Origin of the sequence: Zoogloea ramigera (genome assembly GCF_006539865.1) — a bacterium.
GTDB lineage: Bacteria > Pseudomonadota > Gammaproteobacteria > Burkholderiales > Rhodocyclaceae > Zoogloea > Zoogloea ramigera.
This window is the reverse complement of the sequence record NZ_BJNV01000023.1, coordinates 1-56108: the sequence shown is the minus strand read 5'-3', so window position 1 is coordinate 56108 and position 56108 is coordinate 1. Positions and strand designations below refer to the sequence as shown.

At 63.5% G+C, this 56108-nt stretch carries 55 protein-coding genes (1 of these 55 running past the window's edge); 29 read left to right on the top strand and 26 right to left on the bottom strand.

Annotated features, from left to right (window positions below; genetic code table 11):
• The 3 genes in view from ZRA01_RS08570 to ZRA01_RS08560 are tightly spaced (at most 11 nt apart) and all read right to left on the bottom strand, a layout consistent with a single transcriptional unit that may run on beyond the window.
• A protein-coding gene (locus ZRA01_RS08570; RefSeq protein ID WP_141351257.1) for an NAD(P)(+) transhydrogenase (Re/Si-specific) subunit beta crosses the window boundary here: on the bottom strand, positions 1-368 show its start. Its footprint begins 1006 nt before the window's first position; 368 of the gene's 1374 nt are visible here — the first part of the coding sequence; it begins with the start codon at positions 366-368; the stop codon falls past the left edge of the window.
• Positions 368-652, bottom strand: a complete 285-nt coding sequence (locus tag ZRA01_RS08565; RefSeq protein WP_141351255.1) for an NAD(P) transhydrogenase subunit alpha part 2 — start codon at positions 650-652, stop codon at positions 368-370. Before ZRA01_RS08565 ends, ZRA01_RS08570 begins: the two co-directional genes overlap by 1 nt.
• Before the next feature lie 11 nt (positions 653-663).
• Complete coding sequence (locus tag ZRA01_RS08560) at positions 664-1788, bottom strand: NAD(P) transhydrogenase subunit alpha (RefSeq protein ID WP_141351253.1); 1125 nt, start codon at positions 1786-1788, stop codon at positions 664-666.
• Positions 1789-2009: 221 nt separating this feature from the next.
• Between ZRA01_RS08560 and corA the strand changes: the two genes are divergently transcribed.
• Complete coding sequence (gene corA / locus ZRA01_RS08555; RefSeq protein ID WP_246093457.1) at positions 2010-3026, top strand: magnesium/cobalt transporter CorA; 1017 nt, start codon at positions 2010-2012, stop codon at positions 3024-3026.
• A 139-nt stretch (positions 3027-3165) separates the two neighbouring features.
• On the opposite strand, the gene ZRA01_RS08550 is transcribed toward corA, so the two are convergent.
• The 6 genes from ZRA01_RS08550 to hyi form a co-directional block, all read right to left on the bottom strand.
• Positions 3166-4014 (bottom strand): PP2C family protein-serine/threonine phosphatase, encoded by an 849-nt coding sequence (locus ZRA01_RS08550; RefSeq protein ID WP_141351249.1) that lies wholly within the window; start codon positions 4012-4014, stop codon positions 3166-3168.
• Positions 4015-4255: 241 nt separating this feature from the next.
• Complete coding sequence (gene glcF / locus ZRA01_RS08545) at positions 4256-5500, bottom strand: glycolate oxidase subunit GlcF (RefSeq protein WP_141351247.1); 1245 nt, start codon at positions 5498-5500, stop codon at positions 4256-4258.
• Between the two features lie 3 nt (positions 5501-5503).
• Entirely contained in the window at positions 5504-6568 is a 1065-nt protein-coding gene (glcE, locus tag ZRA01_RS08540; protein WP_141351246.1) for a glycolate oxidase subunit GlcE, read from the bottom strand.
• Positions 6561-6716: a hypothetical protein gene (locus tag ZRA01_RS20520; RefSeq protein ID WP_170182927.1), complete on the bottom strand. Its 156-nt coding sequence runs from the start codon at positions 6714-6716 to the stop codon at positions 6561-6563. Before ZRA01_RS20520 ends, glcE begins: the two co-directional genes overlap by 8 nt.
• Positions 6716-8233, bottom strand: coding sequence for an FAD-linked oxidase C-terminal domain-containing protein (locus tag ZRA01_RS08535; protein WP_141351244.1), 1518 nt, complete (start codon positions 8231-8233; stop codon positions 6716-6718). Before ZRA01_RS08535 ends, ZRA01_RS20520 begins: the two co-directional genes overlap by 1 nt.
• Positions 8234-8354: 121 nt before the next feature.
• Positions 8355-9128 carry a hydroxypyruvate isomerase gene (gene hyi, locus ZRA01_RS08530; RefSeq protein ID WP_141351243.1) on the bottom strand — a complete coding sequence of 258 codons (774 nt, stop codon included), beginning with the start codon at positions 9126-9128 and terminating at the stop codon, positions 8355-8357.
• A gap of 137 nt (positions 9129-9265) precedes the next feature.
• Here hyi and pcnB point away from each other — a divergent pair, with 137 nt between their 5' ends.
• From pcnB to ZRA01_RS08515, 3 genes are all read left to right on the top strand, one after another.
• A complete protein-coding gene (gene pcnB / locus ZRA01_RS08525) occupies positions 9266-10606 on the top strand; it encodes a polynucleotide adenylyltransferase PcnB (protein ID WP_141351241.1) in 1341 nt (446 codons plus the stop codon).
• On the top strand, positions 10603-11094 hold the full coding sequence (folK, locus tag ZRA01_RS08520; RefSeq protein ID WP_141351240.1) for a 2-amino-4-hydroxy-6-hydroxymethyldihydropteridine diphosphokinase: 492 nt from the start codon (positions 10603-10605) through the stop codon (positions 11092-11094). Before pcnB ends, folK begins: the two co-directional genes overlap by 4 nt.
• 532 nt (positions 11095-11626) lie before the next feature.
• Entirely contained in the window at positions 11627-12763 is a 1137-nt protein-coding gene (locus ZRA01_RS08515; protein ID WP_141351238.1) for a patatin-like phospholipase family protein, read from the top strand.
• 1 nt (position 12764) lies between these two features.
• Here the strand turns inward: ZRA01_RS08515 and ZRA01_RS08510 are convergent, their stop codons facing one another.
• Positions 12765-13856 (bottom strand): ComEC/Rec2 family competence protein, encoded by a 1092-nt coding sequence (locus tag ZRA01_RS08510; protein WP_141351236.1) that lies wholly within the window; start codon positions 13854-13856, stop codon positions 12765-12767.
• 424 nt (positions 13857-14280) lie between these two features.
• Between ZRA01_RS08510 and ZRA01_RS08505 the strand changes: the two genes are divergently transcribed.
• The 4 genes from ZRA01_RS08505 to ZRA01_RS08490 all read left to right on the top strand — a co-directional run bounded on the left by ZRA01_RS08505 (position 14281) and on the right by ZRA01_RS08490 (position 21069).
• Complete coding sequence (locus ZRA01_RS08505; protein ID WP_141351235.1) at positions 14281-14895, top strand: recombinase family protein; 615 nt, start codon at positions 14281-14283, stop codon at positions 14893-14895.
• 147 nt (positions 14896-15042) lie between these two features.
• On the top strand, positions 15043-17841 hold the full coding sequence (locus ZRA01_RS08500) for a class I SAM-dependent DNA methyltransferase (RefSeq protein ID WP_141351234.1): 2799 nt from the start codon (positions 15043-15045) through the stop codon (positions 17839-17841).
• On the top strand, positions 17838-19892 hold the full coding sequence (locus ZRA01_RS08495; RefSeq protein WP_141351232.1) for a DEAD/DEAH box helicase: 2055 nt from the start codon (positions 17838-17840) through the stop codon (positions 19890-19892). Before ZRA01_RS08500 ends, ZRA01_RS08495 begins: the two co-directional genes overlap by 4 nt.
• Positions 19885-21069 carry a GIY-YIG nuclease family protein gene (locus ZRA01_RS08490; RefSeq protein WP_141351230.1) on the top strand — a complete coding sequence of 395 codons (1185 nt, stop codon included), beginning with the start codon at positions 19885-19887 and terminating at the stop codon, positions 21067-21069. Before ZRA01_RS08495 ends, ZRA01_RS08490 begins: the two co-directional genes overlap by 8 nt.
• A gap of 88 nt (positions 21070-21157) precedes the next feature.
• Here ZRA01_RS08490 and ZRA01_RS08485 read toward each other — a convergent pair whose 3' ends face one another.
• Positions 21158-22084 (bottom strand): hypothetical protein, encoded by a 927-nt coding sequence (locus ZRA01_RS08485; protein ID WP_141351229.1) that lies wholly within the window; start codon positions 22082-22084, stop codon positions 21158-21160.
• A 131-nt stretch (positions 22085-22215) separates the two neighbouring features.
• On the opposite strand from ZRA01_RS08485, the gene ZRA01_RS08480 reads away from it, so the two are divergent.
• The gene (locus tag ZRA01_RS08480) at positions 22216-22437 is read left to right on the top strand and encodes a helix-turn-helix domain-containing protein (protein WP_218028684.1); all 222 of its coding nucleotides are present in this window, start codon (positions 22216-22218) and stop codon (positions 22435-22437) included.
• 418 nt (positions 22438-22855) lie between these two features.
• Here ZRA01_RS08480 and ZRA01_RS08475 read toward each other — a convergent pair whose 3' ends face one another.
• From ZRA01_RS08475 to ZRA01_RS08450, 6 genes are read right to left on the bottom strand one after another with little or no spacing between them, the layout of a single operon-like run.
• Positions 22856-25021 carry an AAA family ATPase gene (locus tag ZRA01_RS08475; protein WP_141351227.1) on the bottom strand — a complete coding sequence of 722 codons (2166 nt, stop codon included), beginning with the start codon at positions 25019-25021 and terminating at the stop codon, positions 22856-22858.
• A complete protein-coding gene (locus tag ZRA01_RS08470) occupies positions 25018-25512 on the bottom strand; it encodes a hypothetical protein (RefSeq protein ID WP_141351225.1) in 495 nt (164 codons plus the stop codon). Before ZRA01_RS08470 ends, ZRA01_RS08475 begins: the two co-directional genes overlap by 4 nt.
• Positions 25512-25997 carry a hypothetical protein gene (locus ZRA01_RS08465; protein WP_141351224.1) on the bottom strand — a complete coding sequence of 162 codons (486 nt, stop codon included), beginning with the start codon at positions 25995-25997 and terminating at the stop codon, positions 25512-25514. Before ZRA01_RS08465 ends, ZRA01_RS08470 begins: the two co-directional genes overlap by 1 nt.
• A complete protein-coding gene (locus ZRA01_RS08460) occupies positions 25994-28123 on the bottom strand; it encodes a site-specific integrase (RefSeq protein ID WP_141351222.1) in 2130 nt (709 codons plus the stop codon). Before ZRA01_RS08460 ends, ZRA01_RS08465 begins: the two co-directional genes overlap by 4 nt.
• Positions 28120-30252, bottom strand: coding sequence for a site-specific integrase (locus ZRA01_RS08455; RefSeq protein ID WP_141351220.1), 2133 nt, complete (start codon positions 30250-30252; stop codon positions 28120-28122). The genes ZRA01_RS08460 and ZRA01_RS08455 overlap by 4 nt, the downstream gene beginning before the upstream one ends.
• Positions 30249-31640 (bottom strand): hypothetical protein, encoded by a 1392-nt coding sequence (locus tag ZRA01_RS08450; protein ID WP_141351218.1) that lies wholly within the window; start codon positions 31638-31640, stop codon positions 30249-30251. The genes ZRA01_RS08455 and ZRA01_RS08450 overlap by 4 nt, the downstream gene beginning before the upstream one ends.
• 60 nt (positions 31641-31700) lie before the next feature.
• Between ZRA01_RS08450 and ZRA01_RS08445 the strand changes: the two genes are divergently transcribed.
• The 4 genes from ZRA01_RS08445 to panC all read left to right on the top strand — a co-directional run bounded on the left by ZRA01_RS08445 (position 31701) and on the right by panC (position 34455).
• Positions 31701-32000: a DMT family protein gene (locus ZRA01_RS08445; protein WP_141351216.1), complete on the top strand. Its 300-nt coding sequence runs from the start codon at positions 31701-31703 to the stop codon at positions 31998-32000.
• Positions 32001-32016: 16 nt separating this feature from the next.
• Entirely contained in the window at positions 32017-32655 is a 639-nt protein-coding gene (locus ZRA01_RS08440) for a deoxynucleoside kinase (RefSeq protein ID WP_141351215.1), read from the top strand.
• 148 nt (positions 32656-32803) lie between these two features.
• On the top strand, positions 32804-33622 hold the full coding sequence (gene panB, locus ZRA01_RS08435) for a 3-methyl-2-oxobutanoate hydroxymethyltransferase (protein ID WP_141351213.1): 819 nt from the start codon (positions 32804-32806) through the stop codon (positions 33620-33622).
• Positions 33623-33630: 8 nt separating this feature from the next.
• The gene (gene panC, locus ZRA01_RS08430; protein ID WP_141351211.1) at positions 33631-34455 is read left to right on the top strand and encodes a pantoate--beta-alanine ligase; all 825 of its coding nucleotides are present in this window, start codon (positions 33631-33633) and stop codon (positions 34453-34455) included.
• A 66-nt stretch (positions 34456-34521) separates the two neighbouring features.
• Here the strand turns inward: panC and ZRA01_RS08425 are convergent, their stop codons facing one another.
• Together ZRA01_RS08425 and ZRA01_RS08420 are read right to left on the bottom strand one after the other, a co-directional pair.
• The gene (locus tag ZRA01_RS08425; RefSeq protein WP_141351210.1) at positions 34522-35001 is read right to left on the bottom strand and encodes a hypothetical protein; all 480 of its coding nucleotides are present in this window, start codon (positions 34999-35001) and stop codon (positions 34522-34524) included.
• Positions 35002-35169: 168 nt separating this feature from the next.
• Positions 35170-35898 carry a response regulator transcription factor gene (locus ZRA01_RS08420; RefSeq protein ID WP_170182928.1) on the bottom strand — a complete coding sequence of 243 codons (729 nt, stop codon included), beginning with the start codon at positions 35896-35898 and terminating at the stop codon, positions 35170-35172.
• A gap of 485 nt (positions 35899-36383) precedes the next feature.
• Here ZRA01_RS08420 and ZRA01_RS08415 point away from each other — a divergent pair, with 485 nt between their 5' ends.
• Positions 36384-36827 carry a CBS domain-containing protein gene (locus ZRA01_RS08415; RefSeq protein WP_141351206.1) on the top strand — a complete coding sequence of 148 codons (444 nt, stop codon included), beginning with the start codon at positions 36384-36386 and terminating at the stop codon, positions 36825-36827.
• Positions 36828-36965: 138 nt separating this feature from the next.
• Here ZRA01_RS08415 and ZRA01_RS08410 read toward each other — a convergent pair whose 3' ends face one another.
• Positions 36966-37319, bottom strand: coding sequence for a YfiM family lipoprotein (locus ZRA01_RS08410; protein WP_174851602.1), 354 nt, complete (start codon positions 37317-37319; stop codon positions 36966-36968).
• A 75-nt stretch (positions 37320-37394) separates the two neighbouring features.
• Between ZRA01_RS08410 and ZRA01_RS08405 the strand changes: the two genes are divergently transcribed.
• Entirely contained in the window at positions 37395-38087 is a 693-nt protein-coding gene (locus tag ZRA01_RS08405; RefSeq protein WP_141351204.1) for a cytochrome b/b6 domain-containing protein, read from the top strand.
• Between the two features lie 58 nt (positions 38088-38145).
• On the opposite strand, the gene ZRA01_RS08400 is transcribed toward ZRA01_RS08405, so the two are convergent.
• The gene (locus ZRA01_RS08400; RefSeq protein WP_141351202.1) at positions 38146-38613 is read right to left on the bottom strand and encodes a c-type cytochrome; all 468 of its coding nucleotides are present in this window, start codon (positions 38611-38613) and stop codon (positions 38146-38148) included.
• A gap of 200 nt (positions 38614-38813) precedes the next feature.
• On the opposite strand from ZRA01_RS08400, the gene ZRA01_RS08395 reads away from it, so the two are divergent.
• The gene (locus tag ZRA01_RS08395) at positions 38814-39611 is read left to right on the top strand and encodes a MipA/OmpV family protein (RefSeq protein WP_218028683.1); all 798 of its coding nucleotides are present in this window, start codon (positions 38814-38816) and stop codon (positions 39609-39611) included.
• Between the two features lie 132 nt (positions 39612-39743).
• Here the strand turns inward: ZRA01_RS08395 and ZRA01_RS08390 are convergent, their stop codons facing one another.
• On the bottom strand, positions 39744-40310 hold the full coding sequence (locus tag ZRA01_RS08390; RefSeq protein ID WP_141351201.1) for a Tll0287-like domain-containing protein: 567 nt from the start codon (positions 40308-40310) through the stop codon (positions 39744-39746).
• 129 nt (positions 40311-40439) lie between these two features.
• Between ZRA01_RS08390 and ZRA01_RS08385 the strand changes: the two genes are divergently transcribed.
• A complete protein-coding gene (locus ZRA01_RS08385) occupies positions 40440-40679 on the top strand; it encodes a DUF2789 domain-containing protein (RefSeq protein WP_141351199.1) in 240 nt (79 codons plus the stop codon).
• A 6-nt stretch (positions 40680-40685) separates the two neighbouring features.
• Here the strand turns inward: ZRA01_RS08385 and ZRA01_RS08380 are convergent, their stop codons facing one another.
• Positions 40686-41909: an HD-GYP domain-containing protein gene (locus tag ZRA01_RS08380; protein WP_141351197.1), complete on the bottom strand. Its 1224-nt coding sequence runs from the start codon at positions 41907-41909 to the stop codon at positions 40686-40688.
• Between the two features lie 179 nt (positions 41910-42088).
• Between ZRA01_RS08380 and ZRA01_RS08375 the strand changes: the two genes are divergently transcribed.
• Genes ZRA01_RS08375 through ZRA01_RS08360 form a run of 4 tightly spaced genes read left to right on the top strand, consistent with a single transcriptional unit; the run spans position 42089 to position 45277 of the window.
• Positions 42089-42913: an undecaprenyl-diphosphate phosphatase gene (locus tag ZRA01_RS08375; protein WP_141351196.1), complete on the top strand. Its 825-nt coding sequence runs from the start codon at positions 42089-42091 to the stop codon at positions 42911-42913.
• A complete protein-coding gene (locus tag ZRA01_RS08370; RefSeq protein ID WP_141351194.1) occupies positions 42898-43860 on the top strand; it encodes an alpha/beta hydrolase family protein in 963 nt (320 codons plus the stop codon). Before ZRA01_RS08375 ends, ZRA01_RS08370 begins: the two co-directional genes overlap by 16 nt.
• Positions 43857-44429, top strand: a complete 573-nt coding sequence (locus ZRA01_RS08365; protein ID WP_141351192.1) for a YqiA/YcfP family alpha/beta fold hydrolase — start codon at positions 43857-43859, stop codon at positions 44427-44429. The genes ZRA01_RS08370 and ZRA01_RS08365 overlap by 4 nt, the downstream gene beginning before the upstream one ends.
• Complete coding sequence (locus tag ZRA01_RS08360; RefSeq protein WP_141351190.1) at positions 44426-45277, top strand: class I SAM-dependent methyltransferase; 852 nt, start codon at positions 44426-44428, stop codon at positions 45275-45277. The genes ZRA01_RS08365 and ZRA01_RS08360 overlap by 4 nt, the downstream gene beginning before the upstream one ends.
• A 303-nt stretch (positions 45278-45580) precedes the next feature.
• Here ZRA01_RS08360 and ZRA01_RS08355 read toward each other — a convergent pair whose 3' ends face one another.
• Positions 45581-47026: a cryptochrome/photolyase family protein gene (locus tag ZRA01_RS08355; protein WP_141351188.1), complete on the bottom strand. Its 1446-nt coding sequence runs from the start codon at positions 47024-47026 to the stop codon at positions 45581-45583.
• 138 nt (positions 47027-47164) lie between these two features.
• On the opposite strand from ZRA01_RS08355, the gene ZRA01_RS08350 reads away from it, so the two are divergent.
• The 6 genes from ZRA01_RS08350 (at position 47165) to ZRA01_RS08325 (ending at position 52074) form a co-directional block, all read left to right on the top strand.
• Positions 47165-47686, top strand: a complete 522-nt coding sequence (locus ZRA01_RS08350) for a YqgE/AlgH family protein (RefSeq protein ID WP_371859289.1) — start codon at positions 47165-47167, stop codon at positions 47684-47686.
• Entirely contained in the window at positions 47667-48116 is a 450-nt protein-coding gene (gene ruvX / locus ZRA01_RS08345; RefSeq protein ID WP_141351185.1) for a Holliday junction resolvase RuvX, read from the top strand. Before ZRA01_RS08350 ends, ruvX begins: the two co-directional genes overlap by 20 nt.
• Positions 48103-48603, top strand: a complete 501-nt coding sequence (pyrR, locus tag ZRA01_RS08340; protein ID WP_141351183.1) for a bifunctional pyr operon transcriptional regulator/uracil phosphoribosyltransferase PyrR — start codon at positions 48103-48105, stop codon at positions 48601-48603. The genes ruvX and pyrR overlap by 14 nt, the downstream gene beginning before the upstream one ends.
• Complete coding sequence (locus tag ZRA01_RS08335) at positions 48596-49555, top strand: aspartate carbamoyltransferase catalytic subunit (protein WP_141351181.1); 960 nt, start codon at positions 48596-48598, stop codon at positions 49553-49555. Before pyrR ends, ZRA01_RS08335 begins: the two co-directional genes overlap by 8 nt.
• A gap of 20 nt (positions 49556-49575) precedes the next feature.
• Entirely contained in the window at positions 49576-50856 is a 1281-nt protein-coding gene (locus ZRA01_RS08330; protein WP_141351180.1) for a dihydroorotase, read from the top strand.
• A gap of 183 nt (positions 50857-51039) precedes the next feature.
• Complete coding sequence (locus ZRA01_RS08325) at positions 51040-52074, top strand: GGDEF domain-containing protein (protein WP_141351178.1); 1035 nt, start codon at positions 51040-51042, stop codon at positions 52072-52074.
• 91 nt (positions 52075-52165) lie between these two features.
• Here the strand turns inward: ZRA01_RS08325 and ZRA01_RS08320 are convergent, their stop codons facing one another.
• Together ZRA01_RS08320 and ZRA01_RS08315 are read right to left on the bottom strand one after the other, a co-directional pair.
• Positions 52166-53701, bottom strand: coding sequence for a TRAP transporter large permease (locus ZRA01_RS08320; RefSeq protein WP_141351177.1), 1536 nt, complete (start codon positions 53699-53701; stop codon positions 52166-52168).
• Positions 53702-54292: a TRAP transporter small permease subunit gene (locus ZRA01_RS08315; RefSeq protein ID WP_141351175.1), complete on the bottom strand. Its 591-nt coding sequence runs from the start codon at positions 54290-54292 to the stop codon at positions 53702-53704.
• A 255-nt stretch (positions 54293-54547) separates the two neighbouring features.
• Here ZRA01_RS08315 and ZRA01_RS08310 point away from each other — a divergent pair, with 255 nt between their 5' ends.
• Complete coding sequence (locus ZRA01_RS08310) at positions 54548-55186, top strand: histidine phosphatase family protein (protein WP_141351173.1); 639 nt, start codon at positions 54548-54550, stop codon at positions 55184-55186.
• A gap of 93 nt (positions 55187-55279) precedes the next feature.
• On the top strand, positions 55280-56108 hold an 829-nt coding region (locus tag ZRA01_RS08305; RefSeq protein WP_174851601.1), incomplete at its 3' end, for a Cache 3/Cache 2 fusion domain-containing protein.

Here is a 56108-nt window from a genome sequence, read left to right as displayed (position 1 = left end):
AGCGTGGCCAGCAGGGTGACCACGGTGCCGTGCATCTCGCCGCGGGCGAACTCGACCGCCGCAATGGCCGCCGCCGCGCCGCCGCCCATGCCGTTGTAGATGGCGACCATCTGGGGCATGTCGGTCATCGCGACCCGCTTGCCGGAGACCCAGGCGAGCACGCCGCCGAGGCCGATGGCGATGACCATCAGCAGCATGTTGCCCATGCCGGGGGTGAGGAAGGTGACCACCGTGGCGAGCACCATGCCGACACCGGCCCAGACGATGCCCTTGCGCGCCGAGACCGGCGAGCTCATGCCCTTCAGGCCGAGAATGAACAGAATCGCGGCAACGAAGTAGCTCGCGTCAATCAGCCACTTGATAGCCATCAGTTCTTCTCCTTCGACTTGAACATGGCGAGCATGCGTTCGGTCACCACGTAACCGCCGGCCGCGTTGGCCGCGCCGAGCAGTACGGCGACAAAGCCGATGGCCTGCTCGAGGGGCGTCTCGGCCTGGCCGAGGGCGATCATGCCGCCCACCAGCACCACGCCGTGGACGAAGTTGGAGCCGGACATCAGCGGCGTGTGCAGGATCACCGGCACGCGGGAAATGACCTCGTAGCCGGTGAAGGCCGCGAGCATGAAGATATAGAGTGCGAGCATTCCATCCATGGGTTTTCTCCTTACAGGCCCAGCGCGGCCTTGACGCCCGCGTGGCGGATTTCGCCGGCGTGGGTCAGGCAGGCGCCGGCGAGCACCTCGTCTTCCCAGTCGAGGCCGAGCACGCCATCCTTGATGAAGGGCGAGATGAAGTTGTAGAGGTTCTTGGCGTACATCTCGGAGGCGTGCACCGGCATCCGGCTGGGGATGTTCACCGGGCCGATGACCAGGGTCTCGCCGACCAGGGTCTTCTCACCGGCCTGGGTGCCAGCCACGTTGCCGCCGCTCTCGGCCGCCATGTCGACGACCACCGAGCCCGGCTTCATGCGCGCCACCATCTCGGCGGTCACGATCTGCGGCGCCTTCTTGCCGGGGATCGCGGCGGTGGTGATCAGCGCGTCGCACTCGGCGATGGCCCGGCCGAGCTTGTCGGCCTGGATGCGCTTCTCCTCGTCGGTCAGCTCGCGGGCATAGCCGCCCGCCCCCGCAGCCGAGACGCCGGTGTCGACGAACTTGGCGCCGAGGGACTCGATCTGCTCCTTGGTCTCCGGGCGCACGTCGTAGCCCGACACCATGGCGCCGAGGCGCTTGGCGGTGGCGATGGCCTGCAGGCCGGCCACGCCGGCACCGATCACCAGCACCTTGGCCGGGCGGATGGTGCCGGCGGCGTAGGTGAGCATCGGGAAGAACTTGGGGCTGTGGTCGGCGGCGATCAGCGCGCACTCGTAGCCCGCCACCGCGGCCTGGCTGGACAGCACGTCCATGCTCTGGGCGCGGGAGATGCGCGGCAGCAGCTCGAGAGCAAAGCAGGTGATCTGCTTTTCAACCAAGAGCTTCACCCGCTCGGGGCTCGACCACGGCTGCTGCAGGCCCACCAGAACGGCGCCCGGCTTGAGCATCGCGATGTCCTCGAGGCCCAGCGGCTGGACCTGGAGGACCACGTCGGCCTTGGCCAGCACGGGGCCGGCTTCGGCCGCGAGCTCGGCGGCGCCGAAATCCTCGTCACGATAATAAGCCGATGCGCCGGCACCTGCCTGGAGCAGCAAAGCTGCACCAAGCCCTTGATATTTCTTGGCTACATCCGGAACAAGCGCAACACGGCGCTCACCCGGCGTAAACTCTTTGGTCACACCGATGACCAGAGGCATGGAAGCTCCTCAGTGGGTAGTTGGAATTCAGTGGCCGTCGCCGGCGAAAACGCGCGAACGGGGAGTAATCTGGTGTCTTCTCCGGCCAGCATATGGGCAACGGGTGCGCCCACGGCGGGAGAAATCGATCATTTCATTCAAATAGCTGGGTAACGATGCGAAAGTCTAGCAAGAAACGAACCCGCCCAACCCGAAAGCTAGGGTTACCCCCAGGTTCACTGGTGCACATCGGCGAGATCAAGACCGACAAGCCCAGCATCACGCTGATCGAGTTCGACGCCCGCGGCGTCACCGAAACCCTTTTTGAATCTCTCGAAGCGTCCCGCGGCCACCATGCGAACCGCGAGAAGATGTGGCTCAACGTATACGGGCTGCATGACCCGACGGTGATGGCCGAGATCGGCCGGCGCTTCAAGCTCCACCCGCTGGTCCAGGAAGACATCCTGAACACCCAGCAGCGCCCCAAGAGCGACGAATACACCGACTACCAGTACATCGTCGCGCGCTGCTTCGACTTCGACACCGAGACCCGCAGCCTCACCTCCGACCAGGTGAGCATCGTGCTCGGCCGCAACTTCGTGCTGACCTTCCAGGAGCGCGCCACCGGCGCCTTCGAGGCGGTGCGCGAGCGCCTGCGCGCGGAGCACGGCGCGATGCGCGCCCACGGCCCCGACTACCTGGCCTACGCGCTCCTCGACACCCTTGTGGACCGCTATTTCGTGATGCTGGACAACCTCTCGGACATGGCCGAAGACCTCGAGGATGAGGCCCTCAGCCGGCCCAACCCGGCCCTGCTGGCCGAGATCAACCGGGTCAAGCACGAGGCGCTGGTGCTGCGCCGGGCCATCTGGCCGCTGCGGGAGATCCTCAACACCCTGTCGCGGGCCGACAACGGCTTCTTTACCGCCGACACCCGGCTCTACCTGCGGGACATCTACGACCACACCGTGCATGTGCTCGAATCCCTCGAGTCGGTGCGCGACCTCCTCGCCGACCTGCTCGACATCTACCTGTCGAGCGTCAGCAACCGCCTGAACACCGAGGTGCGCATCCTCACCGTGCTGACCACCCTGTTCATGCCGGCCACCCTGATCGCCGGCATATTCGGGATGAACTTCCACACGATGCCCCTCCTCGACGACCCGGAGGGTTTCTGGATTGCGCTGGGCGTGATGGGCGGCGCGGCAACCGTGATGGCCGCGGCCTTCTGGCGCCGCAACTGGCTGCGGACCCGCTGAAACGCAGATAAGGCTGGCCGACTGCCGGCACGGGGCGCAGCCGCCAGCGCCCCGTGCCTGACACGGCGGCTATTGAAATCAGTGGGAAAAACGGCAGGCGACGGCCTGCGGCGCGCCAAACCCGGCCGCCCGGGCCGTTTCAGCCGCTCAAGCCGCCGTAGCGGGCAACCTCGGTGCGCAGCCGGGGGCTGACCTCCACCAGCTTGACCACCGCCAGCGAGATGTTGTCACCGCCGCCCCGGGCGCGCTGTCGCGCCATCTCGATAAGGGCCGAGGCGGCGTCGCGGGGCGACTGGGTGTCGAGGATGTGCCCCATCTCCTGCTCGGTGATGTAGGCCCACAGCCCATCGGAACACAGCAGGAAGGCGTCTCCGCCGGCCAGCGGCGAGGCATGCCCGAGATCGACCCGCGGCTCCCGCTCGGAACCCAGGCAGGACAGCAGCACGTTGCGGTTGGGGTGGCGCAGGGCGCCCTCGGCATCGAGGCGGCCCTTGCGCACGAGCTCCTCGACCAGCGAATGGTCGAGGCTGCGGGTGACCAGCTCGCCCCGCCGGAAATGATAGAAGCGCGAGTCGCCGCAGTGGGCCCAGTCGGCCCGATCCGGCTGCATCATGAAGACGACCGCGGTGCTGTGCGGGTCTTGCTCGCTGGTGAAACGAGTCAGCTTGATGACGATGTGGGCCTCGTCGATGATGCTGCGGAGGAGATCCTGGGGGCTTTCGGAGGCGGGCGCGAAGGCCTCGAAGTTCTGCTTGGCCTTGAGGATGACCTGCTCGGCAGCCATGGCGCCCCCCGAATGGCCGCCCATGCCGTCCGCCAGCACGGCCATCAGCGTGCCCTTGCGGGTCGGGTGCGCAAAGACCGCGGCGCGATCCTGCTGCTCGCTACGGTCGCCCGTGTGCTTCGCCACACAGGCCTCGGCCTGGTAACGTTTTTTCGCGCTGACCGATTCGGGCGCGGACAAGGATGAGAGGGGCGGATTCAACATGACACTCAGGACGTTAACACGAAAGCTGCACGCCGGGCACTGAACCCAGGCCCGAAAGGCAGCCGCAGCTGGCTCCAGAAAACGAGCGGAGGCTTTCCCCGTGCGATCCGGTTATCCGGCTGCGAGAAAAAAAATGCTCGATCACTGTGGTTCTCCGTCGCGCAGACGCGCCATTCACGATTCACGAAGTTTAACCGTTTATATCTTTCGAACTAAAGGCCCCTTTGGGCTTTCAGGCCGTTTACGTGACATTTTCATCATCAAAGAGGAGCTCGACCCAATGCCGGACAGGTAGTTTGGCCGCGCTGCCCAGATGTTCGATGCAACCGATGTTCGCCGAGACGATGGATTCGGCCCCGCCCCCCTGCAGGGCATCGAGCTTGTCGTCACGCAAACGGCGGGAAATCTCCGGCTGCAGCAGCGAATAGGTGCCCGCCGAACCACAGCACAGATGCCCGTCCCGGACCGGCACGAGCTCGAAACCCGCGGCGCCGAGCAGCGCCTCGACGACGCCGCGGATCTTCAGGCCGTGCTGCAGGCTGCACGGGGCATGAAACGCGATGCGCCGCCGCGGGCGCCCGGCGGCGTGGGCTGCGAGCAGCGGCTCGAGGCGCGCAGCCTCGGCGCCCAGCACCTCCGCCACGTCGCGGCAGAGGGCCGACACGCGGGCCGCCTTGTCGGCGTAGCGCGGGTCGTCCTTGAGCAGATGGCCGTAATCCTTCACCTGCACGCCGCAGCCCGAGGCCGTCACGACGATGGCCTCGACCGTGCCCGCAGCGATCGCCGGCCACCAGGCGTCGATGTTGTGCCGCGCATCGTGCCGCCCGCCGTCCTGGTCGTCGAGATGGAAGCGCACCGCGCCGCAACACCCGGCCCCCCGCGTCTCGACCAGCGACACCCCGATCCGATCGAGCAGCCGCGCGGTGGCGGCGTTGATGGCCGGGCGCATCGCGGGCTGGACGCAGCCGGCCAGCGCGATCATCCGCCGAGCGTGGCGTGGCGCCGGCCAGGGCCCGGCTGGCGCGGCGGGCGACACCTTGGCAGCCAGCCCCTGCGGCAGCAGCGGCTTGAAGCGCCGGCCCAGCCCCAGCGCCGCGCCGAACACCGCGCCCCGCGGCACCACCTCCCGCAGGGCTGCGCGCTTGAGGGCCTCGGCCCCGCGCCGGGGCACCTGCTGGTCGACCACCTTGCGGCCGATGTCGAGCAGGTGCCCGTACTTCACCCCCGACGGGCAGGTGGTTTCACACGACCGGCAGCTCAGGCAGCGGTCGAGGTGCAGCTGTGTCCGGGCGGTGGCGGGCTGGCCTTCGAGCACCTGCTTGATGAGGTAGATGCGCCCCCGCGGGCCGTCCAGTTCATCGCCGAGCAGCTGGTAGGTCGGGCAGGTGGCGGTGCAGAAGCCGCAATGCACGCATTTGCGCAGGATCTCCTCGGCCTCGCGGCCCTCGGGCGTGTCCCGGATGAAATCGGCAAGATTGGTCTGCATGGCTCACAGGCCCTCGTAGAGACGGCCGGGGTTGAAGACGCCGGCCGGGTCGAATGCACGCTTGAGATTGTGCTGCAGCGCGCGTATCGGCGCCGGCAGCGGATGGAAGACGTCCCCGCTGCGCTCGCCGTGGCGGAACAGCGTCGCGTGGCCACCGAGGGCCGCCGTGCGGGCGCGGATGTCGGCGGCCGGCGCCGTGGAGCGCAACCAGCGCTGGGCCCCGCCCCACTCCACCAGCTGCGCGCCGGGCAAGGCCACCGCCAGCGCGTCCGGCGGCACCGACAGGCGCCACAGGGGCTTATCGCCGGCAAAAAAGGCATCGGTATGATCCCGCAGCCCGGCCCACAGGGCGTCGGCCTCGGCGGCCGCCAGGCGCTCGCCGCCCAGCCCGCGCAGCGCCGCATCCACCGCCGCCACCGCGCCCGCCAGGCGCAGCGTGAGTGCGCCATCCCGCCACACGCTGGCCGAGATCGGCAGCGGCTGGCCGCCCCAGGCATTGAGCCGGTGGAGGGCGGTGGCCTCGTCGAGTTCGAAGCGCAGGCTGGCCTCGGCCGGCGGGCGCGGCAACACCTTCAGCGACACCTCGACGATCAGGCCCAGGGTGCCCAGGCTGCCGGCCATCGCCCGGGACACGTCGTAGCCGGCCACGTTCTTCATGACCTCGCCGCCGAAACGCAGCAAGTCGCCGCGGCCGTCGATCATCCGCAGGCCGAGCACGAAATCCCTCACCCCGCCCACCGCCGCCCGCCTTGGGCCCGCCAGGCCGGCTGTCACGCAGCCGCCCACGGTGCCGCCGGGGGCAAAGCGCGGGGGCTCGAAGGCCAGCATCTGCCCCCGCTCGGCGAGCAGCGCCTCGAGTTCGGCGAGCGGCGTGCCGGCCCGCAGCGTCACCACGAGCTCACTCGGCTCGTAACTGACGATGCCGCGCAAGCCCCGGGTATCGAGCGGCTCGCCCGCCGTGGGCCGGCCGTAGAAAGCCTTGGTGTCGCCCCCGCGGATGGCGATGCAGCCGCCGGCCGCAGCCGCGGAGCGCACCTGCTCGCGCCAGGCCTCGATCAGATCATTCAAGCTCGTCTCCCTTTTTCTTCTTGATGTCGTGCTGCCGGCGCACCGCCAGCCGCCCAGCGGTGCGCAAACCCATCCACGCGCCGACCAGCGACAGCACCGGCACCGCCACAAACAGGAACTGCAGCCAGCCCTCCGGGATCGTCCCCATCAGAAGCGCGGCAGCTCGGGGTGCGCCGGCTGGCGCGTGCTGCCCATCCGCTCGCGGCCGTATTCGGCGCAGCGGTTGAGGGTGGGGATGGCCTTGCCCGGGTTGAGCAGGCCGGCCGGATCGAAGGCCGCCTTGACCCGGTGGAAGGCCAGGATCTCCGGCGTGGCGAACTGGCCGCACATCTGGTTGATCTTCTCGATGCCCACCCCGTGCTCGCCGGTGATGGTGCCGCCCAGGGCCACCGACAGCTCGAGGATCTCGGCCCCGAAGGCCTCGGCGGTGTGCTGGTCGCCGGGCTTGTTGGCGTCGAAGAGGATCAACGGGTGCAGGTTGCCGTCGCCGGCATGGAAGACGTTGATGCAGCGCATGGCGTATTTGCGCTCCATGGCCTGGATCGCCTGCAGCATCTCGCCGAGGCGTTTGCGCGGGATGGTGCCATCCATGCAGTAATAGTCGGGCGAGATCCGCCCGGCCGCCGGAAAGGCCGCCTTGCGCCCGGCCCAGAAGCGCATCCGCTCGGCCTCGTCGCGGGACACGCGGACCTCGGTGGCGCCGCTCGCCTCGAGCAGCGCGCGAACCCGGGCGATCTCCTCGGCGACCTCCTCGGGCGTGCCGTCGGCCTCGCACAGCAGGATCGCCTGGGCGTCGAGGGGGTAGCCGGCGTGCACGAACTCCTCGACGGCCGCGGTGGCCGGCTGGTCCATCATCTCGAGGCCGGCCGGGATGATGCCGGCGGCGATGATCGCAGCCACCGCGTCGCCAGCCTTGACCACGTCGTCGAAGGCCGCCAGCACGCACTGGGCGAGCTGGGGCTTGGGGGTGAGCCGCACCGTGACCTCGGTGACCACCGCCAGCATGCCCTCCGAGCCGGTGACGAGGGGCAGCAGGTCGTAGCCCGGCGCGTCCAGCGCGAGGCTGCCGAACTCGACCACCTCGCCGGCCATCGTCACGCCGCGCACCTTGAGCAGGTTGTGCAGCGTGAGCCCGTACTTGAGGCAATGCACGCCGCCGGAGTTCTCGGCCACGTTGCCGCCTATCGTGCAGGCGATCTGCGAGGAAGGGTCAGGCGCGTAATACAGGCCGTGGGGCGCGGCTGCCTCCGAGATGGCCAGGTTGCGCACCCCGGGCTGCACCACCGCCCTGCGGGCGTGGGCGTCGATCTGCAGGATCTTCTTGAAGCGCGCCAGCGACAGCACCAGCCCGAAGCGGTGCGGCTGGGCGCCGCCGGAGAGACCGGTGCCGGCGCCCCGCGCCACCACCGGCACGGCCTGTTCGGCGCAGATCTTGAGGATGTCCACCACCTGGGCCTCGGTCTCGGGCAAGGCCACCACCAGCGGCAGCTGGCGCAGCGCCGCCATGCCGTCGCACTCGTAGGGGCGCAAGTCTTCCAGGTCGTGGAGCAGGCAGGTGGGCGGCAGCACCCGTGCCAGCGCAGTCACCAGGCGGTGCTTGTCCACCTGCGAGAAATCACGCTCGGCCTGGCCGAGGCTGCTTGCATCCGGGGCATTGCCACTCATCGGCCACTCTCCTGCACGTATTACGGTTTGAACGAAGTCTAGACGTGGGAACACAACAGGGTAAAGCGCTGGCCGGCACTGCCCGCAGGCGTGGGGCGGGCAGTGCCGGCCAGCGGCCTCGTCACCGCCCCGGAAGCCAGCCGAAAGAATCTTCGCTCGCCCCGCTTGGCACGTATTCAGCGCCGATCCAGCCGGTGTAACCGAGCCCTGCGAGGTGGCGGAACAGAAAGCTGAAGTTGATCTCGCCCGTGCCCGGCTCATGGCGGCCGGGGTTGTCGGCGAGCTGGATGTGCCCGATCTGCGGCAGGTGGCGCTCCAGCGTCCGCGCCAGATCGCCCTCCATCACCTGGGCGTGGTAGATGTCGTACTGCAGGCGCAGGTTGGGGCGCGCCGCGGCGGCGATCAGCGCCAGGGCCGGCGCCGTGCGGTCGAGGTAGAAGCCTGGTGTGTCGCGGCTGTTGAGGGGCTCGGTGAGCACCTCGCGGCCGGCCGGGGCGAGCGCGTCGGCCGCATGGCGGAGGTTGTCCACCAGCGTGGTCAGCAACGCCGTCTCGGAGTGGCTGGCCCCGCGCAGGCCAGCCAGGCAGTTGAGCCGCGGGCAGTCGAGCGCCTCGGCGTAGCGCGCCGCCAGCGCGACCCCGTCGCGGAACTCCACCACCCGATCGGGCAAGCAGGCGATGCCCCGCTCGCCGGCCGCCCAGTCGCCCGGCGGAAAGTTGAACAGCACCACCTCGACCCCGGCGCGGCGCGCCGCGTCGCGCACCTCGTCGGCCGGGAAGGCGTAGGGAAAGTGAAACTCGACCCCTTTGAAACCGCAGGCCGCCGCCGCCTCGAAGCGCTCGAGGAAGGGCCGGTCGAGAAACAGGAAGGACAGGTTGGCAGAAAAGCGCAGCATCGAAAAACCCACAAGAAAAGTTTCAAGCTGAAGGCAAAACCCGGGGCCATCACATCAAAACCCCCGTTCGCAGGCCAAATCGGGCCTGTCGATGGGTTATCATGCGCGACTTGACAACGAATGACCAAGCCCCACCGATGATCCGCAAACTGCTGCGCCGGGTCTTCCGTCGCGCCGCACCCGCCAACGCCGTCTCCGAACCCGCCGTGATCCCCGTGGAACGCCACGGCGTGCGCCGGGAATCGATCTCCCCCGCCGCCAACAAGGTGTGCGCCGTGCTGCAGGAAAACGGGCACAAGGCCTACGTCGTAGGCGGCGCCGTTCGTGACATCATCGTCGGACAGGTGCCCAAGGATTTCGACGTGGCCACCAGCGCCACCCCGGAAGAAGTCCGTGCCCTGTTCCGCCGCTCGCGGATCATCGGCCGCCGCTTCAAGATCGTGCATGTGATGAGCGGCCCCGAGACCATCGAGGTCTCCACCTTCCGCGCCATGCAGGCCGCCGAATCCACCGAGACCGACGAACACGGCCGAGTGCTGCGCGACAACGTGTTCGGCTCGATGGCCGAAGACGCCACCCGCCGCGACTTCACCGTCAACGCGCTGTACTACAACCCCACCGACGAAACCGTCATCGACTACCACCACGGGGTGGCCGACCTGCAGCAAAAGACGCTGCGCATGATCGGCGACCCGCGCGTGCGCTATCGCGAAGACCCGGTGCGCATGCTGCGCGCCGCGCGCCTCGGCGCCAAGCTGGGCCTGTCCATCGACCCGGCGGCCCGCGCGCCCATCCGCGAGATGGCCGAACTCCTCGAGAACGTGCCGCCGGCGCGGCTCTTCGACGAGATGCTCAAGCTGCTGATGTCGGGCCACGCGGTCAAGTGCCTGCGCCAGCTGCGCGAGGAAGGCCTGCACCACGGCCTGCTGCCGCTCCTCGACGTGATCCTCGAACAGCCGATGGGCGAGCGCTTCGTGTGGCTGTCCCTCGAGAACACCGACGAGCGCGTGCGCCAGGGCAAGCCGGTGTCGCCGGGCTTCCTGTTCGCCACCCTGCTGTGGCACGAGGTGCTGGCCGACTGGGAAGCCCGCAAGGCCCAGGGCGAGCATTCCCAGCCGGCGCTCTTCGACGCGATGGACGCGGTGCTCGACAAGCAGTCGGGCAAGCTCGCGATCACCCGCCGCATCGCCGGCGACATAAAAGACATCTGGGCCCTTCAGCCGCGTTTCGAAAAGCGTGCTGGCAAGACGCCCTACCGCCTGCTCGAGCAGCCGCGCTATCGCGCCGGGTGGGATTTCCTGCGCCTGCGGGCCCAGTCGGGCGAGATCCCGATGGAGCTGCCCGACTGGTGGGACGCCTTCGCCGACGCCAACCCGGACGCCCGCGAGACCATGCTGGTGCCCGACAAGGCCGGCACCGCCAAGAAGCGCCGCCGCCGCAAGAAGCCCGCCGCCGACGCCGCCCCGGCTGCCGAATGAGCACCGTCCGCGCCTACGTGGCGCTGGGTGCCAACATCGGCGCGCCGGTGCAGCATCTGCGCGCCGCCGTTGTGGATCTCGCCGCCCTGCCGGGCACCCGGGTCGTCGCCCGCTCCTCGCTCTACCGCAGCGCGCCGGTCGGCCTCGTCGACCAGCCCGACTTCATCAACGCGGTGGTGGCCATCGACACGCCACTGGCAGCACTGCCGCTGCTGCACGCCCTGCTCGCCATCGAGGCCCGCCACGGCCGCGTGCGCAGCGTGCCCAACGCCCCGCGCACCCTCGACCTCGACCTGCTGATGCACGGCGACACCATCATGGCCGGCGCCGAGCTCACCCTGCCCCACCCGCGCATGCACGAGCGCGCCTTCGTGCTGCTGCCGCTGCTCGAGATTGCGCCCTACGTGCAGCTGCCCGGGCTCGGCGCGGCGCGCAGCTTCCTGCCCGCGGTGGCCGGCCAGGCCATCGAACGCAGCGAGCCGATGTAATGCCGATCTGGGCCCAGACGGCGCTGCTGCTCGCGGCGTCCAACGTGTTCATGACCTTCGCCTGGTATACGAAGCGCAACACTTGCCCAGTATCCCAAAACCCCGCTAGTACTGGGAAAAATCGCTTGGCAAGTGCGGGCAACGCTTGCTCTATAAGCCTGCTCGTGTTTTCGGGCAAGTGCTTGTCAGCATACGCTGCAGGCCATCCCACTCGATCCGCTACCAGCGGATCTTGACGATTCTTGTTCGCCTCACCCCGTGAGGCAATGAACTTCGCCTGACTGCGAAATATCGCGCCACTTGACCACTGACTCGCACCACAACTGTCCAGCGAAATCGGTTGCCCGACCATCTTCAAGTCATCAGGCGGCAACCGGCCATCACCTGCCGTTGGCGATGTCATCGAGATTTGGGTAGATTGGCGGCGATGTACGGCCGCTTTGCAGCAACGAACTTGGCAAACTGCTTGGCTCGACCCGGCCAGAAGTTGCCAGTCGCCGAACCTACGGAAGTATGTAGAAAGAGCATTTTAATGCAGTCCAACGACATAGCCTTAGCATTCTCAGGTGGCGGCATTCGTGCGCTGGCCTTTCATTCAGGAGTGCTGAGATATTTGGCTGAGCAAGGCCAACTCGAACGAGTCAGTCACCTGTCCACCGTCTCGGGGGCAAGCTTGCTGATTGGCCTCGTTTTTCACCGTTCTGAGATGACTTGGCCGTCGTCAGACACGTATTTGACCCGTACAGCGCCGATGATTAGGGACCTAATCACGAGTCGGGATCTGCAGTCATCGGCAATTAGACGACTGGCTTTCCAACCACTCAATTGGCGCTCCGCTTTCTCACGAGCCAACGTCATTGCCCAAGCAATAAAGGAGACTTGGGGAATTGACCAATGTTTGGCAGACCTGCCCGCTTCCCCGGAATGGACCATTAACGGAACAACGGCGGAGACCGGAAAGCGCTTCCGATTCAAACTCAGCCAGCTGGGGGACTATGAACTTGGGTATGCGGATGCCTCCAATTTTCCGCTAGCAACGGCCATGGCAACGTCGGCTGCCTTTCCGGTTGGAATCGGACCGCTAGCCATTGATGCGCGAAAGTACAGTTGGTCGAAACGCCCGTATTGGGGGACGTCAAATGAAGAGGCAAAGCCAATCTCTGTACCGTATCCAACCTTGCACATCTACGATGGTGGTGTCTATGACAATCTCGGCCTGGAAGCCTTATTTGACCTGAGCCGGAATGAAGCCCAGGGCGCGTATCGGATTGTTGCGTCCGACGCCGGAGCACCACTGACGAGCGGGTTCAATTTCTGGGGCCTGAGCCCATTCCGGATTAAACGACTCCTGGACATCGTCACCGACCAGACCCGTGCGCTCAGAGTGCGTTCCTTTGTCCAATTCCTTCGTGGCGAGCATGGCGGAGCCTACCTTCGTATTGGTACGCTCCCTGGTCAGCTTTTTGCGAAGAGCCCCCGTCTCGTAAGCGATTCACAAAGCTGGCTTAGTGATACCGAGATCGAACTGGCGCGAACGGTGCCGACGAATCTTCACAGCCTTGAACCGGAAAAGTTCGATCTCGTCGAACGCCATGGCTACGAAACAGCCCGGGCCGTGCAGTTGGCTTACCCCTACTTGCTAGGAGACCAGCAAGGAAAGGTTGCTTAATCTATCGCTTTATTGCGCGATACGGCGCTCCCTGTAGTCGAGCGCGCGCTGCATCGGGATGCTTGAGGATGTCGAATTTTTTAGGTTCGAAATCGCCCCCCTTATGAACTTCAGTGGTGTCTCCCATGGAATCGACATACTGAACAGCCGACGTCCCATTATCGGAAGTAACGATAACGTCGCCACGTGTCGTCGTGGCTAATGGGATGTTTTTCCGAGACAACAAGGCACGAATCTCTGCTGCTACATGTCCATACTGATTATCAAAATTCACCCCGCAGACCGCTAACTTTGGCTTGATTTCATCAAGCAGATCGCTCGTAAGAAAGCCGTTGTTTGCGCCATGGTGGGGCAGAATCAGCACATCAATCTCGCGGCACGCGACGGTTGATGCCTTGATGAGCGCCGCAATGTCTGTCGACTCAACGTCGCCTAAACTCAGCACATTAAAGCAACCCGTGCGAAACAGCTTGACCGTGGAATTGTCGTTGGGTTTGTCGACGAGCTGGCGCGGGTGAAAAATGACGTTCTTGTATCCGTATGCCTTCGCGTTTTCAAGGCTCTTAACATACGCTGGGGTTACCGCAACCGCTTTTGCCGAATTCTTCGCGCCAGTGACGTAGGCGCGGATTTCCTTAAGGCACTCTTTGCCGTTATCGGTACTAGGGGTATATCCGGGATACTCTACTGTGCGCGGCTTCCAAGTCGACAATATTTCACGCAACTCTGCCAGCGCGCAGTGATCTTCATCCCAGCTTGTGATGTGCAATTTGTCGATGTGCGACTTATTGCAGCACTCGAGCTCATAGACCAGATTCAGCCGACTTGCTTCCGTCACCCGAGCTTCAATTAAGGTGAACTCTTTGCTGTCCCAGTACGAAAACGACGCCCCTTTCGTCTTCAGTTGGTAAGCCCGAAACCGGGTCGGCAGGGGTTGAAGCGACGGCAGTAACCGCTTGGTCGCCTGTACGATGTCGGATAGTTTCATGTCAGAGGTTGCAGCAATTTCTTTGGTAAGTGGGCTACCGGCGTCGGAGCCAAGGTAATCGGTTGAGCCGTTAGTGGCATTCCAGGAGGGATCGCCTTGCGACATTCTACCGGGATTGTCATAGCGTGCAGTTTGTAGCGCACGGGCTCATAGCGCTTATTCCGAAACAGTGTTCAGGTGGAGGGACGGCCATCGTGCGGTAAAAGTGTCGGCTCGGGAACTGTTCTCATTTGCTCACCTCCGGCGCGGGCGACGTTGAGGGTCCGATCCACGTCAGCCTGCAAAGCGAGCTCCACGTGAACGACACTACGTTCCATTTCCAAGAAACATTGGAGGTCGAGGAGCGACACGCCGAAGTCAAGACACCCGGTTTGCCAAGAAGATATCCTCGGAACTCACATCACTTAATGAGTCGAACAGACCCTTTGCAACACTTAGAATAAATGACTTGTTAAGTGACAGTTTTTGACAGCAGACGTTTCTTGTCGCACACTGTCACACAATCGAACGTATATGTGACAGCCAAGAGATGTTGATCGGTTACATGCGAGTATCTAAGGCGGACGGCTCACAAGCCACTGATCTGCAGCAAGACGCGCTGATCGCGGCTGGCGTCGATCCCGCACATCTTTACGAGGATCAGGCGTCTGGCAAGCTTGAGGATCGCCACGGTCTCGCGAACTGCCTGAAGGCGCTACGCCCTGGCGACACCCTGGTCGTATGGAAACTGGACCGGCTCGGGCGCGACCTACGCCATTTGATTAATACGGTCCATGAGCTCACCGGGCGCGGTATTGGCCTAAAAGTGTTGACCGGGCACGGCGCGGCGGTCGATACGACTACAGCGGCCGGTAAGCTGGTCTTCGGCATCTTCGCGGCACTCGCTGAATTTGAGCGCGAGCTGATCGCCGAACGCACACTGGCCGGCTTGGCATCCGCCCGGGCGCGAGGCCGGAAGGGCGGCCGGCCGTTTAAAATGACCCCAGCCAAGTTGCGCTTAGCGATGGCAGCCATGGGGCAGCCTGAAACCGTCGTCGGTGACCTTTGCCATGAACTCGACATCACGCGGCAGACACTTTACCGTCATATCTCCCCGAAAGGCGAGCTGCGTCCGGATGGGCTAAAACTGCTCAACCGGACTTAATTTCTACGTGCGTGCGGGCCATCGAGATGCGAGCCTGCAGTGAGCGGAACTCGGATCACGTAGCCAGAAAAACGCAGGACAAGACATGAGCACCCCGAAAAACGATAGCAGCCAGACGGCCACGCCCCGAGGAAGGGCTGCACGCCCATGAACGCCGTAGAAATCGAACAAGCCATCACCGACCTTGCGGAGCAGCCATTCGATCCCGCAGAGTTCCCTTATACCTTCCTTGAAGCCTTTGGCAACAAGGCGACGACCATCAAACGCCTGCGCGCGGGGGCGTCGAACAAGTCTGACCTCGGTGGTGTTCTCCAGACCAGCAATATTCACATCCTGACCGCCAACGCTGGGCAGGTGACGCAGACTCTGGCCGCTCTCAAAGCCAGCCCGGCGACGGCCAAGGCCAAGGCCAAGTTCATCCTCGCCACCGACGGCGTGGACTTCGAGGCCGAAGACCTAACCAGCGGCGAGACAGTCGCCTGTGCTTTCAAGGACTTTCCCGACCATTTCGGCTTCTTCCTCCCGTTGGCGGGCATCAGCACCGTCCGACAGATCACCGAGAACGCATTCGACATCCGGGCAACCAGCCGACTTAACCGGCTCTACGTCGAACTGCTGAGGGACAATCCTGAGTGGGGCAAGGCCGAGCGCCGCCATGACATGAATCACTTCATGGCGCGGCTGATTTTCTGCTTCTTTGCCGAGGATACGGACATCTTCGGGGGTAAGGGCAAGTTCACCGAAACCGTTGCGCAAATGAGCGCGAGGGACTCATCCAACACGCACGAGGTGATAAGCACGCTGTTCCAGGCCATGAACACCAGGCGTGAGGACCGGGCGGCAGCCAAGCTCCCCCGCTGGGCCGACAGCACTGACTTCCCGTACGTCAACGGTGGTCTGTTCTCCGGCAGCATGGACGTGCCGAAATTCAGCAAGATTGCCCGCTCCTACCTGCTGCACGTTGGCAGTCTAGACTGGACCAAGATCAACCCTGACATCTTCGGCTCAATGATCCAGGCCGTCGCAGAAGACGAGGAGCGCGGCGAGCTGGGGATGCACTACACCAGTGTTCCCAACATCCTAAAAGTGCTGAACCCGCTTTTCATCGACGATCTGCGGGCGAAGCTGGAGGAAGCGGGCGACAACGCCCGCATGTTGCTCAACCTGCGCAAGCGCATTGCTAAGATCAGGGTTTTCGACCCAGCCTGCGGCTCGGGCAATTTCCTGGTCATCGCCTACAAGGAAATGCGTGCCATCGAGGCCGAGATCAACCGGCGGCGCAGCGAGCCGGATCGTGCATCAGAAATCCAGCTAACCAACTTTCGCGGGATTGAGCTGCGTGACTTTCCTGCGGAGATTGCCCGCCTGGCACTGGTTATCGCCGAGTATCAGTGCGACGTGCAGTACCGAGGGCAGAAGCTGGCCTTAGCTGAATTCCTGCCTCTGCGTAATGAAAACTGGATTACTGCTGGTAATGCGTTGCAAATCGACTGGGAGCAAGCCTGTCCAGCCAAGGGCACCAGCGTCAAACTGGTGGGAGACGATTTGTTCCAAACACCATTGGAACAGTCAGAAATAGATTTCAGTAACGAAGGGGGTGAAGTCTATCTCTGCGGCAATCCACCGTACCTTGGATCGACTTGGCAAGATGCTTCTCAGAAGGCGGATTTGCAGGCCGTGCTGGGTAGGCGCACCAACAGCTGGAAATCGCTGGATTATGTGGCTGGCTGGTTTGTGAAAGCGGCGGATTACTGTGCTCGTAGTCCAGCCAATGCGGCCTTCGTGTCCACCAATTCCATCTGTCAAGGGCAGCAAGTGCCTATTCTGTGGCCGTTGATTTTTGCAACCGGCTGCCAGATTCACTTTTCCTATACGTCTTTCAAGTGGGCCAACCTTGCCAGTCACAACGCGGGTGTGATGGTGGTAATTGTGGGGCTTTCTGCACAGCCACCAGCCTTGCGAAAGCTGTATACGGAGGCTCTGGCAGAAAACGGGGACCGGTTGGCGCTAAAAGAGGTTGCTAACATCAATGCTTACTTGGTTCCAAGCGTGGATGTCATTGTTGAAAAGTCTTCGCGTCCACTTTCGGGACAAGCCGAAATGAGCTTTGGCAATAAGCCGGTCGATGGTGGATATTTGTTGCTGTCACGTTCCGAAGTTGATGCGTTGGGGTTGAACGAAAAGCAAAAGGGCCGCTTCATCCGTCGTATTTATGGCTCTGCTGAATTCATACGTGGGTTGGAGCGCCATTGCTTATGGATTGAAGACGAACATCTGACAGAGGCCGAGGCTATACCGGAAATTGCGAGGCGTATTGAAGGTGTTCGAGCAGTGCGCTTGGCCAGCCGAGACACAGGTGCCAATGAAATGGCTGCTCGTGCGCACCAAATGAGGGAGATGCGTATTGGGCATAGATGGACTCTTGCCATGCCCCGTACTTCATCAGAGCTCAGGCCGTATTTGCCGGTTGGATTAATTGACAGCTATAGCACCGTCACAAGTGAAGCCTTTGCCCTCTACGACGCCCCGCTCTGGAACATGGCGCTCATCGCAAGCCGCCTGCACCTGGTCTGGATCGCCACCGTCTGCGGCAAGATGAAAACAGACTTCCGCTACTCCAACACCCTTGGCTGGAACACGTTCCCGGTGCCGACTCTGACCGAGAAAAACAGGGCTGATCTCACGCGCTGTGCTGAGGACATCCTGCTGGCGCGGGAGCATCACTTCCCCGCGACCATCGCGGACCTGTATGACCCCGAGAACATGCCCGCAGACCTGCGTGCTGCGCATGAGCGTAACGACGAAGTTCTGGAGCGCATCTACATTGGCAGGCGATTCAAAAACGACACCGAGCGGCTGGAAAAGCTGTTTGACCTCTATACCAAGATGACCGCTTCGGCTGCACCGGCCAAGGGCAAGAAGCGCAAGGCGGGAGCCAACGCATGAGCGACAAGATCAAGTCCGTACCGTCCGTTTCCGTCACCTACGCCCGCAATGGTGCGTCGACCAAAGCAAATGCGCTTGGGATGCGGCCAATGCAGGAGCGGGCTTACGAGAAGCGGGGCGAGCAATACCTGCTCATTAAGTCGCCGCCCGCATCGGGCAAGAGCCGTGCCCTGATGTTCGTGGCACTCGACAAGCTCAAGTACCAGGGCTTGAAGCAGGCCGTCATCGTTGTGCCGGAGAAGTCCATCGGTGCCAGCTTCAACGACGAGCCGCTGTCGAAGTACGGCTTCTGGTCCGACTGGCAGGTTGAACCCAAGTGGAACCTGTGCAACGCGCCGGGCAACGACAACGGCGGCAAGGTTAAGTCGCTGGGCGCGTTCCTCGATAGTGGCGACGATGTCCTGGTCTGCACCCACGCCACCTTTCGCTTCGCGGTTGATGCCTACGGCGTGGAGGCGTTCGAAGATCGCATGATCGCCGTCGATGAGTTTCACCACGTTTCAGCCAACCCCGACAACAAGCTCGGCCTGCACCTGGGGCAGTTCATTGCGCGAGGCAAGACCCACATCGTCGCCATGACCGGCTCCTACTTTCGGGGTGACGCCGAGGCCGTGCTGGCCCCGCAGGACGAGTCGAAGTTCGATACCGTCACCTACACCTACTACGAACAGCTCAACGGCTACGAGTACCTGAAGCAACTCGACATCGGCTACTTCTTCTACAGCGGGCCTTACGTCGATGACATCCTCAATGTCCTCGACCCGGCAGAGAAGACCATCATCCACATTCCCAACGTGAATTCGCGCGAAAGCACGAAGGACAAGATGCGCGAGGTGGAGCACATCATCGAGGCGCTGGGGGAGTGGCAGGGCATTGACGCCGCCACCGGTTTTCAGCTCGTCAAGCGTCCGGATGGCCGCGTGTTGCGCATTGCGGACCTGGTTGATGACGATGCTACGAAGCGTGACCGCGTATCCACTGCACTGAAAGACCCGGCGCAGAAGAACAACCGGGATCATGTGGACCTCATCATTGCGCTGGGCATGGCGAAGGAGGGCTTCGACTGGATTTGGTGTGAACACGCGCTGACAGTGGGCTACCGTGCCAGCCTGACCGAGATCGTTCAGATCATCGGGCGTGCAACCCGCGACGCACCGGGCAAGACTCGCGCTAGGTTTACCAACTTGATTGCCGAGCCGGATGCGACCGAGGAAGCTGTCACCGAGGCCATCAACGATACCTTAAAGGCCATCGCTGCGAGCCTGTTGATGGAGCAGGTGCTGGCCCCGCGCTTTGAGTTTAAGCCCAAGAACCCCGATAGCGGCCCCACGCCGGGCTTTGACTATGGCGAGAATGGCTACGATCCGGACCGCTGCAACATCGGCGTCAATGAGCAGACAGGGGCTTACCAGATCGAGATCAAGGGCCTCGCGGAACCCAAGAGCAAAGAGGCCGCGCGCATCTGCCAGGAAGACTTGAACGAGGTCATCGCTGCCTTCGTACAGGATAAGCCCACCATCGAGCGCGGCCTGTTCGATGACGAGCTGGTGCCCGAGGAGCTGACGCAGGTTCGCATGGGCAAGATCATCAAGGACAAGTATCCTGAGCTTGACGCCGAAGATCAGGAGGCAGTGCGACAGCACGCCATCGCCGCCCTCAACCTGACGCAACAGGCCAAGCGGCTTGTCACCGAAGGCGAGAGCGACGGATCGCCCAATACGGCCCTGATCGACGGCGTGCGCCGTTTTGCGATGGACGTGCGCGAACTGGACATCGACCTCATCGACCGCATCAATCCATTCGGCGAAGCCTACGCCATCCTCGCCAAGACCATGAGCGAGGACAGCTTGAAGCAAGTTGCGGCCGCCATCTCTGCCAAGCGTACGAGCCTGACGCCGGATGAGGCAAAGGATATGGCCATTCGGGCCGTCCAGTTCAAAAAGGAGCGCGGCCGTATTCCCGCCCTCGATTCTCAGGATGCGTGGGAGCGGCGCATGGCCGAAGGTGCGGCCGCCTTCATGTGCTTCAAGGCGGAGGGGCGATATGAGTAACGCCGATCTCGACGAACTCGCCGCAGAACTTGCGGAGTTCGCGCCGCCCGAGAAAAAGGGTGGACGCCCAGCCAGCGAGGAGCGCGTCGTCGCAGGCTTCGAGGAAATCCAACGCTTCGCCGAGAAGCACGGACGTGCCCCGCAGCATGGGGAAGACCGCGACATATTCGAGCGCCTATATGCCGTGCGGCTCGACCGTCTACGCGCGCTCCCGGATTGCCGCGCCTTGCTTGAGCCGCTAGACCATCAGGGCTTGCTTGCTGGGGCACCTACCGTTGCCGCTTCGGCGGACGAAGCCATCGACATCGACGACTTGGCTGCCGAGCTGGCGGGTGTGGCTGACGCGGACGATATCACGGTCCTGCGCCATGTCCGCACCAGCGCCGAGAAGCGTGCCGCCGAGGAGATCGCGGATCGCAAGCCATGCGAGGACTTCGAGACCTTTCGGCCGTTGTTCGAGCGCGTGCAAACGGAAGTCAAAACCGGCTTGCGCCAGTCCCAGCCCATAGAGGCGGGCCGCCGCGCGATTGAGGTCGGGGACTTTTTCGTCCTCGATGGCATCACGCTCTACGTCGCCGAGGTCGGCGAGCCGCTGAAAACCACCGCCGGGGAAGTGGACCGCCGCCTGCGCCTCATCTTCTCCAACGGCACCGAGAGCAATCTGCTGCTGCGCTCGCTCCAGCGCGCGTTCTACAACGACCCCGCCGCGCGGCGGCTGGTCTCACCCGAGAGCGGGCAACTCTCTTTCGGCGGCGAGTTTGAGGCCGATGACGTTGAAAGCGGCACGATCTACGTCCTGCGCTCCCTGTCCGACCATCCCTACGTCGCGCAGCACCGCGACGTCATCCACAAGGTGGGTGTGACCGGCGGCAGATTGGAGGCGCGTATCGCCAACGCCGAGAACGAATCAACCTACCTTCTGGCGAAGGTCGAGGTCGTTGCAACCTACAAGCTCGCTGGGATCAATCGCTCACGGATGGAGAATCTGTTTCACAGGCTGTTCACACCCGCTCGGTTGAATATCACCATTAATGACCGCTTCGGTCACCCAGTGCAGCCGGAGGAGTGGTTTCTAGCTCCGCTGTTCGTCATTGATGAGGCCGTCGATCGGATCAAGGATGGCAGCATCACCGACTACATCTACGATCCTGGTTCTGCAAAGCTAGTAAAGGCCTGAAACAGACCCCGATACATGAGAAATCCTGCCAGTGAACAGAGTGGACGCGGAGCGGAATCTGCTTGGGCTAGGAGCTTAGTTCAAAAGCTTATACTGGCACAAAACCGTAAGTCACAGAACGCTTCCGGAGCCGGAATCCGGTATCCAGCTTAGGCAGAACTTCGTCCGTTAAGAGCGCATACCACTCGTCCGTGGTGATGGAATCAGGCGACTCAGCGCGAAACCGGAACAGAGGCAGACCAATCGCTTGGAAAATACGCTTCTTCATCTGATCAAGCCTACGAGTCGCCGATACCTCGATCTCATCTTGCCCCAGGTCAAAGGCAGCGATGGGATCGCCCTCATCGGGAATCACCAGTATGGCAGCAGGACGGCAGCGCTTGACATACAGCCATGCCTCATCATCAAGTTGATGCTGAAGCCGGTTTAAATCGGCAACTTGATCCAAAGGGTAGTTTGGTAGCGCCATCAGGCCGGGGAATCGGAGTGATAAAGCCTGAAGAAGGGTTCGTTCCTGGTGGGTCCGAAATACCGACTTACGTGCGCTAAGCAAATCCGAAGCGTCCATCCGCCCCGGCACCATGAAAGTTGACTGAACGATGCGGCGGACCTGAAATATTGGCGCCAGCGGTGCAAACTGGTCCGAGTCGGGGTGCTCTATCGGCTTAGTTGTCGAATGAGGACTTCTCAGTTCCTTGCTGCGCAATCGGGCAGCCACTTCCAAAAGTCGTGATGAGCGAAGACGGTTGGCAAGGTCACACACCGTCTCGACAGGTGCGCGTACCAAGCCGGCGAGCAGTAAGTCGCCATAGCGCTGCATAAGGCGCCGAGATGGATCCTTTCCTTGAAGCAGAATGCATAAGCCCTCACCAGCCAAAGCCCGGAGGAAATCTCTGTCTGCCGCAAGATGCAGCCAACGACCACCACTGAAGGACTCGAGAAAGCCTACGTGATCACCTTCGCCCAGCAGATTTTGAAGCCTACGTACTTCAGGAGAGACTTCGCGCTTGAACACAGCCTTGAGTGTCGAACCGGAAAATGAACTTCCGACATCGTACTTTGTGAGCGACCGATTGTCACTTATAGAGCGTGGTCTCAAAGTGATCGGAAACCTAGCATCCGTACATCTTTTTCGATGTATGGACCGTGGACGAAACCGACCCTCGCATTCTGTTTGGCCAACGACTTGCGGCTTTACGCAAGGAAATCGGTTGGTCGCAAGAGCGGTTAGCTCTCGAAAGTGGTCTCGCCAGAAGCTATCTGGGCGGGGTGGAGCGAGGTCAGCGCAACGTTGCCCTACTGAACATTGTTCGCTTGGCAAGAGCACTGGGCAAACCGCCATCAGATCTGTTAGTTTTCCCAGAGTGATTTGGTGCTGTGACCGTCTCTGGAGTCGATTAAAATTTCACTCAGCAGGCTCGGTTTGAACCCGCTCTGTTGGGGCCGGTCAAAAACCGACCAGGCTGGTGGCAGGATTCCGGTTTCAAACTGATCAGGAGTCCGGCACTTAACTCTTCGATTACAAATCGAAAAGAACCTTCTCTCGCTGGTCAATCCGGCTCCGGCACGCTCGGCCAAGATCAGACCGGCGCCAACAACCTTGGGGCTCAGCCCCAAACCCCGCACTCGCCGTGAGGCAGCCGGGGTGAGTTAAAAATTAACTCACCCCGGCTGCCATTAGCGTCTGTCGCTCCAGCGGCGTCAAGGGCTTTCGCGGCATAAACGGCTGACTCCCCAAAGGGTCCCCTCCATTTATTCCACGATCCCTTGACCCCCCTTCCGCTCGTCACAGCCTAAACCCGGTAGTCCTGTTGGCACGCCGGGCAACGGCCTCACTGAGCTTTTGGTGACTAGCCGCGTTGAGCAGCACCAGCTCGCGCCCTCGGGTAATTCCTGTGTAGAGCCACTCCCGCGTAACCAGCATTCCGTCATCCGCAATCAGAACCACCGTTGCAGCAGAGCTGCCCTGCGCTTTGTGACAGGTTATGGCGTAGGCCAATTCAACGTCCACCTCGGCTTCCTGGGGTAGTTCCCGGGGCTCCTTCTCATCATCAAAATGCACTTGCACCAACTCGCCGTCAATGTTGGTTACAGTACCAAGCAACCCATTGAAAAGACCGTACTTGTAGCGGTTTCGGGTGATGATGATAGGGTCACCTGAAGCTATTGTAGCCAAAGGCCCTAGGCGCCGAATCTGCACGCGATCCGTTCTTCGCTTCAACGATTCACACTCGTTCCAAGAATCGACCGTTTGCCTTCGCGCTGCAATCAGCATGAAATCGTCGCTGCGTTGTAGCGAATCGAGTTGCTCTGAATCGACAAGGAACACACCTTTCGTTTCGCCTTTCCAACCGGTCAGGACTGGTGCACTGCCGTTCCGGATCTGGTGGGCCGCCAGAGGAATCGTGCTGCCCTCCGCCTGCCGCAAAACCTTTGTCAGCATGGCGACACGCGACCTCTCCTCCACCAGATCATGGAAAATTTTGCCGAAGGCGACTGGGAACAGCTGTCCGTCATCTCCAGCCAGAAGAATCCGCACACCCTTGGGCAGCAACTTGAGCAATTGATAGAACGTAGGCGTGTCCATCATCCCCGCCTCGTCGATGACCAGGAGCGTCTTGTTGTTGAACTCGATTTCGGGGCGACGTTGATTGACAGGGTCTGCCTCGAAGGCTGCCTGTTGGGCAAGCATTCCAATCAACCGAGCCAACGTGTGCGCAAGGCGCGGTGAGTCGGGGGTCGAAGCGCCACGCGAGAGTTGCAGTGCCGCCTTGCCCGCCAAGGCTCCGAATACGACATTGCCGCACTGGCGCTCCCAGATGTAAGCCAGGACTTTCATGACTGTCGTCTTGCCAACGCCGGCGCCACCTTGCAACACTCCTAATGGCAGGAACATCAGCTTGCGCAACGCGTCTGCCTGCTCGCCGGTCAGGCGAAGTTCGCAAGCCCGCTCGGCATCGTCGATGAGCGCGTCTAGGCTCTGCTCATCCGGCAGAATGATATGACCGGGTGTGGCTTCAATTTCCCTCAACATCCTTGCCACCTCATCCTCAAGCCATGCGGCTCCTGGCACGCGAATCAACTCACCTCGGCGATGCAGATTGCCGATCTGCTCGGCATGCTGCAACGCAAGATCAGCATCGACGCCGCGTTTGGTCAGCTTTTCACGCACCACGGGCAAGATGGCTGCGCTGTCACCCTCCTGCAACAGCTCTTGCCATACGCTTGCTAGTGCCCCCATAAGCCGGGATGGATGACGATCAAGATCGTCTCCCAATTCAACTTTGCGCAGCAGCAGCTTACCGACGCGATCCGCGACCCTCCAGGTTGTGAGATGGGCAGCCAGGTAGGGATTATTGTTTAGGCGTTCAATGGCGTCGACACCCGCACAGAATCGCCATAGGCGGTTGGCCACGCGAGGTTCGCGCAGGCCAACCTTCTCCAGCACGACTAGGAATTCCGCTTCCGCGAGTTTCACCCGATCTGCTGCCGACTTCTCGGCCATGGCAGCAAAGAGCTGGGCGGTCATCCGTGCGGCGAGCGCAGGCTTGTTTGGTTCGAGGACTCCAGCGACTTCGTCCATCTTGGCCGGATCGGACAAGGCTTGAATCAGATCATGACCGTAATTCGCCATCAACCGCTGGGCGCGTTGGGGGCCGATGTTTGGCACGCGCTGCAGGAAGGGGCCAAGCAGATCGCCCAACACAGCCCGGCGTTTCATCACCTTGCTCTCGACCTGCCGATGTAAGCGCTGGAACTTGTCGGTCCAATTCGACAACTGGCCTTTGACGGCGAACGTATCACCGACCATGGGCAGCTCAGTGCGCCCCAAGTAGCGCACCCGAACCTTGTCACCCGCCGGTGTTTCTCCGACGAAGATTGCACCGTACTCCAGCGTAGAGACCACGCGTGTCACGGTGACGTCGCTGTCGAAGGTAAACCCAGCACTCATTGAACAGACACCCAAACGCCGTTTTCGACGGCCTGAAGCCGGGCGCGCAAGCGTTCCACTTCCGCGTTGGATGCCGCCAGCTCGGCTGACAGCACCCGGATGCGCTCGAGTAGCTCCTGCTGTGCTGCAACGGCTTCCGTTGCCGCCTGGGTAGCTTCTTGCGCGTTCTTGGCGTGCAGGATGATCTTTTGTTTGATCTGCTTGTCCGCGTCGGTCTGATTTGCCCTGGAGCCGATGGGGAGCACCCCCTGTCCTTCAGCGATGCAATTGATGAGCTGGGTCAGCTCTGCTCGTTCGTAAAGATATTTCTCCTGCGTTGGCTTGAGGTGGATCGCTTGGGCCACGGCGCGGACATTGATCTTGCCATCGGGACACAAGGGTAAGGTGGGCTTGCGGGCGGCCTCCGGCTGAGACAAATATGCGGCCTCGCAATGATCCAGCCACTCTTCTAGGCGCGCCTTGATGCCGGGGATTACGGACGGCCGGGCCATCAGGTTTTTGCCTTCGGTATCGGGGTGATCTTAGTAGCGGTACCTAGGCGCATCTGCTCCAGCAAAGCACCATAGTCACGCTGGAGCTTTTCGTGCTCAGCCTGCAACTGTTGCAACTGAAGTTCCGTAATAATGTGTCGATTCTGAAGGGCATCGTACTTCTCTTTCCAACTCTCGGCACGCTGCTGGAAGGATTTGCGGACGCGCATACGCCCTACAGCTTCCTTTTTCTTTAAGGCTTCGAGCCACAGCGAGGCACGTTCCTTGAGCGCTGTGTTGTCCTTTTTATAGAAAGTCGCCTCGTTAATCCCAGCACGACGGGCAAGCTCGGCCATCGAGACAGCACCGCCGTTACGGGGGTAAATTCCATCGTTGGCTGCCATCTCATCAGCTATAGCTCTAATGGCATCCTCAACTTGGTGAAACATCTTCTCAGTGCGGGCTGCGCCGCGCTTTAGTGCCGCTATCTTGTGCTGTTCGCTCATGCTGACTCCACCTCACCTTCCGGTTCGTCGCACAACGCTAGCAGGGCTTGAACCTCCGGATCTGCGCGGTACTTCCGCTCAAGATCAGGGAAACTCACCCAATCATCCTGCGCATTGTCCATGCTCGCTGCCAGCACCAGTAGTTGTCCATCGTCGCGAGCCTGGCGTGCAATATCAAGATACTGTTCTATGCTCAACTCCACATCCCGGCGCTTGCGGGCAAAGACAATACGGTTATCACACTGAGGCTGACAGTTAGCTGTGTTGGGTTCGCCCTTGGATCGCATCTTCCGACACAGGCCATCCTCTCCTGGCACCTTAGAGCAAATAATATTTTCCTGAATCAGCCGCCATCCTTGACCTTGCATGGTGAGCAGGAGCGAGAGGTCGTAGGCGCTGCCTTCAGACCAGACGCGCCCCGATTGGTTGAGTTTTACATCTTCGTTGCGCACAGCCGTAATCAGGCGGGCCGCGCCGGGGCCGCCGTGATCAGGTAGTGCCGTACCGTCGCGCATTGCCTGATGTATTTCCTCCAACGCTTCGGCGCAGTGCATGATGCGCAGTTCGCGAAGAACCATTTCTGCCTCCTTCCGCACGCCCGGATCGCAGAGGATGTAATGCAAGGTCATTTCTATGGACTTATGTCCGAATATGCGCTTGAGCACTAGCGGCGAGTTGAAGAGAGTGACTCCGGCAAGGCGACCGATAGTCTTGCGGAAGCGGTGAGCATGGACATTCTTGCCGCCGGGCATCGGATCCATGTCGAGGCGGCGGGCGAGGTTTTTAAGTGCGGAATTGATATCAAGATTCAAATCTTTGTCAAATTTCCCTGCCACCCTAATCGAGATCCACAGAGCATCCCCGAAACGCGGGGTTTGTGGCAGACCTTCGCCGTAGGAAGACGGCAACCAATTCCATGCCGCCGCTAGCCGTGCCTGATGTCCCAAGCACTGGGCGAGAATGTCGGGAGCGGGCCAAGTTCTAGCATCGCCGAACAGATTACCGGCCAGCTTGTAGGTGTAGCCCGAGAGATAGTTCTTGCCGTCGCGCCCAATTTCAACACAATTTTGCTTCAGAGTTGCAATCTCGCCCGAACGCCCTCCACTCAAGAGCAGCGTTACGAAGAGGTGGGCAGCTTGGAGCACGATGCTCAGCACAGTGATGTGCTCCCAATTGCATGGAGGCCATTCGCAGGTGTCCGCGCCATGCTTCCCGTTTGCAGTAGTGAGATTGAATGGAGGCTTCAAAGGATTGCCCGAGCGATCCAACCATGGATGGCGCTCAAGGTTGGCCGTAATTAACTTCGAGACGTTTTTACCGATATTCGTCTTTGCCCAATCGAGCCCTTTGAAGGCTTCACACAAATTCTCGAGCAATCGCAAAAGGTTCGGCCCCATGTCCTCGATCACCCATAGCACACGCGGGCCGATTTCAGCCAGCCATTCGTCTGGCAGCGGGGGAAAGGGTTCCGACTTGGTTTCGAAGATTGGTGGAGCGGCTCGGGTAGCTGGATTGGTGGTTTGCCGTATATCGGGCTGCGGCGGTGCGTCCAACCAGACCCCACGAGCGACGAGTGTGTGAAGGCGATCGATCTCAGCGCGCGTTTTTGTTATAGCCCTGAACTCAGAGACATCGGTGTCAGTTAAGCATTGGAACAACCCCTCGACGGAGGGATCCTCGGCCTTGCGTCGAAGCGAGCGAGCAATAAGCTTGGGCCAGGTTCCGTAAAGTACATGTGCGATACTAGGCGCTTTGAGGATCGCGCTTTTACCACCACGCCCCCCTGTTGGCACCAGCTTCAAAAGCAACGCAATCCGGGTGAGCGTTAACACACCCTCGTCGACAAGGACAGATTGGGGAGTTGCTGCAATTGGCTCTTTGGTAAGGAAGCTTAGCAGACGCTTTCTAAGGTCGATTTCCAAAGCGGATTTTCTTCCGCCTGGAATCAGCGTTTTTGGGGTTGTCCAGCAGCCCCACTCGCTGCCGTGCCCTGCTAGAGCTTTGGCGGCGAGCAGGTCGTCACGACCAAGATGCATGATTTCTGCTGAATTGAATCGTGCAAGGACCTCACGACGCCCCTCGGCCTCGGTGTCCAGCGGAATTATGTTTGCGACGGGTTTTATCATGCGACCTCAACAAATTCACGGGGGCCGATGTGACCTAGACCGGGGATGATATGCTCACCGGACTCGATGCGTTTCCGCCACTTCACGCGGGCGGAAGGCACATCCTCAACGGGATAGAGCGTGTCGAGAAGGAATTCGCCCGCTTCAAGTTCGTTGTCGAACCCGCTGCGCAACCAGGTTTCACGAGGCAGGCGCTCAAGCATTGTCATCAGTTCCTCCACACGCATAGCGATTCCGTCCAAAGACTCAGGCAGGAACTTGGCGTTCGGGCAGTCTTTGAGGCAACGATGGGTTCCGCACAGGCGTCCAGCAACATGATTCGGCGCAACGGATTCGGGTGGGCGCCTGGGATCGGTGCATCCAGTCCCAATGCGGCTCTTCATGAGCTGGCGGTAGCTCGTGAGTCGCGTTTCCATTTCGGGCGTCAGCTCACCGTCGCGCACGAGCTGAGCGAGGATGGTGAGATCGATTCTTCCCTGCTCCAGCTGCCCGATTAGATGGGCCATGAAGCGCAGGGCATGGGCGTCGTTCTCTGCGGCGAAGAGGGTATTTTCTAAATAGCCTATGGTGGAGCCGATTCTCGAATGCCCTAAGGCCAGCATCACGGAGAGGATGTTACCTCCTGACTGCTTGTAAACCCACCTTGCGTAAATATCCCGGAAGTCCGAAGGTGTTATATTCGGAATAGGTGAAAGTCCGTGGTCAGCACGTTTTTCGTTCAGGCGAACCATAAACCGACAGAGATAAGACCCCATTTTTACTTGGCCGTGTGTCTTATATCTGCCCTGCTGACTCCAATTCAGCCAACCAACATCCCCTTTGGAGCTGACATACAGCCAGACATTGCGAAGCCCTTCGCGCAACCGCTGTGCTTTCAGGTATTGTGCGTCTACGATTTTCGCGTCAGCATGACTGCTCTGCATTTGTGCCAGAACCTTCACGGCCTCCGTGTATTGCTGCTTGAGCTGCTCACGCAGCGGCGCTACCCGCTTGAGGAAGGCCGCGACAATGAAAGGCGGGCTTGAAGTATGTTTCACCAAGCCCGTGCAGAATTGCATTTTACCTTTGGCACGTGGCTTCGAAGCCTGTAGTGTCGCCTCGGTTTCTTCTTCGACCCCAGAGGAGAGCACAAATTGCGCCTGATTCTTGGGATGAGGAGCCACCAGAAAGGGCGACTCTGCATCGAGATTGGTAAGCGTACCTAAATTCCAGCCACTGTTCATTAAAGCCATGTGCAAGGCGATCTCGGCCTCTTCGAGGGTGGGAAAGCAGATCGAGCGCATGACCCGCCGCTCTAAACCGTCTCTAGACAGTCTAGGTGCATCAAAACCGTCCAGAATCTGTTCGCCAGTTGGCAGCGAACGCCCTGTTTTTTGCTGAATGCGCTGAAAATGCTGCCAGTTCTTCAGCAACCACTCTCCCTCTTCATCGAGAGCGAAAGGCTGCTGATTTGATGCACGTCGATTCGCTACTTCACGGATTGCGTCGTTGCGTGCCCAGGTCTTGCGAACACGCTCCCACTCCTGCTTAAGAGCGATCTTAATTTGCCTTGCCTGATCGTCCGGAATCAACTCGCGAAACGGGACAGCACTTTTCGGGGCCTGCCAGAGCAGCGCTGGCAGTTTCATTAACCTTCGCGTGTCGTTGATGAGGTTACGAAATGTTACGAAGTAGCCGATTACTATTCCTCGTTGATTGGCGAATACCTCATGGAGTTCATTTAGATCCTTCACCGACACTATTTTAGATGGACACTTACCGCTGGCGAAGTGTGTAGTTTCGAAGGCATCGAACAAGCGCCACCATGCACGGAGGGTACCTTCGTAATGTTTGGCGCTTTTTTTATTCAAAAGGGAAACACGCGCTTGAACGGCGGGTGCCAACTCGTCGATCAGGCTTGGACGACCTGTGTAAGCACCTCCCCATTTACCTGAATTTTTGCTTATGGGGTGGGGACTTTCATGTTGACCGTCTGCGAAAGAGCGTAGGTCGACAGCGTAGTTATCTGAGGGATGATTGGTCCAAAAATACAGAGGATCGTCACTTTTGGGCGGAGCAGGAAGCTGACCGGCCAAAGTAAGGCCACCATGTTCTCTAAGGTGATTCTTATTCTTTTTTCCGATGCTCATTTGTCGTCCTCTTCGACATCCTCCACGTCCAACTCTACCCATTGCTGGGTCATGGCAAGTGGCACACGCATTTTGGCGAACAACCAATGCAAATACGTCTCGGTGGTGCGTGAACTGGCGTGCCGTAGCTGCGGGCGAATCTCCATCTGGATTACTGTCATTGCACAGTCTTTCAAGGCCAGCACCAACGAATGCTCTCTGCTGATATTGGGTGTCTTGAGCACCTGCTGGAGCAACTCGGAGTGCTGCTTCATTCGCTCTTCCAAATAGCGACAGGCCCACCAATCTCGGCCTTGGTGTGGACTCCAATGAGCCGGCCCCTGGACTCGACTCCAGAACGCATATATTTGATCGCCGGTGTAGCGCAAGCCTGTCAATGGATTGAGAAACAGGTGAACGGCTTTCTGCATGATTCGGCGCTGCGCCTCAAGACTCTTCCCCTTCTTTAGCTGCAGCTTGAGCGCCATCAGTCTCTCTTTATTACGATAACTGTGGATACGTCTCGCGATCCAAAGCGGGACATGAATCTCGCCCTGCGGTCCGATCTTGTCGCCATGCTCGTCGATGCCGTATTGCTTGCCCTTAGTCCCATATTTTATCGTCACGATGACGGATTGCACTTCCTCGGGCTGATCGGGATTTGCAATCTTCCAGTCCTTTAGGTCGAGTGGCAGGGTATCCACCCGCCAACACGCAGCTTCCTCTCGACGTATGGCGGTATTAAGGACCAGATCGACAATCAGCCCCTCGGTTGCGCCGACCACAGGGCGATGATGCACGCGCTCGCGCCATGCCTCAATCTCTTCGACCGAGGGAAAGGACAGAGTGCGCTTATTGACCTTGACTTTTCCTTTGCGGGATTGGACAACCTTAGCCTCATGGCTTCGGCTATTGTCGTGGCTGCCAGCAATATAGGTTGCAGTCGTGGTGGGAATAACAAACGGATCTCGCAATCCTTTGTCAGCCGCCCACATTTGGAATTCAAGGGCAATTTGTACCCGAGGATTAACGGTTTCAGGAGCCAGCGGACGATTATCTGCCGACCATATACCCTTCAACATTTCCTCTTGGTACCGCCCGATCAGATCACTCACGTAATCGGCGCGCATCAGGTCTATGGATCGCGTGTCAGCCCACTCAAGCGCATTGGCAAGCCAGCGCGCAAAGTTTTTCATGGAAATGCGGCTTGGCGGGATGGGGTTCCTTTTCTCGCCTCGCCACTTGGGATCCCAGTAGCCAAGGCCACGGTCGAGCAGAAACTGATTCGGATGCCGGGCATAGCCAGGCTCTGGATCCAGGAGGAAGGGCTGATAGGCCAGCAGCCCAAAGCCCGCTTCAGCGAGCAGCTTGGGGTCAGCGTAGACGACTTTGTAACCGTAATCCGGCATTGATATTTACTCAGTTGTATAACATCAGTATACGCCAAAGAATTTTTCCAGCAAGTTTTAATGTCCCGCACGGATAACGCCTGGTACGGGCACCTCAAGAACCTGGCCACCTCGCCGTGGTACATCGCCGCCCTCGTCAGCTGGGGCATCGCCCTCTTCGAGTACCTGCTGCAGGTGCCGGCCAACCGCATCGGCGCGCAGGAACTCAACCTCGCCCAGCTGAAGATCATGCAGGAGGCGATCACCCTGGCGGTGTTCGTGCCCTTTGCCATTTTCTACATGCAGCAGCCCCTCAAGCTTGACTATCTGTGGGCTGCCCTGTGTATCCTAGGCGCCGTTTACTTCATCTTCCGCGCCTGAAAGGCGGACAGACCCCATGCTCGAAAAAGCGCGCTACATCGTCGTCGAAGGCCCGATCGGCGCCGGCAAGACGACTCTCGCCAAGCGCCTGGCCGAACGCATCAATGCCGACGTGCTGCTCGAAAACCCGGCCGCCAACCCGTTTCTGGGGCGCTTCTACCAGAACATGGAACGCTGGGGGCTGCCCACCCAGATCGCCTTCCTGTTCCAGCGCAGCGAGCAGCTGCTGGGCTTCTCGCAGCACCACGACCCGACCCGCCGCGTGGTGTCCGACTTCCTGCTAGAAAAAGACCCGCTGTTCGCCCAACTCAACCTGGACGAAGACGAGTTCCAGCTCTACCTCAAGCTCTACGAGCGCCTCAAGCCCAGCCTCCGCAGGCCCGATCTGGTGATCTACCTGCAGGCCCAGCCCGACATCCTGATCGACCGCGTGCGCCGCCGCGGCGTCGAGGCCGAACGCCGCATCAGCGAGTCCTACCTGCAGCGGGTCGCCGAGCGCTATGCAAACTTCTTCCACCATTACGATGCGGCGCCGCTGTTCATCGTGAATGCCGAATCCCTCAACCCCGTCGACAAGGACGAGGATTTCGAGCTCCTTTACTCGCGGCTGCAAGCCATGCGCAGCTACCGGGAGTTCTTCGGCTACTCGGCCTGAGCGCCGCGGGCCCGCGACGAGCCCGGGCGCTGTCGCCCCGACGCAACACTGCCCGGCCCCGATCGCCCCTCAGCTTCCCTTTGCCCCGCCCCCCTCTTGTGCCTCGCACAAGATTGCGTTTAACTGCCGCCGCGAGGAGGAAACCGCCATGAGCTACCTGCAGGAAAACAGCAAACCCGTCACCCTATTCGAACTCGGCAAGATGCGCGCCGAGGGCCGCAAGATCGTCATGCTCACGGGCTACGACGCCAGCTTCGCCGCCCTCCTCGAGCGCTGCGGAGTCGATGTGATCCTGATCGGCGACTCCCTCGGCAACGTGCTGCAGGGCCAGAAGACGACCCTGCCGGTCACCATGGAGCACATGATCTATCACACCGAGTGCGTCGCCCGCGGCTGCACCCGGCCGTTCATCGTCACCGACATGCCCTTCGGCAGCTACGCCGAGAGCCCGTCCCAGGCGATGCGCAACGCGGCCCGCCTGATGGCCGCCGGCGCCCACATGGTCAAACTCGAGGGCGGCGCCTTCATGGCCGAGACCGTGCGCTTTCTGGTCGAGCGCGGCGTGCCGGTGTGTGCCCACATCGGCCTCACCCCCCAGGCCGTGCACCAGCTCGGCGGCTACCGCGTCCAGGGCCGCAGCGACGAGAGCGCCGCCACCCTGAAGGCCGACGCCCTCGCCCTCGAGCAAGCCGGCGCCGCGCTGATGGTCATGGAGATGGTCCCGGCCACCCTCGCCGCCGAGGTCACCGCCAGCCTCACGACGATGGCTACCATCGGCATCGGCGGCGGCGTCGACTGCCACGGCCAGGTGCTGGTGCTGCACGACCTCATCGGCGTCTTCCCCGGCAAGCGCCCGCGCTTCGCCAGGAACTTCATGGAAGGCGCCACCAGCATCGACGAAGCCGTCACCCGCTACGTCACCGACGTGCGCGAGTGCCGCTTCCCCGGCCCCGAACACAGCTACTGAGCACACGCATGCAGATCCACCCGACCATCGCCAGCCTGCGGGCCGCCCTTGCCGACGCCCGCCGCGTCGCCTTCGTGCCCACCATGGGCAACCTCCACGACGGCCACCTCGACCTGATGCGCAAGGCCCGCCAGCACGCCGACGTGGTGGTCGCCAGCATCTTCGTGAACCGCCTGCAGTTCGGCCCCCGCGAAGACTTCGACAAATACCCGCGCACCTTCGAAAACGATTGCGCGCAGCTCACCGCCGCCGGCGTCGACCACCTCTTCGCGCCCGACGAGCAGGAGATGTACCCCACGCCCCAGCGCTACCACGTGGTACCCGACCCGGCCCACACCGACATCCTCGAGGGCGCCGTGCGGGCCGGCCATTTCGGCGGCGTGGCCACGGTGGTACTGAAGCTGTTCAACATCGTCCAGCCCCAGGTGGCCTTGTTCGGCAAGAAGGACTACCAGCAGCTGATGGTGCTCTCCAACATGGTGCGCGAGCTGGCGCTGCCCATCGAGATCGTCCCCGGTGACACCATCCGCGCTGCCGACGGCCTCGCGCTGTCGTCGCGCAACGGCTACCTGAGCGCCGCCGAGCGGGCCGAGGCGCCGCGGCTCAACCGCCAGCTGGTGCGGATCCGCGAGCGTGTGCAGGCCGGCGAGCGCGATTACCTGCGCCTCGAGACCGAGGCCATGGCCGAACTTGCCGCCCACGGCTGGCATCCCGACTACGTCACGGTGCGCCGCCGCAGCGACCTCCAGCCACCCTCGGGTGACGAGGCCCTGGTCGTGCTCGCCGCGGCCAGGCTGGGCACCACCCGCCTCATCGACAACCTCGAGATCTGAAACTCCAAATAAAAACGCCCGCAGCAAAGCGGGCGTTTTTACTGGGCAGGCCCCGACGCAGAGGCGCTACATCGACGGTGTCGGGCGGGGGATCACCAGCGAATCCGCACCGGCATCACGACGCCTGATCTGGCCGAAGCTCTCGGCGATCGCCATGCACTGGCGGATGTCCTCGACCAGATAATCACCCAGCGTGAGGCACAGCACCACTTCGCTCACCGCCGGCTCCTCGGCACAGGCCGAGCGGATCGTCCGGACGACCTCGGTGTAGATCGGATCCCTCGCCAGCAGGCCGGCGAGACGCACGTGCAGATGCTTGGCCAGCCGGGCGCTGTCCTGATGGTGCTCGATACGCCGACAGGCCTGCAGGATGCCCTGGCGCGCATGTCGGTAATGGCCGAGCTCCTGCTCGTTGGCGATCCGCCCCAGCGCAGCCTGCCACTCGGCGGGGATGCGCTTCGACGCCCGGACCCGCTCGCGCCAGGCTTCCCAGCAGATGATACCGAGGGCAAACAGCCCCAGAACGCTGATCATCACGGCTTCCATGATTTGACTCCTGAACTGCTTTTCACGTCTGCAGCTTAGAAGTCAAAATGGGCGCGGACCGCCGAATGAATCACGGCCAGCGTCGGATCAAACCGCTTGAGGCGCGAATTTGCCCCGAAGTGCCAAGCCAATCACGCTGCGCCCAGCTAGATGGCCGCAGCCGCAGCCTCAGGCCCCCGCGCAGAGGCCCGACGGCCTGGAGTACTGGCCGGCGCGGGCCGGAGAAGACGTGAGGACGGCCTCCTCGCACCGATCGAGCCGATAACCGCTGCCATACACCGCCACCAGCTCGAACCCCCTGCGACGGTCAAGCAGGAGGTTGCGACGGACGCGGCTGACATGGGAGTCGAGGGTGCGCGACTCCGCCGAAGCGCGCCGGCGCCACACCATGTCGAGCAGATGCCCCCGGGACACCAGGCGCCCCTCGTTGGCGAAAAGAAACAAGGCGAGTTCGTATTCCTTGCGGGTCAAACCGATCGGCTGGCCATCGAGATGGACAAGGCGCCCATCGGGCTCAAAACGGTAGGGGCCGAACTGCAGGCCGCCGGGCGACGCATGAAGCCGCATGAAACGCCGCCGCAGGATCGCCCGCAGGCGCGCTTCGAGCTCCCGGACGCTGGCCGACTTGTCGATGAAGTCGTCGGCCCCTGCCGCCAGCGCTTCTGCCAGGCGCACTTCATCGTCAACACAATTGACGAACACGACGGCACCATCGAAACGGGGCAAGGCCTTCAGCCGCTGGACAAGGCTCCGGCAACGCAAGCCCCGCAGGGTGTCGTCGAGAAGCAGCACATCGAAGCTCTCCCGCACCACGTCGCGCAGCAGGTCCAGCTCGTTGCGATAGCGATGGACGATGTGCCCGCGAGCTTCCAGCTCGGTGGAGCGGTGATCTGCCACGCTCCCCCGTTCACAGAGGAACGCGATGCGCATCGAGGAGGCACCCGGCAGGTAAGCCAGGCAGCCTTCTCCTGGGGCCGATAGGGCGGCCCACCCGGAAGAAGTATCGCTCATGACGGATGGTCTCGTGGAATCAGGAGGCCTGAACCCACTGGCCTCCCACCTTCGGAGGGTCGCCAGCGCCTTCAGGACAAACACATTTACAGGATCGGCTGGATTATTCCGAAAAGCATAATTCAGGCTTGTGCCGGGCCCACCCATTGTTTTGCCGAATGGGAAAAAATCCGGAAAAAATCACGAACCCGCAAATGAAGGCCCCAATGCCAGCCACCGCCTGGAGCGCTCGTCAGCCCACCGCAGTGTCGCCAGACCCCGCGTAAACACGCACGCTCTTGCCATCCAGCCTCGAAGCTATACACTTCGGCTAGATGGCGACGCGGTGTCGCCAGTCCGGTCACAACAAACAAAAAGGAGGGATAGAGACAATGGCTGCAACGGTCCAACAAATTCTTCAAAGCAAGGGCGGCTCGACTTATTCGGTGGCCCCTGAGTCCACCGTGCTGCAGGCCCTCCAGCTCATGGCCGACAAGAACGTCAGCGCGGTGCTGGTCATGGAAGGGCAACGCCTGGTGGGCATCTTCACCGAGCGTGACTACGCCCGAAAGGTCGTGCTCCGCGGCCTCGCCTCAAAGGACACCAAGGTCGGCGACCTGATGACCCAGAACGTTCTCACCGTCTCCCCCGCCCACAGCGTGGACGACTGCATGAACATCATGACCAACAACCACGTCCGCCACCTCCCGGTGGTGAGCGGCGGCGCCATCGCCGGCATCATCAGCATCGGCGACGCGGTCAAGTCGGTGATGGAGCAGCAGCAGGCCACCATCGATCAGCTGTCCGGTTATATTGCGGGCGGCATGAGCACCTGAGGCCGGCCCGATCGGCGCCCGTTCTCCGTCACCTGCCTTGAATACTTCATCATGTGTCGGCCCTCCGGTCGTGCATCGCAGCAAGCGACTGGAGGCCGGGCGCGGCGGCGGCCGTGGGGGCTGCAAACGCGCTGCGGGTCAGAACCCCATGCGCCAGCTTACCCCTGACGGCCCAAGCATCCAGTAGCCCCCGCCAACCCCAAGCACGGCGCCGGCGACGTTCCAGCCCATGTCCTTCCACGAGAAACGGTTGCACGCCTGGCCGGCGTCGTAAAGCTCCTTCGCCACGCCCGGGATCAGCGCCAGCCCGACGGCCTCCCAGGGCTCGTTGGTGAGGCGTGACCCCGCCACGCCGAGCGCAAGGGACGCGCCGAAATGTGCCGCCTTGTCGCGGCCCATCCAGTCATCCCGCCAGGGCTCGCAGGCCACTGCGGTACCGGCGGCGCCCGCCAGCAGCGTTAGTATCGGAAGGTTCTTCAAAATGGCATTCATGGGTCGTCGGGTAGGTTGAATTAATCGAGAGGCGTGCCAGAATCCAGGCTACATAACGCTTCGGAGAAAGCAAGCATGCAACACGTTCGCGTCTGGGACCTGCCCCTGCGCCTGTTTCACTGGCTGCTCGCCGCCGCCGTGATTGCAGCCATGCTGACCGGGCAGGTCGGGGGCAACCTGATGGTCTGGCATGGCAGGCTGGGCATACTGATTGCGGGGCTGCTTGGATTTCGCCTGGCCTGGGGGATCGTCGGGTCGACCCACTCGCGGTTCGCCAGCTTCGTGCGCGGCCCGGCGGCGATCATCGCCTACTTGCGCGGCCACTGGCACGGCCTCGGCCACAACCCCCTGGGCGCCCTGTCGGTGCTCGGCCTCCTGACGGTGCTCGGCCTGCAGGCCGGCGGCGGGCTCTTCGCCAACGACGACATCGCCTTTCAGGGCCCCCTTTACGGGCTGGTCAGCAAGGATACCAGCGACTGGATGACCGGCCTCCACCGTAAAGGCTTCTGGCTGGTGCTCGCACTGGTTGGGCTGCATCTCGCGGCCATCGTGTTCTACACCCGCGTCAAGGGCGAGAAGCTGGTCGGCGCGATGCTGAATGGCCATAAAGAGGTTATCGGCAATCAACCCGCCGAAGCCCCGACCGGCGGTGGCTTCATTGCTGTGGTCTTCGCCCTCGCGATCGGTATCGCCAGCGCCTGGGCTGCCAGCGGCGCGTGGGTGCCACCGCCACCGGCGCCCGAACCCGCCGCTGCGCCGGCCTGGTAAGCAAAAAAGGCCGCCCGCGGGCAGCCTTCTTGTCTCAGTATCGCAGAGTGTCAGGCGCTCACTCGTCCTTGCGGAACTTGTCGTGGCAGGCCTTGCAGCTCTCGCCGGTCTTGCCAAACTGGGCCTTGATCGCAGCAGCGTCGCCGGTGGCGGCCACCTTCTGCAGCTCGTTGGCCTCCTTCACGAAAGCCATCGCGAGCTTGCGCACCTCGTCCGGCTCCTTGAAAAACTCGGGCTTGACGCGGGTTTTTTGATTGCCCGCATCCTTGTCGGTGCCGGGGCCGTAGAGGGCGCCCATGCCCGAGTTGGCCGTCGCGGCGATCACGTTGGCAGCGGCCGCGACCTGGTCCTTGTTGAAGCTGGCCGGGTTATCGACGACCTGGGCCTTGATCTTGCCCATGTTCCAGGACATGAAGGCATAGCCGGCCTTACGGGCCTTGATCTGGTCTTCCGGCTTCATCTGGGCGCTGGCACCGGCGGCGACGCTCAGCGCGACTGCGGCAAACACGAGTTTCTTGATCTGCATGGAACGACTCCCTTCCTGGGGTGACACGAAACAACCGGACTCCGATGGTCGGATCCGGCCGCGGAAAAAACGACCTGATGGATTATTCCACAAGCACGAGAAACCCTGACAGGCGAATGGCTGATGACGCGTTTGCATGTTCGGGGAACAAGTCGCCCCGCAGGCGGCTCTCAATGCCTCACAAAGAAACAGGACATTCGATGACCATGACCACCTCCCGCCCCACCTCCCTCGCCCTCGTTGGCCTGTTGTCGCTTCTGGGCGCCACATCCGCCAGCGCCGCCGCGATCGACAAGCAGACCGAGACCGCGATCCCCCGCACCGGCAACCTTTACGGCCTGGGCATCGGGGTGCTGCCGGCAACGTCCGGCTCGAACGAGCTGCGCACGATGGTGCTGCCGGTCATCCAGGCCAGCTTCGCCGACCGCTTCTACATCAACGCCCTGCGGGCCGGTGTCTGGCTCGTCGACTCCGACGACCGGCGCCTGCGCATCGGCCTGGCCGCTGACGCCCGCTTCGGCTGGGACGCCGACGACAGCACCCGCACGAAGGGCATGCATGACCGGGACTTCTCGGTGGACATCGGCCCGGCCCTGCGCTGGCAGACCGACTACGGCACCCTCAACGCCCAGTGGGGCTTCGACACCGGCGCGGCATCGAAGGGGCACAGCATGCAGTTGCAGTTCGTGCGGGCGCTGATCCGCGGGCCGGCCTTGCGGCTCAACGGGCTGGTCGGTCTCACCTGGAACGACAGCCGGATGAACAACTATTACTTTGGCGTCACGCCCGCCGAAGCCGCACCCGGCCGCCCCAGCTATCGCGCCGGCGCGGGCACCCAGTGGCAAGCGGGGGTGAACGGTGCCTGGCCCGTCGGGCAGCGGGGCTCGGTGCTGTTCGGCCTGATGGCGACCCGCCTCGGCAACGCCCAGGCGGAGAGCCCCATCGTCGAGACGCGCCTCCAGCCCCTCGCCTACCTGGGCTATGGCTGGACCTTCTGACGCCGGGGTGGGGGCCAGCTGAGCCCCTGCACGCATCACCCCGGGGGGCGCTCTCAAGGAGCCGCAGGGTCTCCCCAGGCACTACTGATTCCGAACGGTGAGCGGGCTGGGTGAAGCCCGGCCCCGGGATGCTCAGAGCGGGCGCTTGACGGTGAGCGCCCCGCGGATCTGCCCCTTTTCGTAGCCAAATGCCGCATCGTGCGGATAGCTATTGGCGAGCTGGCTCTTGAGGCTCGCATCCACCTTGTCGACCGGGCCGTGGCACTTCAGGCACACGTCGCCCACCGGAATCGCGCGGATGTAGCGATAAACCTGCTTGCCGTTCTCGGTGACGACTTCACCGGTCTCGAGCGTCTCGATCTTCTCGCCGTTGGCCGCGCGGATGTTGAAATCGGCCAGCTGCCGGGCCTCCCACACATCGGGGGTGCCGCGCTCGGGGTTGCGGGTCTTGAGGCTGACCCGGCGCATCTGCCAGCCGGTCTTGGCGGCCTGCTCCTTGAGCAGCTCGGGGGCTTTCTCCTTGCACACCGGGATCGCCTCGACCGGCCCCTTGGCGGCGACGGTCTCCTGCATCATGCCGACCACCTTGGGCAGCACCGGCAGGGCGTTCTTGCGCGTATCGACCTTGAGGGCGTCGAGATCCTGGGCATGGGCGGAGCCGGCGACGAGCGCCGCGGCGATCAGGGCAATGCGGAACATGGCGGACCTTTCTTCGGTATTGATTAGAGGTTTCTAATATACAGGATATCACCCCGCCGGCCCATCACCGCGGAACCTATTCCACCCAAAGTCAGCCAAACCAGGGTTACACGTCAGCGGGAGCACACCATGGAATCGCAGACCCACACCCTCGCCAACCTCTTCGCCCAGCTTGGCCTGCCCAATGAGCCAAGGGCGATGGAAGCCTTCATCGCCACCCACACCCCCCTGCCCGACGCCATCCCGCTGGCCGAGGCCGCCTTCTGGACTCCGTCCCAGGCCGCCTTCCTGAAGGCCGAGATTGCCGAGGACGCCGACTGGAGCGCGGTGGTGGACAGCCTCAACCTGCAGCTGCGCAGCCGAAGCTGACGCGCCCTATTCCGCCAGCAGGAAGCGCTGGGGGTCGACGCCCCATTTTTCGGGCACCTCGGCCGACACGATGCGGTCGCCGCCGCCGTGGCCCAGCTTGCGGCCCAGGTCGAGGAGCTCCGGCTTGATGTAGCCGTTCGATTTGGTGCTGAAGAAAACCCGTAGCCGCGGCGTGAGCAGGCTGCCCTCGTTTTGCTCGGTGACCACCCCGAGCCGCCCCGACTCGAGCCGCACCAGGCTGCCCACAGGGTAGATACCGACGCAGCGCATGAAGGCCTGCAGCAGCTTCTGGTCGAAGTGGGCGCTGCTCCACTCCCACATCTTGCGCAGCGCCTCGGCAGCCGGCATGCCCTTGTGGTAGCAACGGTCGGCGGTGATCGCATCGTAAACGTCGACGATCGCCGCCATGCGGACCATCGGCGAGATCGCATCGCCGGCCAGGCGGTCAGGGTAGCCGCTGCCGTCAAGGCGCTCATGGTGATGGCGGGTGATGTCGAGGGGCACCGCTTCAATGCCCGGCGTCTCCAGCAACACCGCGTGGCCGTCGCCAGGGTGGCGCTTGATGAGCTCGAACTCCGCATCGGTGAGGCGCCCCGGCTTGTTGAGCACCTCATCCGGCACCTTCATCTTGCCAAGGTCGTGGAGCAGTCCGCCGATGCCACCCTGGCGAAGATCCTCGCCGGCGAGGCCCAGGGAGCGCCCGAAGGCGATCATCAGGGTGCACACGCTCACCGAGTGCAGAAAGGTGTAGTCGTCCTTGTTCTTGATGCCGATCAGCCCCAGCAGCGCGCCGCTGTTGCGCAGCACCGAGCCGGTGATCGCCTCGACCACCGGCTCGGCGTCCTCGAGGGACACCGCCTTGCCGAGGCGCACGTCGCCCATCATCGAACGCACCACCTTGTGCGCCTGCTCATGAACCTTGCGGGCGCGGGACATCTCCTCGCGCACCGAGACGCGCAGAACCTTGTCGTCGGGCTCGCTCAGCGCGGCCACGATCTCCCGCTCGACACTCGCCTTGACCTCGTCTGCCGCCACCGCCTCGACATCGTCGAGCCCGCGGTCGGTGTCGATGTAAACATGCTGGATGCCCGAGTCGGCGATGCGCCGCAGCTCGGCGTCACTGCTCAGCTTGAACTGGGCCCGCCAGAACGGGTGGGACATCCAGTCACCACACAATTCCTGGACGAACATTCCCGGCCGCAGCCGGGACACGGGGATCTTCTTTAGCATTTTGGGGGGGTCGCAAGAAACGTCATTTTTATCTGTCTTTGCCCTTAACGGCATGTCGCCAACCGACTTGACTGCCGAAATGTGAAGGATTCACGCCCCGCCCCCCGCCTTCCGAACGAGTCTGTAAATATACGGGGGCTATAATGCGGGCTTCTTTTGTAATGCATAAACAATCATTCATGGACATCATCCTGCTCCTCAAGGCGCTGATCCTGGGCGTGGTCGAAGGCCTCACCGAGTTCCTGCCGATCTCCAGCACCGGCCACCTGATCCTCGCCGGCGACCTGCTTAACTTCAACGACGACCGGGGCAAGCTGTTCGAGATCGTCATCCAGTCCGGCGCCATCCTCGCCGTGGTGTGGGAATACCGCGAGCGCCTCGCCCGCACCTTCGCCGGCCTCGGCCGCGACCGGGAGGCCAACCGCCTGGTCCTCAACCTCTTCATCGCCTTCCTGCCGCTGGCGGTGCTCGGCCTCGCCTTCGGCAAGGCCATCAAGGCCCACCTGTTCGCGCCACTCCCTGTCGCCACCGCCTTCATCCTGGGCGCCTTCGTGATCCTGTGGGCCGAGCGCAAGAACCACACGGTGCGCATCGAGACCGTCGACGAGATGCGCCCGATGGACGCCGTGAAAATGGGCATCGCCCAGGCCTTCGCGCTGATCCCCGGCACCTCCCGATCGGGCTCGACAATCATCGGCGGCATGCTCTTCGGCCTGTCCCGCAAGGCGGCCACCGAGTTCTCGTTCTTCCTGGCCATCCCCACGCTCGGCGTCGCCACCGTGTATCAGGTGTACAAGGAGCGCGCGCTGCTCAGCGCCGACGACCTCGGCATGTGGATCGTCGGCTTCATCTCGGCCTTCGTCTCCGCCTTCCTGTGCGTGCGCTGGCTGCTGCGCTACATCTCCAGCCACGACTTCGTGCCCTTCGCCTGGTACCGCATCGCCTTCGGCATCGTCGTGCTCGTCACCTGGCATTTCGGCCTCGTCGAATGGACGGCCCACTGAGCTGTGGGCCCACCGGCGGCTTGCCCGACCTGGGCGCCGCCGGCCCCTGGCGGGTGCTCGCCCGCCTCGGCGATGTTCACGACACCCGCCGTGCGCGCACCCTGCCCTTCAAGCTCTACCTGCCCGACGCACCGCGGCCGGGCGGCCTGATCGTCTTCTCCCACGGCCTCGGCGGCACCCGCGAGGGCGGCGCCCGGTGGCTCGCGCACTGGGCCAGCCATGGCTTTGCGGGGCTGGCCGTGCAGCACCCGGGCTCCGACGCCGGGGTGCTCGGCAAGGGCTCGCCCCTCGGCCTGCGGCGCACCCTCAAGGCGGCGATGAACCCCGACGAGCTGGCCCGCCGGGCCGACGACATCCGCTTCGTCATCGGCCGCCTCGGCCACGACCCACGCCTGCCGGACGCCGACATCCCGCTCGGCCTGGCCGGCCACTCCTTCGGCGCCGTCACCGTTCAGCTGCTCGCCGGCGAGCGCCGGGCCGGCCACCCGCCAACGCCCCCCGACCCGCGCCTGCGCGCCGTGCTGGCCCTCAGCCCCTCGGCCCGCCAGCCCGACGCCCCGCCGGGCCTCAACCAGCGCTTCGCCCACCTGCGCCAGCCCTTCATGGGCATCACCGGCAGCCGGGACGACGGCATGGGCCTCTCCGACATCAGCGCCGCCAACCGCGAGCTGCCCTACCGCCACGCACCAGCCGGCCTGGCTGGGCCAGACAAATATCTGCTCGTCTTCGGCGGCGGCAACCACCTGGATTTCGCCGGCCAGGCCAGCCAGGCCGAAGCCGGCATGTTTGCGGTACGCCGCGAGCCGGCAGTCTTCCACGCCAGCCTGCTCGCCGCCGGCACCGCCTTCTGGCAGGCTCACCTGGGCCTTGACGCCGAGGCCCACCGCTGGCTCATCACTGACTTCCCCGGCCGCCTGCGGCCCACCGACCGCTTCGAGTTCAAATGATCATCTACCTCCACGGCTTCCGCTCCGGCCCCCAATCCTGGAAATCCCGCTCGCTCAAGGCGCGCATGGACGCCCTCGGCATCGGCGAGGCCTTCTGGTGTGAGCAGCTGCCCGTCGCCGCGCCCGAAGCCATCGCGCTGGCTGAGGCGCAGATCGCCCGCTGCAGCACGCCGCCCACGCTGGTCGGCAGCTCCCTCGGCGGCTACTACGCCACCTGGCTGGCCGAGCGCCACGGGCTGCAGGCGGTGCTGGTGAACCCCGGCGTGCTGGCACCCCTCACACTGTCGGATTACCTCGGCACCCAGACCCACATGTACACCGGCGAGCCCTTCGACTTCACCCCCGCCCACATCGACGCGCTGCGCGCCATCAACGTGCCGGCCATCACCCGCCCCGAGCGCTACTGGCTGATGGTCGAGACCGGCGACGAGGTGCTCGACTACCGCGCCGCCGTCGCCCACTACCCCGGCGCCCGCCAGACCGTGCTCGAAGGCGGCGACCACAGCTTCACGCGCTGGGGCGATTACCTCGACCCCGTCCTCGAATTTGCCGGACTGCTCCCCAAATGACACGCCACACGCCCCCGCCGGGTTTTGACGAGCGCCGCTTCAAGGCCCTCGAACGCAGCGGCTTCAACCGCATCGCCGCCCGCTACGCCGACGGCGCCTGGCTGCGCGCCAGCCTGCAGACGGCACTCCTCGAAGCCGCCGCGCTGGCCCCCGGCGAGCATGTGCTCGACCTGGCCGCCGGCCCCGGCCTGCTGGCCCGTGACGCCGCCCGCCAGGTGTTGCCCGGCGGCTGGGTGCTGGCCAGCGACATCGCCGAAGGCATGCTCGCCGAAGGCCTTCGCCGCGCGACCGACGAAGGCCTGCCCGACCTCCTCGCCGCCGCCTGCGATGCCGAGCACCTGTCGTTTGGCGACGGCCGCTTCGACGCCGCGCTGATCGGCCTCGGGCTGTTCATCTTTCCCCACCCGTCCAAGGCGCTGGCCGAAGTGCGGCGCGTGCTGCGCCCCGGCGGGCGGCTCGCCCTGTCGGTGTGGGGCGCGCGGGAGATGGTGCCGCTGATCTCCCGCGCCCAGGACTGCATCGCCCGGCTGCTGCCGGCGCCCAAGGTGCCGCGCCCGTCGGTGTTCCGGCTGGGCGAGCCCGAGGTGCTGACGGCGCTGCTGGCCGAAGCCGGCTTCGGCGACGTAGAGATCACGCCCCATGTGTTCAGCTGCCGCTTCGACGGCGCCGACGCCTACTGGCAGGCCTTTCTCGATCTCGCCGGCGGCGCGGCTGAGGCCCTGTCGCGCCTCCCGGAAGCCACCCAGGCAGCGCTCCGCGCCGCCGTCGCCGACGATATCGAAGCCCACCGGGATGGCCAGGGCTTCTGCTTCGAGAGCACCGTGCTGATCGCCAGCGCGCAGCGCTGAGCCCGGCCCAGCAGGCGGCGCGAGGGCCTCGACACGCCAAAGGTCGAGTTCGACCTTCCGAGCGTCGAGTTCGAGGCTCCGAACGTCGCCTTCGACCTTCCGAAGGTCAAGGTCGAGCCTCCGAGCCTCAAGCTCCACCTTCCGAGCATAGAGTTCGACCTTGCGAGCATCGCGTTCGACCTTGCGAGCGTCGAATTCGAGGCTCCGAACATCGCTCTCGGCCTTCCGAAGGTCGAGGTCGAGCCTCCGAGGGTCAAGCTCGACCTTCCGAGCCTCGACCACGAGCCTCCGGACATCAAGCGCTCACTCCTCCGCGGCGTCGCCCCCGGCCTCCCCCTTGAGCACCCCGAAGCGCGCCAGCGTGCGCTCGCGGGCCTGGGCGTGGTCCACCACCGGCGCCGGGTAATCCACCCCGATCACGCAGCCGGCCAGCTTCTGGTCGATGGGCGGCAGCGTCCACGGCGCGTGGATGTACTTGTCCGGTACCTTGGCCAGCTCGGGCAGATAGCGGCGGATGAAGGCGCCCTCCGGGTCGAACTTCTCGGATTGAGTCACCGGATTAAAGATGCGGAACCACGGCTGGGCGTCGCAGCCCGTCGACGCGGCCCACTGCCAGCCGCCGTTGTTGGCCGCCAGGTCGAAGTCGTTGAGCTGATCGGCAAAGTACTTTTCGCCCTCCCGCCAGTCGATGCCGAGGTCTTTGGTCAGGAAGGACGCCACGATCATCCGCAGGCGGTTGTGCATGTAGCCGCTATGGTTGATCTGGCGCATCGCCGCATCGACGATGGGGTAGCCGGTGCGCCCCTCGCACCAGGCGGCAAACAGCCCGGGCTCGGCGTCCCAGGCCACCCGGTCGAACTCGGGCCGGAAGCTGCCACCCACCACCCGCGGGTGATGCCACAGGATCTGGAAGTAAAAGTCGCGCCAGATCAGCTCCGACAGCCAGGTCTCGGCGCCCTCGCCGCCCCGGGCGTGGGCCGCTGCGGCCAGTTCGCGGATCGACACGGTGCCGAAGCGCAGATGCACCGACAGATACGACACGCCCTTCCGGGCCGGAAAATCCCGCCCGCGCTTGTAGCGGTCGATGCGCTTCATGAAATCATCGACCAGCACCCGCCCGCCCGCCATGCCGCAGGCGATGCCCAGCTCGCCCAGGTTGGTCGGCTCAAAGCCGATCTCGGCCAGGCTGGGCACCCGCTCGTCCGGCGCCGGCGCGGCGAGGGCAGCGGCGTACTTGTCGACCGGGTAGGCCTTGAGGTGAAAAGGCGTCAGCGCCGCCAGCCAGGCCCGCTTGTAGGGCGTGAACACCGAGAACGGCGTTGAACTCTTGGTGAGCACCTCGCTCTTCTCGAAGACAACCTGATCCTTGAAGTCGCTGAAACCGATGCCCAGCACCCGCAGGCGCTCGGCCACGTCGGCGTCGCGGGCGATGGCCTGGGGCTCGTAGTCACGGTTGGCGAAAACGGCGTTCACCTGCAGCGCCGCCGCGAGGGCCGGGATCACGTCCCGCGCCGGGCCGTGCCTCACGATCAGGCCGCCACCGCGGGCCCGCAGCGCAGCGTCGAGTTCGACCACGCTGGCGTGGATGAACTCCACCCGGCGGTCGGCGCGGCTGGGCAGGGCATCGAGGATCTCGGAGTCGAAGACAAAGGCGCAGAACACGCGCCGGTGGGTTTTGAGCGCGTGGTAGAGCGCGGCATGGTCGAAGTCGCGCAGATCGCGACGAAACCAGACAAGGGCAGAGGACATGATGGCGTGTCGAAACGACTGGATTCAAACGGACAGAAGCATGCCCGAAATTTGCCGCTACAATCGACGGCCCGCCGGCTTAAAATAGCGCCCGTGACTACGACCACCATCAACCTCACCGATCACTTCCTGATCGCCATGCCCGCCATGGCCGATCCCAACTTCACGCGCACCTTGACCTACATCGCCGAGCACAACGAAAACGGCGCGATGGGGATCATCGTCAATCGGCCCACCGACATGCGCCTGGCCACGCTTTTCGAGCGCATCGACATCCCCTTCGAGCAGCCCGACTTTGCGGACCTACCGGTGTATTTCGGCGGCCCGGTGCAGTCCGACCGGGGCTTTGTGCTGCACCGCCCGGCCGGCGACTGGCATTCGACCCTGCGGGTGAGCGACAGCGTCGCCCTCACCAGCAGCCGCGACGTGCTCCAGTCCCTCGCCAATGAGGGCCAGCCCGGTGAAGTGCTGGTGGCGCTCGGCTACTCCGGCTGGTCCGCCGGCCAGCTCGAGCACGAAATCGCCCAGAACGCCTGGCTCACCGTGCCGGCCAGCCTCGACATCGTCTTCTCGCTGCCCCCCGAAGAGCGCCTCGCCGCCGCCATGCAACTGCTCGGCGTCGACTTCGCCAAGCTCTCGGATGTCGCCGGGCACGCCTAGGGTGGGTACCGTTCTGGCCTTCGATTTCGGCCTGGCCCGCATCGGTGTAGCCGTCGGCGAAACCGAAACCGGCAACGCCCACCCGCTCACGGCGATCGCCGAAGAGGTCAACGCCGTGCGCTTTGCCGCCATCGAGGCGCTCCTCGCCGAATGGAAACCCGCCAGCCTGGTGGTCGGCCTGCCGACCCATCTCGACGGCAGCGAGCACGCCATGACCGCGCGCTGCCGCCGCTTCGCCAACCAGCTCCACGGCCGCTACGGCCTGCCGGTGGCGCTGGTGGACGAACGCCTCTCCTCCGCCGAGGCCGAGGAGCGCCTGTCCGAGGCCGGCCACAAGGGCTGGCGCAAGCAAAAACCGCGGCTCGACTCCGCCGCCGCGCAGATCATCCTGCTCCAGTACTTTGAAAGTGCCAAACATGCAGATTCCTGACGCCGAACAGCTCATCGCCCAGCTCGCCGCCGCGATGCGCCCCCACGTCACGCCCGACACCGCCCTGGTGGGCATCCACACCGGTGGCGTGTGGCTGGCCCAGCGCCTCCACGCCCTGCTCGGCCTCAGCCAGCCGCTGGGCAGCATCGACGTGAGCTTCTATCGCGACGACTACGGCGCCAAGGGCCTGCACCCGCAACCCCAGAAATCCGAGATCCCCTTCGATGTCGAAGGTGCCCACATCGTCATCGTCGACGACGTGCTGTACACCGGCCGCACCACCCGCGCGGCCCTCAACGAACTCTTCGACTACGGCCGCCCGGCCCGGGTCGATCTGGCCGTGCTGATCGACCGGGGCGGGCGCGAGCTGCCCATCTCGGCCCGCTTCTGCGCCCTCACCCTGGGCGAGGCGCTTTCCGCCGGGCAAAACCTGCAACTCGAGCGCGATGATTCCGGCGCCCTCACGATGAGGTTGATCCATGCGTAACCCCCAACTCAACAAGCACGGCGAGCTGCAGCACCTGCTCACCCTCGACGGCCTGCCGCGCAGCATCATCACCCAGATCCTCGACACCGCCGCGCCCTTCACCGAGATGGCCGAGCGGGAGGTCAAGAAGCTCCCGCTGCTCCGCGGCAAGAGCGTCTTCAACCTGTTCTTCGAGAACAGCACCCGCACCCGCACCACCTTCGAGATCGCCGCCAAGCGCCTGTCGGCCGACGTGATCAACCTCAACGTGTCCACGTCGTCCACCAAAAAGGGCGAGACCCTGCTCGACACGGTCGACAACCTCTGCGCGATGCAGGCCGACATGTTCGTGGTGCGCCATGAATCCAGCGGCGCCCCGCACCTGATCGCCCAGCACCTCGAGAACACCGGCCGCGACCACATCCACGTGGTCAACGCCGGCGATGGTCGCCATGCCCACCCGACCCAGGGTCTGCTGGACATGTACACCATCCGGCACTACAAGAAAGAGTTCCACAACCTCACCGTCGCCATCGTCGGTGACGTGCTGCACTCACGGGTCGCGCGCTCCCAGATCGCCGCCCTCACCACCCTCGGCGTGCCCGAGGTTCGCGTCATCGGCCCCAAGACCCTGCTCCCCACCGACGTCGAAAAAATGGGCGTGCGTTACTGCCCGACCATGGAGGAAGGCCTCAAGGACGTCGACGTGGTGATGATGCTGCGTCTCCAGAACGAACGCATGAACGGCGCCCTGCTGCCCAGCCCGCAGGAGTTCTTCAAGGTCTGGGGCCTCACCGCCGAGAAGCTCGCCCGCGCCAAGCCCGACGCCATCGTGATGCACCCGGGCCCGATGAACCGCGGCGTCGAGATCGACTCCGCGGTGGCCGACGGCAGCCAGGCGGTGATCCTGCCGCAGGTCACCTTCGGCATCGCGGTGCGCATGGCCGTCATGAGCATGCTGGGCAGCCACTGAGCCAGACAAAGGTTTCCGACATGAAAATCCACATCCAGAACGGCCGCCTCATCGACCCCGCCAACCGGCTCGACGGCCAGCACGACCTGTTCATCGCCGACGGCAAGATCGTCGGCGTCGGCAGCGCCCCCGACGGCTTCACGGCCGAGCGCACGATAGACGCCAGCGGCCTCGTCGTCGCCCCGGGCCTCATCGATCTCGCCGCCCGCCTGCGCGAGCCCGGCTTCGAATACAAGGCCACCCTCGAATCCGAGATGGACGCCGCGATGGCCGGCGGCGTCACCAGCCTCGCCATCCCCCCCGACACCGACCCGGTGCTCGACGAACCCGGCCTCGTCGAGATGCTGTGCTACCGGGCCAAGAAGCTCAACCGCGCCCACGTCTATCCGGTCGGCGCCCTCACCATCGGGCTCAAGGGCCAGCAGCTCTCCGAGATGGCCGAGCTGGTCGAGGCCGGCTGCGTCGCCTTCAGCCAGGCCAACACGCCCATCCTCGACACCCGCGTGCTCGGCCGCGCGATGCAGTACGCCGCCACCTTCGGCTTCCGCGTCTGGCTGCAGCCCATCGACCCGCACCTGGCCCGCGGTGGCGTCGCCCACGACGGCGAGGTGGCATCGCGCCTGGGCCTGCCGGGCATCCCCGCCAGCTCCGAGATCATCGCCCTGTTCACCTATCTGCAGATGGCGCGCCTCACCGGTGCCCGCCTGCACATCACGCGCCTGTCGTCCGCCGACAGCCTGGCCCTGATCGACCAGGCCCGCGCTGACGGCGTGGATGTCACCTGCGATGTGGCGGTGCATCACCTGCACCTGTGCGACATGGACATCGGCTACTTCAACCCCCACTGCCACGTCATCCCGCCGCTGCGCAGCCAGCGTGACCGCATCGCGCTGGCCAGGGCCGTCGCCGAGGGCCGCATCAACGCCATCTGCTCCGACCACACCCCGGTGGACGACGACGCCAAGCAGGCACCCTTCAGCGAATCCGAGCCCGGCACCACCGGCCTCGAGCTGCTGCTCCCGCTCACCCTCAAGTGGGCCGCCGAGCACAAGCTGCCGCTGATCGACGCGCTGGCCCGGATCACCTCAGAAGCCGCCCGGATCGCCGGCATCGCCAAGGGCGGCCACCTCTCGGTGGGCGCCCGCGCCGACATCTGCATCTTCGACCCCGACGCGCATCAGCTCATCAGCCGCAGCACCCTCAAGAGCCAGGGCAAGAACACCCCCTTCCTCGGCCTCGAGCTGCCGGGCCGGGTGCACCACACCCTCGTCGAAGGCACGCCCATGTACGCCGCGAGCTGACAGCCCCAGCTGCCTCACCCCATCCGGCGGCGCCCATCCGGCGCCGCTTTTTTGCGTCAAGGCCGTGAAGTTTTCAGCCCGTGGGCCGATACAACGCACTCATGACGCCGTGCCAGACCGGCAACCCATCCCGGGAAAATAATACCAAGGGCTCGCAGCACGGCCCGTGAGAGGAGTCATCGAGTGTTCAACGCTTCAGTCGAGCAGGCTGCGGAGCGTCTTCGCAAGGCCGTGCCCATCATGGTGAGACACGGCATACCGGTCACGCCCCTCAACTACGCGCTCTGGTACACCTACGTCACCAACGAAGACCCGACGCTGAATCAGCGCATCGACGAGATCGTCTCCGCCTACGGCACCCTGCCCCTCACCTCCGCCGAGGGCCTGTTCCGCGAACACGTATCCCCGACCGGCAGCTACGAGACGGCCCTCGGCCGGGTCAAGGACAGGCTCGAGCAGATGGTCCAGGGCATCGACCACGACCTCAACGCCACGCTCGCAGACACCCGCTCCTTCAGCTCGCTGCTCGACGAGTGCAGCCGCGACCTCCGCTCGCCCGGCCGTGGCAACACCAACCTCGACGACATCTTCGGCACCGTAGACCGCCTGCTGCAGGGCTCGACGACGATGCAGCAGAACACGTCGCGCTTCGAGCAGAGCCTCAATGCCGCCAACGACGAGATCCGCCGCCTGCGCAGCGAGCTGGAGTCGCTGCGCCAGGACGCCATGAACGATGAGCTCACCGGTGTCTTCAACCGCAAGGCCTTCGACATCGAGCTCGCCCAGTTTCTCAACCACGGCGACCACGGCCCTTCGATCCACCTGGCGATGCTCGACATCGACCACTTCAAGCAATTCAACGACCGCTTCGGCCACATGGTGGGCGACCGCGTGCTGGGGCTGGTTGGCAAGCAGCTCAACGCTGCCGCGCGGGTCGGTGTTTCGGTCTATCGCTACGGAGGCGAGGAGTTTGCGCTGGTCTTCTGCGGCGGCAGCTTCGAACAGGCCGTCCAGTTTGCCGAGAACCTGCGCACCACCATCGGCAACCTGGTGCTGCGTGACACCCGCAGCGGTGAACGGCTGAGCGGCATCACGGTGTCCATCGGCATCGCGGCCCGCCACCGGGGTGAGACGGCCGAACAACTGCTCGGCCGGGCCGACACCGCGCTCTACCAGGCCAAGGAGAGCGGACGCAACAGGGTGTGTTCAGCCAGCTAGCCTCCGGCTCACGGCGACACGACAAGTGGCGTGAGTCGAAAAAAAGCCCAGGGAATCCCTGGGCTTTTTGCTGTCACGGCTGCGTTACCGGCTACTTCTTGTCGCCGCCCTGCATGGCCTTCTCGAGCGCCTTGGCGGCATCGTCGTCGGCGCCGGGAGCGGGGATCGCATCCGCGCCGGCCGGCGCATCCGCGCCCTCCTTCGGCGTCTCGTCGAAGTGCACCGGGGCGTTCTCGTCCTCGGGCACATCGCTGCCCGGCACGACGATCTCCACGGTGTCGGTATCCACCTCAACCTGTTTGTCGAGACCCATCGTGACCAGCTGGGGGAAGGCGATCAGCACGCCCACCATGATGATCTGGATGATGACGAAGGGTACCGCACCCCAGTAGATCTGCGTCGTCTTGATCGACGCAGGCGCCACCGAACGCAGGTAGAACAGCGCAAAACCGAAGGGCGGGTGCATGAACGAGGTCTGCATGTTCACCCCCAGCAGCACGCCGAACCAGATCAGGTCGATCCCCAGCTTCTCGGCCGCCGGCGCGAGCAGCGGCACGACGATGAAGGCCAGCTCGAAGAAATCGAGGAAGAAGGCCAGCAGGAAGATCAGAATGTTCACCACGATCAGGAAGCCAACCTCACCCCCGGGCAGGCCGCTCAGCAGATGCTCGACCCACAGGTGGCCCTCGACACCGTAGAACGTGAGCGAGAAGACCCGCGCACCGATCAGGATCATCACCACGAAGGTGGTCAGCCGCGCAGTGCTCTCCATCGCCTGCTTGAGCTGCGTCATGTCGATGCGGCGGCGCATCATCGCCAGCACCAGCGCACCAAAAGCACCCATCGCACCGCCTTCGGTCGGCGTCGCGATACCCAGGAAGATCGTGCCCAGCACCAGGAAGATCAACAGCAGCGGCGGCAGCAGGCTGGTGATCACCCGCAGCGCCAGCTTGCCGCCCCGCAGCGTGCGCGCCTCGAGGGGCAGGGCCGGCACCCGCTCGGGCTTGAAGATCGCGATCAGCGCCACGTAGCCGACGTAAAAGGCGGTCAGCACCAGGCCGGGAATCAGCGCGCCCTGGTACATGTCGCCCACCGAACGGCCGAGCTGGTCGGCCATGATGATGAGCACCAGCGAAGGGGGAATGATCTGCGCCAGCGTGCCGGACGCCGCGATCACGCCAGTGGCGATGCGCTGATCGTAGCCGTAGCGCATCATGATCGGCAGCGAGATGAGGCCCATCGAGATCACCGAGGCCGCCACCACGCCGGTGGTTGCGGCGAGGATCGCGCCGACGAAGATCACCGCAAACGCCAGGCCGCCGCGCACCGGGCCGAACAACTGGCCGATGGTGTCGAGGAGGTCTTCGGCCATGCCTGAACGCTCCAGGATCAGGCCCATGAAGGTGAAGAAGGGAATCGCCAGCAGGGTGTCATTGGACATGACCCCGAAGATGCGGTCCGGCAGTGCCTGGAACAGGGCCGGCGTCAGCAGGCCGAGCTCGATGCCGATCAGGCCGAACACGACGCCGTTGGCCGCCAGCGCAAAGGCCACCGGATAGCCGAAAAGCATGAAGACGACCAGCGCCCCGAACATCAGGGGCGCCATGTTGGCAGCAATGAATTCCATTTAGACAGTCTCCCCGCGCTGTTGCTTGATGGCCTTGGCCAGCTCTTCTTCGGCCGACGGGCCTTCATCCTTCGCATTCGGGTCGCCGATCAGGCCCTGCAGGAAGGCAATGCGCTTGATCAGCTCGGAGACGCCCTGCAGGATCAGCAGCGAGAAGCCGATCGGCACCAGCGCGCGCACCGGCCACACGATCAGGCCACCGGCGTTGGAGGAATACTCCTTGCTGATGAAGGAATTGACGAAGATCGGCCAAGACAAGTAGAGCACCGCGCAGGCCATCGGCGCCAGAAAGAAGATCGTGCCGACGATGTCGATCCAGGCCAGCACCCGCGGCGAGAAATGGCTGGACACCACGTCGATGCGCACATGGGCGTTGCGCTTCAGCGCGTAGCCGGCACACAGCAGGAAGATGGCCGAAAACAGGTACCACTGGATTTCCAGGAACCCGTTGGAGCTGTAATTGAAGCCATAGCGCACGAAGGCATTGAGCGCGCTGATGAGGGTGACGACCAGGACCAGCCAGATCGTCGCCTTGCCGACGTTTTCGTTGAGCGCGTCGATCGCGCGCGACAGCTTGAGCAGGGCTTGCACGTCCCGCACCTCCTTTTGTATTTGATTGATGTCTCCGGCCGGGTGCAGGCTGCCGGGGCGAGTGCGTGCCGATTATCGGCGAGAAAGGCACGACAGCAATCAGGGATAACGCCTATCGGCACCCGCGCAACGCGGAAAAACGCCATGCCCGCCTGAAATATCGCAGTGCAACAATGCGTGGAGGCGCCGTCGGCGGGCCCGAATCGGCCCCGCGTGAGATAATTGCAGGATCAACAACGCACCTGGATGCCGACAATGCTTACCCGCCTCTGCCTGGTCCGACACGGCGAAACCGCATGGAACACCGAACGCCGGCTCCAGGGCCACACGGATATCCCCCTCAACGCCCACGGCATCGCCCAGGCCCACGCCACCGCAGCCAGCCTCGCCACCGAGCGCTTCGACGCCGCCTACAGCTCCGACCTCGCCCGCGCCCGCCAGACCGCCGAAGCGATTGCAGGGCGCTGCCTGCTCACGCCCACCTTCGACGACCGCCTGCGCGAACGCCACTATGGCGCCTTCCAGTCCCTCACCTACGACGAAGCCCGGGCGCGCTTTCCCGACGCCTATCACCGCTTCGAGACCCGCGACCCGGGCTTTGCGCTCTCCGAGGGCGGCGAGAGCCTGATCCAGTTTGCCGAACGGGTCCGCGCCACCCTCGAAGCCATCGCCAGCCGCCACCGGGGCGGCAGCGTGCTGATCGTCACCCACGGCGGCGTGCTCGACATCGTCCATCGGCTGGCCACCGGGATGCACCTGCAGGCCCCCCGAAATTTCGGGATTCCCAACGCAGCGCTCAACTGGATCGCCTGGGACGGCGCCGCGTGGTCGTTGATCAGCTGGGCCGAGCAGCGCCACCTGGACCAATCCCTCGACGAGCTCCCCAACACCTGAGGCTAAATTAGCGAATATTAAAGTTTCCGGGCTTTCGGCCGTTTGCAGCAAAAGAAACCTGAATTTCCTTGCTGAACCGGCTGGAGCCCATCGATGTTCTCTCTCAAGCGCCAATCCCTCGTCTTCCAGATCGCGCTGGCAGCAAGCTGCGTCAGCCTTGCGATCTTCGCCGCCCTGATCGGCTTCACCTCGTACTTCACCGAGCGCTACGCTCTGGCCAAGACCGAGAAAGAGCTCACCCAACAGGTCCAGGGGCTCGTTCACATGCTCCACCTGAGCCACAGCAATGCCGTCGCCCAGGCAGACCGCAGCCTCGCCCGCATCAAGGGCAAGCTCGGCGCCCTACGCATCGGGCCTGACACCATGGCCTCGGGCCCCCATCAGATCCCGGTCGTCCGCAGCGGCGACCAGATCCTCAACGCCAACACCGCGCTGCTCGAATCCCTGCGCAGCCTCGCCGACGCAGACCCGGCGCTGCTGGTGCGCTCCGGCGACGACTTCGTCCGTGCCGCCACCTTGCTCAAGGACAAGGACGGCAACAGCACCCAGGGCACCACGCTGCCCGGCAGCAACCCTGAGGTGCGCGCCCTCCTCGCCGGCAAGCCCTACACCGGCGTCGTCAAGCGGGCCGGCAAGTTCTACGTCTCGGCGATCGAGCCGATCACCGACGGAAACGGCAAGGTCGTTGGCGCCCTCGCCGCCCGGGTCAACATCCAGGCCGACATGGACCGGCTGATGAAGGCCGTTGCCGAGATCAAGTCGGGAAGCACGGGTTACGCCTACATCCTCGCCCCCAGCGCCAAGGTCGGCGACACCGAATTCATCGCCCACCCGACCCTCAGTGGCAAGACCGTCGGTGAAATCAACAACCCGGCGATGAACGACATCGTCGAAGAGCAACTCCGCCGCAAGCAAGGCGCCA

Bases quoted from the DNA above. Each gene is read 5' to 3' on its own strand.
- ZRA01_RS08465 (WP_141351224.1), bottom strand. From the start codon at position 25,997: ATGAGCGAACAGCACAAGATAGCGGCACTAAAGCGCGGCGCAGCCCGC.
- folK (WP_141351240.1), top strand. From the start codon at position 10,603: ATGAGCACCGTCCGCGCCTACGTGGCGCTGGGTGCCAACATCGGCGCG.
- ZRA01_RS08460 (WP_141351222.1), bottom strand. From the start codon at position 28,123: ATGATAAAACCCGTCGCAAACATAATTCCGCTGGACACCGAGGCCGAG.
- panB (WP_141351213.1), top strand. From the start codon at position 32,804: ATGAGCTACCTGCAGGAAAACAGCAAACCCGTCACCCTATTCGAACTC.
- ZRA01_RS08490 (WP_141351230.1), top strand. From the start codon at position 19,885: ATGAGTAACGCCGATCTCGACGAACTCGCCGCAGAACTTGCGGAGTTC.
- ZRA01_RS08495 (WP_141351232.1), top strand. From the start codon at position 17,838: ATGAGCGACAAGATCAAGTCCGTACCGTCCGTTTCCGTCACCTACGCC.
- pcnB (WP_141351241.1), top strand. From the start codon at position 9,266: ATGATCCGCAAACTGCTGCGCCGGGTCTTCCGTCGCGCCGCACCCGCC.
- ZRA01_RS08330 (WP_141351180.1), top strand. From the start codon at position 49,576: ATGAAAATCCACATCCAGAACGGCCGCCTCATCGACCCCGCCAACCGG.
- ZRA01_RS08320 (WP_141351177.1), bottom strand. From the start codon at position 53,701: ATGGAATTCATTGCTGCCAACATGGCGCCCCTGATGTTCGGGGCGCTG.
- ZRA01_RS08365 (WP_141351192.1), top strand. From the start codon at position 43,857: ATGATCATCTACCTCCACGGCTTCCGCTCCGGCCCCCAATCCTGGAAA.
- ZRA01_RS08475 (WP_141351227.1), bottom strand. From the start codon at position 25,021: ATGAGTGCTGGGTTTACCTTCGACAGCGACGTCACCGTGACACGCGTG.
- ZRA01_RS08440 (WP_141351215.1), top strand. From the start codon at position 32,017: ATGCTCGAAAAAGCGCGCTACATCGTCGTCGAAGGCCCGATCGGCGCC.
- panC (WP_141351211.1), top strand. From the start codon at position 33,631: ATGCAGATCCACCCGACCATCGCCAGCCTGCGGGCCGCCCTTGCCGAC.
- ZRA01_RS08355 (WP_141351188.1), bottom strand. From the start codon at position 47,026: ATGTCCTCTGCCCTTGTCTGGTTTCGTCGCGATCTGCGCGACTTCGAC.
- ZRA01_RS08380 (WP_141351197.1), bottom strand. From the start codon at position 41,909: ATGCTAAAGAAGATCCCCGTGTCCCGGCTGCGGCCGGGAATGTTCGTC.
- ZRA01_RS08370 (WP_141351194.1), top strand. From the start codon at position 42,898: ATGGACGGCCCACTGAGCTGTGGGCCCACCGGCGGCTTGCCCGACCTG.
- ZRA01_RS08405 (WP_141351204.1), top strand. From the start codon at position 37,395: ATGCAACACGTTCGCGTCTGGGACCTGCCCCTGCGCCTGTTTCACTGG.
- ZRA01_RS20520 (WP_170182927.1), bottom strand. From the start codon at position 6,716: ATGGGGACGATCCCGGAGGGCTGGCTGCAGTTCCTGTTTGTGGCGGTG.
- glcF (WP_141351247.1), bottom strand. From the start codon at position 5,500: ATGCAGACCAATCTTGCCGATTTCATCCGGGACACGCCCGAGGGCCGC.
- ZRA01_RS08400 (WP_141351202.1), bottom strand. From the start codon at position 38,613: ATGCAGATCAAGAAACTCGTGTTTGCCGCAGTCGCGCTGAGCGTCGCC.
- ZRA01_RS08385 (WP_141351199.1), top strand. From the start codon at position 40,440: ATGGAATCGCAGACCCACACCCTCGCCAACCTCTTCGCCCAGCTTGGC.
- hyi (WP_141351243.1), bottom strand. From the start codon at position 9,128: ATGCTGCGCTTTTCTGCCAACCTGTCCTTCCTGTTTCTCGACCGGCCC.
- ZRA01_RS08510 (WP_141351236.1), bottom strand. From the start codon at position 13,856: ATGTCGCAAGGCGATCCCTCCTGGAATGCCACTAACGGCTCAACCGAT.
- ZRA01_RS08450 (WP_141351218.1), bottom strand. From the start codon at position 31,640: ATGCCGGATTACGGTTACAAAGTCGTCTACGCTGACCCCAAGCTGCTC.
- ZRA01_RS08335 (WP_141351181.1), top strand. From the start codon at position 48,596: ATGCGTAACCCCCAACTCAACAAGCACGGCGAGCTGCAGCACCTGCTC.
- ZRA01_RS08550 (WP_141351249.1), bottom strand. From the start codon at position 4,014: ATGTTGAATCCGCCCCTCTCATCCTTGTCCGCGCCCGAATCGGTCAGC.
- ZRA01_RS08350 (WP_371859289.1), top strand. From the start codon at position 47,165: ATGCCCGCCATGGCCGATCCCAACTTCACGCGCACCTTGACCTACATC.
- pyrR (WP_141351183.1), top strand. From the start codon at position 48,103: ATGCAGATTCCTGACGCCGAACAGCTCATCGCCCAGCTCGCCGCCGCG.
- ZRA01_RS08415 (WP_141351206.1), top strand. From the start codon at position 36,384: ATGGCTGCAACGGTCCAACAAATTCTTCAAAGCAAGGGCGGCTCGACT.
- ZRA01_RS08505 (WP_141351235.1), top strand. From the start codon at position 14,281: ATGTTGATCGGTTACATGCGAGTATCTAAGGCGGACGGCTCACAAGCC.
- ZRA01_RS08425 (WP_141351210.1), bottom strand. From the start codon at position 35,001: ATGGAAGCCGTGATGATCAGCGTTCTGGGGCTGTTTGCCCTCGGTATC.
- ZRA01_RS08445 (WP_141351216.1), top strand. From the start codon at position 31,701: ATGTCCCGCACGGATAACGCCTGGTACGGGCACCTCAAGAACCTGGCC.
- ZRA01_RS08565 (WP_141351255.1), bottom strand. From the start codon at position 652: ATGGATGGAATGCTCGCACTCTATATCTTCATGCTCGCGGCCTTCACC.
- ZRA01_RS08410 (WP_174851602.1), bottom strand. From the start codon at position 37,319: ATGAATGCCATTTTGAAGAACCTTCCGATACTAACGCTGCTGGCGGGC.
- ZRA01_RS08455 (WP_141351220.1), bottom strand. From the start codon at position 30,252: ATGAGCATCGGAAAAAAGAATAAGAATCACCTTAGAGAACATGGTGGC.
- ZRA01_RS08395 (WP_218028683.1), top strand. From the start codon at position 38,814: ATGACCATGACCACCTCCCGCCCCACCTCCCTCGCCCTCGTTGGCCTG.
- ZRA01_RS08310 (WP_141351173.1), top strand. From the start codon at position 54,548: ATGCTTACCCGCCTCTGCCTGGTCCGACACGGCGAAACCGCATGGAAC.
- ZRA01_RS08375 (WP_141351196.1), top strand. From the start codon at position 42,089: ATGGACATCATCCTGCTCCTCAAGGCGCTGATCCTGGGCGTGGTCGAA.
- ruvX (WP_141351185.1), top strand. From the start codon at position 47,667: ATGTCGCCGGGCACGCCTAGGGTGGGTACCGTTCTGGCCTTCGATTTC.
- ZRA01_RS08390 (WP_141351201.1), bottom strand. From the start codon at position 40,310: ATGTTCCGCATTGCCCTGATCGCCGCGGCGCTCGTCGCCGGCTCCGCC.
- ZRA01_RS08560 (WP_141351253.1), bottom strand. From the start codon at position 1,788: ATGCCTCTGGTCATCGGTGTGACCAAAGAGTTTACGCCGGGTGAGCGC.
- ZRA01_RS08360 (WP_141351190.1), top strand. From the start codon at position 44,426: ATGACACGCCACACGCCCCCGCCGGGTTTTGACGAGCGCCGCTTCAAG.
- ZRA01_RS08515 (WP_141351238.1), top strand. From the start codon at position 11,627: ATGCAGTCCAACGACATAGCCTTAGCATTCTCAGGTGGCGGCATTCGT.
- ZRA01_RS08470 (WP_141351225.1), bottom strand. From the start codon at position 25,512: ATGGCCCGGCCGTCCGTAATCCCCGGCATCAAGGCGCGCCTAGAAGAG.
- ZRA01_RS08535 (WP_141351244.1), bottom strand. From the start codon at position 8,233: ATGAGTGGCAATGCCCCGGATGCAAGCAGCCTCGGCCAGGCCGAGCGT.
- ZRA01_RS08500 (WP_141351234.1), top strand. From the start codon at position 15,043: ATGAACGCCGTAGAAATCGAACAAGCCATCACCGACCTTGCGGAGCAG.